The following is a 54,841-nucleotide window of genomic DNA, read 5'->3' on the forward strand; positions in this document are numbered from 1 at the left end:
CCCCGGCACGATCGCCGCGGTGCGCGCGGTCGCCAACTACGTGGGTCAGATCCTGTCCGGCCGCTGAGCCGGGCAGAGCAGAAGGAGAAGCAGAGACGGTGGCGAGGGACTACTACGGCATCCTCGGGGTGGCGAAGAACGCGAGCGACCAGGACATCAAGCGCGCGTACCGGAAGCTGGCCCGAGAGCTGCACCCCGACGTCAACCCGTCGGAGGACGCGCAGCACAAGTTCGGCGAGGTGACGACCGCCTACGAGGTGCTGTCCGACCCGCAGAAGCGCAAGATCGTCGATCTCGGCGGCGACCCGATGGACGGCGGCGGCCGCGGCGGCGCGGGGGGCGGCGACCCGTTCGCCGGCTTCGGCGGCCTCGGCGACATCATGGACGCCTTCTTCGGCGCGGCCGGTGGCGGCGGAGGCGGTCGCGGGCGTGGCCCGCGCAGCCGCGTCCAGCCCGGTTCGGACGCCTTGATCCGGCTCGGCCTCAGCCTCGAGGACTGCGCGACCGGCGTGGACAAGGAGATCGCGGTCGACACGGCGATCGTCTGCGACCTCTGCCGCGGCGCGGGCACCACCGAGGGCACCGGCGTCAAGACCTGCGACACCTGCGGCGGCGCCGGCGAGGTCCAGTCCGTCCAGCGGTCCTTCCTCGGCCAGGTCGTCACGGCCCGCCCCTGCCCGGTCTGCCGCGGCTTCGGCGAGGTCATCTCCGACCCCTGCCGCCAGTGCGGCGGCGACGGCCGCATCCGCGCCCGCCGCAACGTCACCGCGAAGATTCCGCCGGGCGTCGGCGACGGCATGCGCATCCGGCTGTCCGGCCAGGGCGAGGTCGGCCCCGGCGGCGGCCCGGCAGGCGACCTGTACGTCGAGATCGACGAGACCCCGCACGAGGTCTTCGTCCGCCAGGGCCACGACCTGCACTGCAACTTCCGCATCCCGATGACCACGGCCGCGCTCGGCGCCACGGTGCCCATAGCGACCCTCGTCGACGGCGACTACGAGCTCGACGTCGAACCGGGCACCCAGCCCAACGCCGAGCTGGTCCTCACCGGCAAGGGCATGCCCCGGCTGCGGTCCTCGGGCCGCGTCGACGGCCGCGGCGACCTCCACGTCCACATCGACGTCGTCGTCCCGACCAAGCTCGACGAGGCCCAGCGCGAGCTGCTCATGGACCTCGCCACGCAGCGCGGTGAGGAAGTCCCGACCCTGGCGTCCAACGGCAACAAGCACGGCGGCCTGTTCTCCAAGCTGCGCGCCAAGAACCACCGCTGAGCTGCGCTGTGCCTGACACCACCCTGCCGGTCTTCCTCGCCGCTTCGGTGCCCGCGTCCGGGCGCACCGTGCTCGACGGCGAGGAAGCCCGGCACGCGGCGACCGTCCGCCGGCTGCGCGTGGGGGAGCGGCTGATCCTCTCCGACGGCGCCGGCGGCCTGGCCCGCTGCGTCGTCGACGCCGTGCAACCCGGCCGCGACGCGCAGCTGACCCTCACGATCGAAGAACGCTGGACCGAGGAACCACCCGCACTGCGCGTCGTGGTGGCACAGGCCCTCGCCAAGGGTGACCGCGGCGAACTCGCCGTCGAACTCGCCACCGAGGCCGGCGCCGACGCCATCGTCCCCTGGCGCGCCGCCCGCAGCGTCGCCAAGTGGGACGACGGCGGCCGCGGCGACAAGGCCCTCGCCCGCTGGCGCACCACCGCCCGCGCCGCCGCGAAGCAGGCCCGCCGCGCGCACGTCCCCGACGTCACCGAACCCGTCGGCACCCGCGAGCTCGCCGGCCTCGCCACGACGATGTCCCTGGTCATCGTCCTCGAGTCCGACGTCCCCGACCGCCTCACCGACCTGACGCTGCCCGACACCGGCGACATCCTCCTCGTCGTCGGCCCCGAGGGCGGCATCACCGACGACGAACTCCACACCCTCCGGGAAGCCGGCGCCTGGGCCGTCCGCCTCGGCACCACCGTCCTGCGCACCTCCACCGCCGCGGCCGTCGCCCTCGGCGCGCTGGGCGCCCTCACCACCCGGTGGCAGTGAAAAGATCACCCCCGAAAAAAAGGCTGGATTTTGCGCCCAGTTATGGCGCGATCACGCTCCGACCCGTTACTCTCGTTTACTAACGCGCCACACAGTGTTTCGGCGCGCTACTGGGAAAACACAGACCCCGCCGGGCACCTCCCCCCTCGGTCCGGCGGAGCCGCGGACGCGGTAGATCGACCCCCAGGATCTACCGCGCCGCGGCGTTTCCTCTCGCTTCGCTCGTTCCAACGCCGCTTCTGCGTTCGCGATGCCCTCTGGGGGTCAAACCCCCAGACCCCCAGCCGGGGCAAGCCCCGGACCCCCGCGGCTTTTGTGTTTCTCTCGTTCAAAAGGCGCGTTCCTTGCTCGGGCCTTCGGCCCTCGCCTCGTGTGGTCGGGTTGCTTGCTCGCTCGCTTCACTCGCATCGGCTCGTGTGGTCGGCTTGTGTGGGCGGCTTCCGGGGTTGGTCGCTAGGGTTCTTCCTATGAGTGAGGACGAGACGCTCTTCGAGCGGATCATTGCTGGTGAGATCCCTGCCGATGTTGTCTATGAGGACGAGACGACCTTTGCGTTCCGGGATATTCGGCCCCAGGCTCGGGTTCATGTGCTTGTGGTGCCCAAGAAGCGGTATCGGAACCTTGGGGAGCTTGCCGCTGCTGATCCGTCTCTCTTGGGTGAGGTGGTTGCTACTGCTCGTAAGGTTGCTGAGCTCGAGGGCATCCTCGGGAGTGGGTATCGGGTGGTTTTCAACACTGACTCGGATGCTGGGCAGACTGTGTTCCACGTGCATGCTCATGTGCTTGGTGGGGAGCCCTTGGGGTTCTTCGGGGCTCATGCGGGCTGATTAGCGGAAACCCGTCTGCGTTCTGTCGGTGGGTGCCAGTAGCATCGAGGGGTCAGTAGTCCCTCACCGAGAAAGCAGGGCCGAGGCCACGTGGCCGGAACCGCACCGGGTGGAGCCGCCCGACCCGACGTCCCCGGAGACGTCCCCAAGACCGACGACAGCGCTGCCACCCAGGCGGCCCAGTCCCGGTTCCCGATCCCCGACGCCGCCGCCCTCAGCCTGCTCGGCTCCCGCGACGAGAACCTGCGTGTCGCCGAGGAGCTCCTCGCCGCCGACGTGCACGTGCGCGGCAACGAGGTCACCCTGACCGGCACCCCCGCCGACGTCGCCTTCGCCGAACGCGTCTTCGCCGAACTCGTCACCCTCGCCACCGGCGGGCAGCAGGTCGGGCCGGACACCGTCCGCCGCACGATCGGGATGCTGAGCACCGGGGACGCGTCCCCGGCCGAGGTGCTCAGCCTCAACATCGTCTCCCGCCGCGGCAAGACCATCCGGCCCAAGACGCTCAACCAGAAGCGCTACGTCGACGCCATCGACAAGCACACCGTCGTCTTCGGCATCGGCCCGGCAGGCACCGGCAAGACCTACCTCGCCATGGCGAAGGCCGTCCAGGCCCTCCAGGCGAAGCACGTCACCCGCATCGTGCTCACCCGCCCGGCCGTCGAAGCCGGCGAGCGCCTCGGTTACCTGCCCGGCACCCTCAACGAGAAGATCGACCCCTACCTGCGGCCGCTCTACGACGCGCTGCACGACATGGTCGAGCCCGAGTCGATCCCGCGGCTCATGCAGGCGGGCACCATCGAGATCGCGCCGCTCGCCTACATGCGCGGCCGGACGTTGAACGACGCCTTCATCATCCTCGACGAGGCGCAGAACACCACGCCCGAGCAGATGAAGATGTTCCTCACCCGGCTCGGCCAGGGCTCGAAGATCGTCGTCACCGGTGACATCACCCAGGTCGACCTGCCCAACGGGCAGCGCAGCGGCCTCCGCGTCGTGCGCGACATCCTCGGCGGCGTCGAAGGCCTGCACTTCGCCGAACTGACCAGCCAGGACGTCGTCCGGCACAAGCTCGTCGGCGACATCGTCGACGCCTACGAGAAGTGGCAAGCCGTGCAGGACGCCCAGGACCAGCAGAGCAACGGCTGGAAGGGCACCCGGCGTTGAGCATCGAAATCGCCAACGAGTCCGGCGTCGACGTCGACGAGACGTCCATCGTCTCCGCGGCCCGCTACGCCCTCGACAAGATGGAGGTCAGCCCGCTCGCCGAGCTGTCCATCCTCCTGGTCACCCTCGAAGTCATGGAAGACCTCCACGAACGCTGGATGGACCTGCCCGGCCCCACCGACGTCATGGCCTTCCCGATGGACGAGCTCGACTCCTCCCGCCGCCCCGACGCGCCCGACGCGTCGCCGGCGCTGCTCGGGGACATCGTGCTCTGCCCGGCGTTCGCGAAGGACCAGGCCAAGACCGCGGGCCACCGCCTGATCGACGAGCTGCACCTGCTCACCGTGCACGGCTGCCTCCACCTCCTCGGCTACGACCACGCCGAACCCGCGGAGGAACGCGAGATGTTCGCCCTCCAGAAGCGCATCCTCGGCGAGTACCAGGACGCCGTCGCCGCCTTGGAGAAACGCAACGCCCAGCGCAACACCGACGACCGCGTCCTCGGCATCGCCGGACTCGACGCGGACGCCGAGCCGGCCGTGGACGCCGGGCCAGCCGCCGGGGAAACGTCCTAGGCGCCAGCCATGGTCCAGCTCCTCTTCGCGATCGCGCTCGTGCTCCTCGCGGGCGTGTTCGCGGCGGCCGACGCCGCCGTCAGCACCGTCTCGCAAGCCCGGGCCGACGGCCTCGCCCGGATGGGCGTGCCCGGCGCCGGGCACCTCGCCGCGGTCATCGCCGAGCGGCGCCGGCACATCAACCTGCTGCTCCTGCTGCGCCTCGGCTGCGAGCTCACGGCCACCGTGCTGGTCACCGTCTTCGTCGGCACGCGGCTGCGGCCGCTCGGCCTCGCCGTGCTGGTCACGGCGGTCGTCATGATCGTCGTGAGCTACGTCCTCATCGGCGTCGGCCCGCGCACCCTCGGCCGCCAGCACCCGTACCGCATCGGCCGCTACGTCGCCGGGCCCGTCCGCGTCCTCGGCTCGGTCCTCGGCCCGCTGTCCCGGCTGCTGATCCTCGTCGGCAACGCCATCACCCCCGGCCAGGGCTTCCGGGAAGGCCCGTTCAGCTCCGAGGTCGAGCTGCGCGAGCTCGTCGACCTCGCCCAGGAACGCGGCGTCGTCGAGGACTCCGAGCGCGAGATGATCCACTCGGTGTTCGAGCTCGGCGACACCGTCGCCCGCGAGGTCATGGTGCCGCGCACCGAGATCGTCTGGATCGAGCGCACCAAGACCATCCGCCAGGCCCTCGCACTGGCCCTGCGCACCGGCTTCACCCGGCTCCCGGTGATCGACGAGTCCGTCGACGACATCGTCGGCGTCGTCAACATCAAGGACCTCATGGCCGGGTACATGGACCCGGACGGCCCGAGCACCGTCGTCGACACGCTGATGAACGAGGCCGGCTTCGTCCCCGACTCCAAGCGGCTCGACGAGCTGCTCAAGGAGATGCAGCGCTCGCACAACCACATGGCCATCGCGGTCGACGAGTACGGCGGCACCGCGGGCCTGCTCACCATCGAGGACGTCCTCGAGGAGATCGTCGGCGAGATCACCGACGAGTCCGACGCCGACGAGCGCCCCGAGGTCGAAGAGCTCGACGACGGCGCGGTCCGCGTCTCGTCCCGGATGGGCATCGACGACCTCGGCGAGCTGTTCGGCATCGACCTCGAAGACCACGACGTGGAGACCGTGGGCGGGCTGCTCGCGGAACGACTGGGTAGGGTCCCGCTACCGGGGGCCGAAGCCGAGGTCGCCGGCCTCCGGCTGTTCGCCGAAGGCGGCAAGGATCGACGCGGCCGCATGCGCATCACCTCGGTGGTGGTGCACCCGGCCGACGCCGACGCGATGACCGACCCGGCCGACCGGACCACCCGGCGCCGCACGCGCCTGCCCCACCCCGACGAACGCGACAGGAGCGTCGAACATGCCTGACCTCGAGGCGGAGGACCAGAAGCTGGTCACCCTCGCCCGGTCCTCGCGCGCCCGGATCCAGGCCTCGGAAGGCGCGGCCGTCCGCGACACCGACGGCCGCACGTACACCGCGGGCACGGTCGACCAGCCGTCCTTCAAGCTCACCGCGCTGCAGGCCGCCGTGGCCGCCGCGCTCTCCAGCGGCGCCGAAGGCATCGAAGCCGCCGCCGTCGTCACCGGGGAGGGCCTGCTCAAAGAGGCGTCCCGGCACGCGATCCGCGACATCGCCAAGTACGCGCCGATCATCCTGGCCGACCCGGCAGGCGACGTCATCGAGGTGCTGAAGCGATGACCGAACACCGTTCCGGCTTCGCCTGCTTCGTCGGCCGGCCCAACGCGGGCAAGTCGACGCTGACCAACGCGCTCGTGGGCACCAAGGTCGCGATCACGTCGAGCAAGCCGCAGACCACCCGCCACGCGATCCGCGGCATCGTGCACCGCGAGGACGCCCAGCTAGTCCTCATCGACACCCCCGGCCTGCACCGCCCGCGCACGCTGCTCGGCCAGCGGCTCAACGACATCGTGCACACGACGTGGTCCGAAGTGGACGTCGTCGGCCTGTGCGTGCCGGCCAACGAGAAGATCGGGCCCGGCGACAAGTTCATCGCCGCCGAGCTGGAGAAGATCGCCAAGCGCACGCCGGTCATCGGCATCGTCACCAAGACCGACCTGGTCCAGCCGCAGCAGGTCGCCGAGCAGCTGCTGGCGCTGCAGAACGTGATGGACTTCGCCGAGCTGATCCCGGTGTCCGCTGTGGACGGCTTTCAGGTCGGCGCGCTCGCGGATCTGCTCGTCACGAGGCTTCCCGAGGGCCCGCAGCTCTACCCGGGCGGCGAGCTCACCGACGAGCCCGAGCAGACGCTGGTCGCCGAGCTCATCCGCGAGTCGGCGCTGGAAGGCGTCCGCGACGAGCTGCCGCACTCGATCGCCGTCACCGTCGAGGAGATGTTGCCCCGCGAAGGCCGCGACGACCTCATCGACGTGCACGCGTTCCTCTACGTGGAGCGGCCCAGCCAGAAGGGCATCATCCTCGGGCACAAGGGCGAGCGGCTGCGCGAGGTCGGCGCCACCGCCCGCAAGAACATCGAGGCGCTGCTCGGCTCGAAGGTCTACCTCGACCTGCACGTCAAGGTGGCCAAAGAGTGGCAGCGCGACCCCCGCCAGCTGCGCCGGCTCGGGTTCTGACGTGACCGAGCGCCCGCGCCCGCCCGCCGACTACAACCCTGGGCCCCCGCCGTCGAGCAACCTGGCCTGGGGCATCGTCGCCGCGATCCTCTGCCTGCCCTTCGGCATCGTCTCGATCTTCCAGGCGGCCAAGGTGGAGCGGCTCTGGGCCCAGGGCGAGCCGGACGCCGCCCGGGGCGCGGCCGGCGCCGCCCGGCGCTGGGCGATCATCGGCGGTGTCGTCGGGGTGGTGTTCTGGGTGGCCCTGGTCGTCGGTGGTGTGCTGCTGCTGGGAACGCTGCTCGACGACGCCGCGTCCCACTGACGACCGTCGGCAGCAGGAGGCGATACCGGTGACCCAGCCGTACCCGCAGCAACCCCCGTACGGCTGGCAGCCGAACTACGGGCCGCCCCCGGAGAACAACCTGGTCTGGGCGATCCTGTCGACGGTGATGTGCTGCCTGCCGTTGGGTATCGTCGCCATCGTGAAGGCGAACCAGGTCAACACCCTGTGGTTCCAGGGCTACCACGTCGAGGCGCGCCGGGCCGCCGACGAAGCCCGCAAGTGGGCGATGTGGTCGGCGATCGCCTTCGGTGCCCTGATCGGCCTCTACCTGCTGTTCGTCTTCGTGATGTTCGCGATCGCCGGCGTCTCGTTCTGGGGGCTGGCGTCGTGACGACCGTCTACACGGGATTCCCGGCCCAGGGGGCCAAGGCCCGGCTGCGTGCCTTGAGCGCGCCGATGGCCGTGGTGGGCGGGCTCGGCGCGTGCTGCGTGGCCGTCTGGCTCGGCGACCCCACCACCCCCGGCGGCTGGCTCCCGGTCTGCCCCACCAAGGCACTGCTCGGCATCGACTGCCCGGGCTGCGGCGGCATGCGGATGGCCTACAGCCTGATGCACGGCGACCTCCCCGCGGCCTTGCACTACAACGCCGTCTCGCTCGTCTTCGTGCTGCTCTTCGTCTGGAGCACCGTCGCCTGGGCGGTCGGGCGGCTGCGGGGCCGGTGGGTGAACAGCTGGCTGCACTGGCGCTGGACGCCACTCGCCGTCGGCGTCGTGTTCGTCGCCTGGTTCGCCATCCGCAACCTCCCGTTCGCGCCGTTCACCGGTTTGCGCGTCTGAATGACAACGGAGCGGAACCGGCGCGCCGTGTAACGCGTCGGACCTCCACGACGTTCACTCGGACAGCGGACGCCTGACACACGCGGGCGAACGCGAACCGAGTACGCTCCCGCGGACCGTGCCGTACATTCGGGCCGGTTCCGCATGAGGTGTGCGGTGGAGTGACCAGCGAGGGGGAGACCCACATGACCGATCCCTACGGTCAGCAGCCGTTCGGGCAACAGCCCGGCGGCCAGCAGCCGTTCGGACAGCCGCAGCCGGGACAGGCGCCGCCGCCCTACGGGCAGCAGGCGCCGTACGGTCAGCAGGCCCCGTTCGGGCAGCCCGCGCCGTTCGGCCAGCAGGGTGCTCCGTTCGGCCCGCCCCAGAACTACGCGCCCTGGGGGCTGCGTGCCGGCGCTCTGCTGATCGACATCGCCCCGTTGATCGTCATCGACCTGCTGGGGTTGATCGTGACGATCGCCGGCAGCTACACCCTCGGCTCCATGCTGTACCTGCTCGGCGCGCTCGCCGGCATCGGCTGGTCGGTCTACAACCGGTGGATGCAGCAGGGCACCACCGGCCAGTCGCTCGGCAAGCGGATCACGAAGATCAAGCTCGTCGGCGAGTCCACCGGGCAGCCGATCGGCGCCGGCATGGCGTTCCTGCGCGACCTCGCGCACTTCGTCGACGGCATCATCTGCTACGTCGGTTACCTGTGGCCGCTGTGGGACGACAAGAGCCAGACCCTCTCCGACAAGATCATCGGCACCGTCGTCATCAACGCCGACGACGCCGCGCCGCACGGCCAGCCCGGTGCGCAGCAGTTCGGCGGCGGTTACCCGCCGGCGGGGCAGCAGCCCGGCCAGTTCGGCCAGCCGCAGTCCGGTGGCTTCGGCCAGCCGCCGTCGGGTGGTTTCCCGCAGCAGCCGCAATCCGGCGGGTTCGACCAGCCGCAGTCCGGTGGTTTCCCGCAGCAGCCCGCCCAGGGTGGTGGCTTCGGCCAGCCGCCGCAGGCCGGCGGTTTCCCGCAGCAGCCCCAGTCCGGTGGCTTCGGCCAGCAGCAGGGCCAGCCGCTCGCGCCGCCCCCGGGCCAGGGTGCCTTCGACGAAGGCGCCGAGCGCACCCAGATGCTGCGTCCCGATTCGGGCGGCAGCGGCGCTTCGCCGTTCGACGAAGGTGCGGAGCGCACCCAGATGCTGCGTCCCGAGGCCCAGGGTGAGGCCGAGGCGACCCAGAAGATCCAGCCGGGCCAGTTCGGGCAGCAGCCGCCGCAGCAGCCCGGCCAGCCGCCGCAGCAGTAGCCGCGGCACCTGACTTCCGCACCACCGCCGGGATTGCCGGCGGAAGTTCACGAGTAATTGGGGTAGACGTTCATGACCAATCCCTACGGCCAGCAGCAGCCGCCTTACGGCCAGCAGCCGCAGTCCGGCGGTTTCCCGCAGCAGCCGGGTTACGGCCCGCCGTCCGGGGGCATGCCCGCTCCGTACGGCCAGCCCGCGCCATACGGCCAGCCGCCCTCCGGCGGTTTCGGCGCCCCGGGTTACGGCATGCCCGGTGGTGGCGACATCAACCAGATCAAGGACTACAAGGGCTGGGCGATCGGCTGCATCTTCCTCTGCTGGATCCTCGCGATCTTCGCGATCATGAAGTCCAACGAGGTCCAGACGTACAAGATGCAGGGCAACTACATGATGGCGGAGCAGGCGTCGAAGACGACCAAGACGCTCTGCCTCATCGCCTCCATCATCGGCGGTCTCGGTTGCGCGTTCGCGATCATCTGGATCATCGTCGCGGCCACCGCGGTGAGCACGTACTGCAGCGGCTACTACTGCTGAACCCGGGTCGGTCCACCCCGGCGTCGTCCGATAGTGGGACGATGTCGGGGTGGTGAACCTCTACCGCGACACCGGGGTGGTGTTGCGCACGCACAAGCTGGGTGAGGCCGACCGGATCATCACCCTGCTGACCCGGCGGCACGGCAAGGTCCGCGCCGTGGCGAAGGGCGTGCGGCGCACCTCGTCCCGCTTCGGGGCCCGGCTGGAGCCGTTCGGCCACGTGGACGTGCAGTTCTACACCGGCCGCACGCTCGACGTCATCACCCAGGTCGAGACCGTGGACGCGTTCGCGCTGCCGCTGGTCGCCGACTACCAGCGCTACACCGCGGCCAGCGCGATCGCCGAAACCGCGGACCGGCTCTCGGCCGAAGAGGGCGAGCCGGTGCTCAAGCTCTACCTCCTCGTCTGCGGCGCGCTGCGCTCGCTCGCCGCGGGGGAGCGCGACGCCTCCCTGGTGCTCGACGCGTTCTTCCTCCGCGCGATGTCCTACGCCGGCTGGGCGCCCGCGCTCACCGAGTGCGCCCGCTGCGGCCTGCCCGGTCCGCACGTCGCGTTCAGCGTCGCCGCCGGTGGCTCGATGTGCCAGGACTGCCGCGTGCCCGGTTCGGTGCACCCCGCGCCCGAGGTCCTGGACCTGCTCACCGCCCTGCTGCACGGCGAATGGCCGATGGCCGAGTCGACCCTGCCCGGCACCCGCCGTGACGCGAGTGGCCTGGTCGCGGCCCACCTGCAGTGGCACCTGGAGCGTCAGCTCCGGTCCCTTCCCCTGGTCGAGCGACGCGCGCGGGAGACCACGGTGACATCCGGGGCTTCGCCCCGGGCCGAGGGCTCCGCCACCCGGACCCCCGCAGGATAGGGAGTGCGCGGGCAGTAGGGTCGGGCCTGAATCGATTTCACCCATCCAGGGAGGCTCGCCGTGCTGCGCAGGGGACGCGAGAACAAGGCGTCGCGATCGGAGCTGCGGGTCCCGGAGCCGCACCCGACCGGTGCGGTGCCGCCGGAGATCCCGCGTGAGCTGGTCCCGAAGCACGTCGCGCTGGTCATGGACGGCAACGGCCGCTGGGCCAACCAGCGTGGCCTGCCGCGGATCGAAGGCCACAAGCGCGGCGAAGCGGTGATGATCGACGTCGCCGCCGGCGCGGTCGAAATCGGCGTCAAGTGGCTCTCGGTGTACGCGTTCTCCACGGAGAACTGGAAGCGCAGCCCTGAAGAGGTGCGGTTCCTGATGGGCTTCAACCGCGACACCATCCGCCGTCAGGTCGACTACCTCGGCTCGATCGGCGTCCGCATCCGCTGGGCCGGGCGCCGGCCCAAGCTGTGGGCGTCGGTGATCAAGGAACTGCAGGCGGCCGAAGAGAAGACCAAGCACAACACCGCGCTGAACATGACGATGTGCGTCAACTACGGCGGCCGCGCCGAGCTGGGCGACGCCATGCAGCGGATCGCGCGGGACGTCGCCGACGGCAAGCTGAGCCCGGACAAGGTCACCGAGAAGACCATCGGCAAGTACCTGTACCAGCCGGACATGCCCGACGTGGACCTGTTCCTGCGGCCCTCGGGCGAGCAGCGGACGTCGAACTTCCTCCTGTGGCAGTCGGCCTACGCCGAGATGGTCTACCAGGACACGCTCTTCCCGGACTTCGACCGGACCCACCTGTGGCGGGCCTGCCTGGAGTTCGCCAAGCGGGACCGCCGGTTCGGCGCTGCCGTCGACCAGGCTGCTGCCGATCAGGCGGCCGTCGATCAGGCTTCGGAGGCCACGTCGTGAGCTCGACCGAGGCGGCCGAGACCGCGGAACTGCTGACCAGCGCCAAGGGCGCCCTCGAGCGCTACCTCGAGGTGCACGTCGACGACGACGGCGCGCTGACGTTCTCCCACGGCGACGTCCCGTGCGTCATCCAGGCGACCCGCCTCGGCGAGGGCCTCACCGTGCTGACCCTGACCTGCGTGGTCGGCTGGGACCTGGCGGACGCCCCCGAGCTGTCGATCGCGGTCGCCGAGCGGGCCGGCCAGGGGCTGTTCGGCACCCTCGGCGTCGGGCACTCCGACAACGGCGTCGACGTCACGCTGCGGTACGCGTTCCCGGCCGTGGGCCTGGACGCCGCGGCGCTGGGGACGCTGCTGATGCTCGTGGTGTCGACGGCGTCGCAGCTGCGCACCGAACTGCCGGGGATCCTGCCCGCGCAGTAGTGATTTCGCCGCGAACGGCGTTTTCCGGTCCGAAACGGACTGTGTCCGGCCGTTCGCGGCCTGTGCGGATCACGCGATGTCCCGGTGTCCTGGCATCATCGCCGTCGTGGACACCCTTTCCGAAACTTCCACCGAGCCCGGCCGGCGTTCGCGCCGGTTCCGGGTCAGCTCGGTCGAAGTGCTGTGCGCGATCCTGCTGGTCGCGATCCTCGGCCAGGGCTGGCTGCAGCGGCTGTTCGACGTGCCCGCGCTGCGCACCGGCTCGACCGTGTTCGTCGCCGTCTGCGTGCAGGCGCTGCCGTTCCTCGTGCTGGGCGTGCTGATCAGCGGCGCGATCGCGGCGTTCGTGCCCGCGCGTGTGCTGGAGAAGGTGCTGCCGCGCCGCGCCGGTGCCGCGGTCGGCGTCGCCGGGCTCGCCGGGGTCGCGCTGCCGGGCTGCGAGTGCGCGTCGGTACCGGTGGCGCGGCGGCTGATGGGCCAGGGCGTGGCGCCGGCCGCGGCGCTGACGTTCCTGCTGGCCGCGCCGGCGGTGAACCCGGTGGTGCTGGTGGCCACCGCGGTCGCGTTCCCGGGCAAGCCGGAGATGGTGCTGGCAAGGTTCGTCGGCTCACTGGCCACGGCGATGGTGATGGGCTGGCTGTGGGCCCGCTGGGGCAAGCTCGAGTGGATCACCGAGCGCGCGTTGCGCCGGCTGCCGGACGTCGCGGGCGGGCAGCGGTGGCGCGTGTTCGCCGAGACGGCCCGCACGGACCTGGTCGAGGCCGGCGGGTTCCTGGTGCTGGGCGCGCTGATCTCGTCGGCGCTGAACGTGCTGGTCCCGGCGAAGTGGTTCGGGGTATTGGGAGATCAGCTCGTGCTGGGCATCGTGGTGATGGCCGTGCTCGCGGTGGTCCTGGCGTTGTGCAGTGAGGCGGACGCCTTCGTGGCGGCGTCCCTGACGGCGTTGCCGCTGTTGCCGAAGCTGGTGTTCCTGGTCGTCGGCCCGGCGGTCGACGTCAAGCTGTTCGCCTTGCAGGCGGGCACGTTCGGCCGGGCGTTCGCGGTGCGGTTCGCCCCGGTGACGTTCGTGGTGGCGGCCGCCTGCGCCGTGGTGACCGGACTGGTGGTGGGGCTGGCGTGAAACGGGAGACCCAGAACATCCTGCTGATCCTGCTCGGCGGCGCGCTGATCAAGATCGCCGTCAACGGCGACTACCTGCGCTACGTCAAACCGGCGCAGCAGCCGTGGATCATCGCCGGCGGGGCCGTCATGGTGCTGCTCGGCGCGGTCGCCGTCGTGCGGGACCTGCTGGCCGCGCGGGCGAAAGCGGCCGAGAAGGCCGAGCACGACCACGACCACGACCACGATGACGGCCATTCCCATTCGGCCCGGCCCGCCTGGCTGCTGCTGGTCCCCGTGCTGGCCGTCTTCCTCGTCGCGCCACCCGCGCTGGGCGCCGACTCGGTGATCCGCACCGAAGCGCGCGTCCCGGCGAGCGCGGCCGCGGCCAACGCGGCGGCCTTCCCGCCGCTGCCCGCGGGGAACGTCGTTGCGTTGTCGGTCAACGAGTTCGTCAGCCGCGCGGGGTGGGACAAGGCCGGCACCCTCGACGGCCGCACCGTCTCGCTGACCGGGTTCGTGGTGCACACCGAAGGCCGGACCCTGCTGGCCCGCTTGGTGATCAGCTGCTGCGCGGCGGACGCCTTCCCGGTGACGGTCCGCCTCACCGGCACCGACGCCGCCCGGTACGCGAGCGACGCGTGGATCGAGGTGACGGGCCAGGTCGTCCCCGGCACGGCGACCCAGGCCAACAGCTACACACCGGACTTCACCGCGGCCTCGGTCGCGACGGTCCCGACCCCGAAGGATCCCTATGAGTACTAGTTAGTGCTGCCCGCAGGTGCCGGTGATCTCCACGGTGTGGGAGATCTCCGAGAAGCCGTGCTCCGCCGCGATCTTCTCGGCCCAGCGCTCGACCGCCGGCCCCTCGACCTCCACCGTCCGGCCGCACAGGCGGCAGACCAGGTGATGGTGGTGGTGCGCCGAGCAGCGGCGGTAGATCGCCTCGCCCGAGTCGGTGCGCAGCACGTCGATCTCGCCGGCCTCCGACAGGGACTGCAGGGTGCGGTACACCGTCGTCAGGCCGATGCCGTCGCCGCGTTTGCGCAGCTCGTCGTGCAGGTCCTGGGCGGAGCGGAAGTCGTCGACGGCGCTCAGCAGCTCGACGACCGCGGCCCGCTGCTTGGTCGATCGGCGGCCGGGCACCGGAGCCTGGCCGCGTGGCGCGACGGGAGTCATCACTGCTTTCCTTCCTGCACGTGGGCGACGGCGTCGACGACGATGTGCGCCAGGTGGTCGTCGGCGAGCCGGTAGACCACCTCGCGGCCGCGCCGCTCGCCCTGCACCACCCCGGCGGTCTTCAGCACCCGCAGGTGCTGGCTGATCAGCGGCTGCGCGACGTCGAGGGCGTCCACCAGCTCGTGCACGCACCGGTCGGCCTCGCGCAGCTGCAGCACGATCGCGATCCGGACCGGCGCGGCCAGCGCCCGCAGCAGGTCGCCGGCGTCGGCCAGCACCCCGCTCGCCGGGTGCCGGGAAGGGGCCACCCGGTCCCGTTCGAGCTCGTGGGTGTGCGGTCCGGCCTCGTCCGCGACGCCACTCCCCGTCACCGTCGCCATCACTGCCTCCACGTCGTCGTCGCCGCCTGAGACCATGAATTCCGTAGTCATTTCCGATAACGGCCCGGCCCATCCTAGTGTTCCCCCGGACGGGCCCCGTCCGGTCACCGCGTCCTGAGGGGTACGGCAGGACGCATTACCCCGTTCGGGTGAGTTCGTGGGATATTGGCTCTTCGGCTTCGCATGTCGTGGCCGACGGTGCAAGGTTGTCGCGGAGCGTTGCGTCGCTTCTCGTACGACGACGCCCGCCCGAGCAGAACGCAGTGGGGAGACATGACCCGATTCGCAACGAAGGCAGCCGTCGTGACGGCCGTCCTGTTTCCGCTGGTCGGAGTGGGTGTGGCCGGGGCGCAGAGCCAGGCGGTCGACGAGAAGACCGGCCCGGTTTCGTTCGCGAACGTGGCGTCGGTCCGGATCGGTGGCGAGGGCCAGCACGGCGGCTCGCTGATCACCGAGACCCAGCGCTCGCCCCTGCTGCCCGGCCAGTCGAAGCTCGGCACCGACCGGGTCGCCGTGCCCAAGGACGACGGCGAGCGCGCGACGTTCGGCGGGCACTACGCGATCGACCTCGGCCGCTACAGCGGGTCGCAGGACCCGTACCCCGCGGGGATCGCGAGCCGGGACCACAACGTCGTCGCCGCGCTGCAGGCGAGCACCGTGCCCACCGCCGTCGCCGAGACCAACTACGCGCTGCGCGACACCTGGCAGGGCGGCGCCAAGCCGGTCGACGACACCGTGCTCGTGCTCGAAGGCGCCAAGACCGCGGTCGACTGCACCGCCCCGGCGAAGCTCACCGGCACCTCCTCGGTGGCCCGGCTGTGGGTGCGCCAGGCCGGCGGCGCGCTCGGCATCGTCCCGATGCCCGGCGGCAACGCCGGCCTGCAGCTGCAGAACCTGCGCCTGGGCCCGCCCGGCGACATCACGAACGCGAGCAAGGACACCACGCTCTCGGACCTCAAGCTCACCCGCGTCGCCGCGTTCGACCAGCTGATCCGCCAGGACGGCTGGCGCGGGGGCGACTTCACCGCCGTCGCCGGCTGGCGGGTCGAGATCACCACCCACGTCAAGGACGCGGCGGGGGCCGCGCTGCAGGACGTCCAGACGAACGTCGTGCTCGGCGGGGTCAGCTGCTCGGTTCCGAAGGGCTTCGTCGCGAAAGCCTCCGGCACCACCGGCGGCGGCACCAGCGCGACTCAGCCCGCGGTGCCGACGCAGGTTCCGGCCGGGTACCTCGGCGCGGCCGCGCCGGACACCGGCAGCGACCTCTCGCGCATCCCGCTCGGCATCGGCCTGCTCTTCGGCGGCGTGTTCTTCGGGAGTGTCGCCCTGCTGCTGGGCAGGCGGCGCAAGTCCGGGACGGACTAGGTGCTGCGCACCGGGCTGGCCGCCGTCTCGGGGGCGCTGGCCGTCGCCGCCTTCGCGGCCGGGGTCGTCGTGCTGACCTGGCTGCCGCCCGAGCCCACGTCGATCGCCGCGCCCGCGCCCGGCTCACTGCCGGGGGAGAACGCGGCCCCGGCCGTGCTGCCCGCCGACAGCTCGTCCACCGAGCAGCAGCGCCCGGGCACGGTCCGGCTGCCCGACGGCGCCACCGCCCGGCTGGTCCGCACCGAGCTCACCGACACCGGCGTGCTGCCGATCCCGCGCGGCCTCGGCGACGCCGCGTGGTGGGGCGCGAAGCTGGGCGCCGACCACGGTGCCGCGCTGCTGTCCGGGCACGTGAACTGGGAAGGCGACCGCGGCCCGTTCGACGAGCTGTGGCGGATGCGCGACGGCGAGGACGTCAGCGTCGTCGACGCTCGCGGCGGCCGCTGGGTCTACCGCGTCGACGACGTCGTCACGCTGCCCAAGGAGACGCTGCCCGCGCAGGCCGCCCGCTGGTTCGGCCAGGACGGCCCGCACCGGCTGGTGCTGGTGACCTGCGGTGGTGACTACGTCGGCGGCACCGAGGGCTACGACGAGAACCGCCTGGTGACCGCGACCCTGGTGACCCGCCCCACCGGCTGACCGAGTTCGATGCAACCTCCGCCGCCCGTCGCGGCATGTGTGTCTGTGCACTGCCCACGGAGCGAAGGAGCACAGGCACATGCAGGACCAGCACCCGGTGACGGCGGAGCGGAAGAAGGGCCCCGGCCGCTGGTGGATCGTCGGCGCGGCCGGCGCGTTCGTGATCGCGGCGATCGTCGCGTCCCTGCTCGTGTTCACCGGAAAGGATGAACCTGCCAGCGCGAACGGCGCCAACACGCCCGTTCCGACGGCACCCGCCACGGCCGCGCAGGGCACCCCGCCGGACACCGGACAGGCGCCGGCGCAGCTGTCGCTGCCCGGTGGCGGCGCCGCGAAGCTCGTCCAGGAGGACCTCGACGCGAACGGCGCGCTCAAGATCCCCGAAGGTCTCGACGAAGCCGCGTGGTGGGGCGCGAAGCTGGGTGCCGACCACGGCGTCGCACTGCTGTCCGGGCACGTGAACTGGAAGGGCAAGAAGGGGCCGTTCGACGAGCTGTGGCAGGTCAAGCAGGGGCAGGACGTCAAGCTGACCGACGCCGCCGGCGGCGCCTGGGTGTACCGGGTCGACGCGACCGAGACCATCCACAAGTCCGAGCTGGCCGGGCGGTCGGAGCAGCTGTTCTCCCCGGACGGCCCGCACAAGCTGCTCCTGGTGACCTGCGGCGGCGAGTACGTCGGCGGCACCGAGGGCTACGAGGACAACCGGGTGGTGACGGCGTCGCTGGTCTCCCGGCCCTGACGAGGCTCACCTGCGCGGAAACCCGGTGGGCCCGGCGGATACCCTTGACGTTCTAGTCCGATAACCGTCCCCGCATGCTTCCGGAGCGTGGAGTGCCCACGAACACCATCGATACCGTAGTCAGCCTGTGCAAGCGCCGTGGTTTCGTCTTCCCCAGCGGAGAGATCTACGGCGGTACCCGCTCGGCGTGGGACTACGGGCCGCTCGGGGTCGAGCTCAAGGACAACATCAAGCGCCAGTGGTGGAAGACCGTGGTCCAGAGCCGCGACGACGTCGTCGGCCTCGACTCCTCGGTGATCCTGCCGCGCCAGGTGTGGGAGGCGTCCGGGCACGTCAAGGTGTTCACCGACCCGCTGGTCGAGTGCCTCTCGTGCCACAAGCGCTTCCGCGCCGACCAGCTGGCCGAGGACTACACCGCGCGCAGCGGCAAGGAGACGTCGGAGGAAGACCTGTCCGACGTCCCGTGCCCGAACTGCGGCACGCGCGGCCAGTACACCGAGCCGCGGGCCTTCAACATGATGCTGAAGACCCACCTCGGCCCGGTCGAGACCGAAGAGGGCCTGCACTACCTCCGCCCGGAGACGGCGCAGGGCATCTTCGTCAACTTCCTCAACGTGCAGACGACGTCGCGGAAGAAGCCGCCGTTCGGCATCGGCCAGATCGGCAAGTCCTTCCGCAACGAGATCACGCCGGGCAACTTCATCTTCCGGACGCGCGAGTTCGAGCAGATGGAGATGGAGTTCTTCGTCGAGCCGGGCGAGGACGAGACCTGGCACCAGTACTGGATCGACCAGCGCACGGAGTGGTACAAGGACCTCGGCATCAAGCCCGAGAACCTGCGCCACTTCGAGCACCCGAAGGAAAAGCTCTCGCACTACGCGAAGCGCACGGTCGACATCGAGTACCGGTTCGCGTTCAACGCCGGGCAGGAGTGGGGCGAGCTCGAGGGCATCGCCAACCGCACCGACTTCGACCTGACCACGCACTCGAACCACTCGGGCGTGGACCTGTCGTTCTTCGACCAGGCGTCCGGCCAGCGCTACCGGCCGTTCGTGATCGAGCCCGCGGCGGGTGTCGGCCGCTCGATGATGGCGTTCCTGGTCGACGCCTACCACGAGGAAGAGGCCCCGACCGCCAAGGGCGGCGTCGAGAAGCGGATCGTGCTCAAGCTCGACCCGCGGCTCTCGCCGTTCAAGGTCGCGGTGCTGCCGCTGTCGCGCAACGCCGACCTGACCCCGAAGGCGAAGGACGTCGCCGCCCGGCTGCGCAAGCACTGGAACGTCGACTTCGACGACGCCCAGGCGATCGGCCGCCGCTACCGGCGCCAGGACGAGATCGGCACGCCGTACTGCGTGACGGTCGACTTCGACTCGCTCGAGGACCAGGCCGTGACCGTGCGCGAGCGCGACACCATGGCCCAGGAGCGCGTCGCGATCGACAAGCTGGAGTCCTACCTGGCCGGCCGCCTGATCGGCTGCTGACCCCCGCTTTTCCGAGAGGTCCGTGAAGGCCTCCTTACCGGCCATAAGAGCCGGTAAGGAGGCCTTCACGGCTTTCGGGGGACCGGCACCCCTGACACCTGTCACCCCCAGGTCGTGACGCACGGTCTGGGGACGGCGGCCCGCGGGGCGACAGCCTGGGGGCATGCGAGACACAGACATCCAGGCGGTGGCGGCGGGGGCCGCGATCCACCTCACCGGCCTGCGGAAGCACTACGGCGACGTCCACGCGGTCGACGGCGTCGACCTGACCATCGCCCCGGGCGAGGTCGTCGCCCTGCTCGGCCCCAACGGCGCGGGCAAGTCCACCACCGTCGACATGATCCTCGGCCTCAGCACACCGGACAGCGGTGAGGTGCGGGTCTTCGGCCGGAAGCCGATCGACGCCGTCCGCGCGGGCCTGATCGGCGCGATGCTGCAGGGTGGCGCGCTGATGGACGACCTGACCGTCGCCGAGACCGTCGGCATGGTCGCGGCACTGCACCGCAAGCCGATGCCGGTCGCCGAGGCGCTGCAGGCCGCCGGGGTGGAAGAGCTGGCCGGGCGCCGCGCGAACAAGCTTTCCGGTGGGCAGAAGCAGCGTGTGCGCTTCGCCGTCGCCCTGGTCAGCCACCCCGACCTGCTGATCCTCGACGAGCCGACCGCGGCCATGGACGTCGGCACGCGCCGGGAGTTCTGGCAGTCGATGTACTCGTTCACCGAGTCCGGCCGCACGGTCGTGTTCGCCACGCACTACCTCGAAGAGGCCGAGGAGTTCGCCGACCGGGTGGTGCTGATGCGGCGCGGCCGGATCGTCGCCGACGGTTCGGTCGCCGAGGTCCGCGCGCTGGCCGGGGGCCGCAGCCTGCGCGCCGCCGTGCCGGGCGCCACCGAAGCCGCGATCGCGGCCCTGCCCGGCGTCAAGGAGTTCGAGCTGCGCGGCGACCGCGTCGCCATCTCCACCGGCGACTCCGACGCGACGCTCTGGGCCCTGAAGGCCGCGGTGCCTTCGGTGTACGACATCGAGATCAGCGCCGTCGGCCTCGAAGGCGCCTTCCTTTCCCTGACCGCCGACGAAACCGCGGAGTCCGTCCGATGAACGCCACCTACCTGGTCACCGAGATCCGCCGGAACTTCCGGGCGCCGCGGTTCCTGATCTTCGTCGTCGCGTTCCCGGTGCTGATGTTCCTGTTGCAGGCCAACGTCTTCACCAAGTCCTCCGATCCGGACCACGTGCAGATCGCCGCCGTGATCATGATCAACATGATGACGTTCGGCGCGTTTGCCGCCGCGACGAACAGCGGCGCCCGGCTCGCACTCGAGCGGGCCGCGGGCTGGCAGCGGCAGCTGCGCCTGACCCCGCTGACCGGCACCGGCTACCTGGCCGGAAAGGGCATCTCCGGCCTGCTCGTCGGGCTGCCCGCGCTGATCCTCGTGCCGGTGCTCGCCGTGGCCGTCGAGGGTGTGCACCTCGACGCGGCCGGCTGGGTGCGCATCTTCGCCGGCGTCTGGCTCGGCACGATCCCGCTGGTGCTGCTCGGGCTGCTGCTCGGCCAGTTCGGCACGCCCGACTCGATGCAGCCGGTCAACATGATCGTCACGCTGGGCATGGGCTTCCTCGGCGGGCTGTGGATCCCGATCGAAAGCATGCCGGGCTGGATGCACGACGTCGCCCAGCTGATGCCGACGTACTGGGTGCTGCAGCTGGCGCGGCCCGCGGTGACCACCGACATGGTGGTGTCGTTCCCGCAGGCCGTGGGCGTGCTCGCGGGCTGGACGGTCGTGCTGGGAGCCCTGGTGATCAGGCGTTACCGTAAGGACAGCGCCCGGGTCTGAGGGCCGGGGACGGGAGAAGGAACGGCGATGGCGAACGACGACACGAACCGCCGGTTCGGGCTCAACACCCGGGAAGGGTGGTGGGACGACCCGCTGCCCGACCCGAAGAACCAGGGGCCGGACAGCGTGCGCTGGCCGATCATGGGCGCGGTCTTCCTGCTGCCGTTCCTCATCCCCATCACGAAGTCGCTCCTGGCCGAGACCGTCGTGACCGTGCCGCTCGTGCTCATCTGGATCCTGGTCTACGCCTACGCCGTCTGCTACCTGCTGTTCCCGTACTTCTTCCGCCAGGCGCGCCCGCTGAAGCTGGGCTTCGGGATCGTGATGGTCGCGCTGGGGCTCGGCGTGGTGGCGGCGGTCGAGGCGAGCCCGTTCATCCTGCTCTACGGCACGGCCGTGATGGTGTTCCTGGCCCCGGCAGCGTGGTCGGTGATCGTGGACGTCGTCGCGCTGCTGCTCGGGGCGCTGATCCTGCTGGTGAGCGGCCGGTTCCACGACGGCTACGGCGACCTGATCACCGTCGGCTCGGTGACGCTGGCGATGTTCTTCATGGCCAACCTCATCCGCGCCATCCGGCGCCTGGAGCTGGCCAACAAGGAGATCGCCACGCTCGCCGTGACCAACGAACGCCAGCGCGTCGCCCGCGACCTGCACGACCTGCTCGGGCACAGCCTGACCACGATCACCGTCAAGGCGGGGCTGGCCCGGCGGGTGCTGGAGAGCGCGGGCGACATCCCGCGCGCGGTCGAGGAGATCCGCGAGGTCGAGAGCCTCACCCGCAGCGCGCTGTCGGACGTCCGCGCGACCGTGTCGGAGTACCGCGAGGTGTCGCTCTCGGCGGAGCTGGTCGGCGCCCGCGCGGCGCTGCGGGCCGCCGAGATCGACGCCGACCTGCCGCACGCGGTCGACAACGTCCGGCCCGAGTTCCAGAACCCCTTCGGGTACGTGCTGCGCGAGGCCGTCACGAACGTGCTGCGGCACTCCGGGGCCAAGCAGGTGAAGGTGAAGCTGGGCGGCAACTGGCTGGAGATCGAGGACGACGGCACCGCCGCCGACGTCGTCCCGGGCAACGGCCTACGCGGGCTCACCGAGCGGCTCGCCGCGGTCGGGGGCACGGTGCGCGCATCGGTCCGGCCCGGGGGAGGATTGACGGTGCGAGCGGAGATCCCGCTGCCCGAACCGCGCGCGGCCGCTCCGGCCGTGCGCGCCGAACCCGCGGGAGGTCTCGCTTGATCCGGGTGCTGCTGGCCGACGACCAGGCCATGGTGCGCGGGGCCCTGGCCACCGTGCTGGGCCTCGAATCCGACATCGAGGTGGTCGGGCAGGTCGGCTCCGGCGACGAGGTGGTCGCCGCCGCGCGCGAGCTGAAGCCCGACGTCGCGCTGCTGGACGTGCAGATGCCGGGCAAGGACGGCCTGGAGGCGGCGGGCGACCTGCGGGCCGCGCTGCCGTCGTGCCGGGTGATCATCTGCACCACGTTCGGCAGGCCCGGCTACCTGGCCCGCGCGATGGCCGCGGGGGCCGCCGGGTTCGTCGTCAAGGACGCGCCGCCCGAGCAGCTCGTCGAGGCCGTCCGGCGAGTCCACAGTGGACTCCGGGTGGTGGACCCGGCGCTGGCGGCGGAGTCGCTCGCCACCGGCGCCAGCCCGCTCACCGGGCGCGAGCGGGACGTGCTGCGGGAGGCCAGGGACGGCAGCACGGTCGCCGACGTCGCCCGCGCGCTGCACCTGTCGGAGGGGACCGTCCGCAACCACCTGTCCGCCGCGATCGGCAAGACCGGCGCCCGGACCCGCGCCGAAGCGGTGCGCGTCGCCGAGGAGCGCGGCTGGCTGTGAGCGGCCGGTGACCTTCTGACAAGATGGGCGGGGTGGGTACCGCTGAACGCACCAAACCGTCGCACGCGAGCTGGGCGCGCCGGATCGCCTTCGGCACGGCCCTCATGCTGCTCGCCCTCGTCGGCGGCACGGCGTTCCGGATCTGGCAGGTCGCCCGCGAGAACGACCGCACGCAGGCCGACGTCATCGTGGTGCTGGGCGCGGCCCAGTACAACGGCAAGCCGTCGGACATCTACGCCGCGCGGCTGATCAAGGCGAAGCAGCTCTACGACGCGGGCGTCGCGAAGATGATCGTCACCGCGGGCGGCAAGAAGGCCGAGGACAACTTCACCGAGGCACGGGCCGGCCAGCTGTGGCTGACCCGCCGCGGTGTGCCGGCGGCGGCGACGCTGGCCGTCGGGGAGGGCAGCGACACGCTGCGCAGCCTGCGCGCGGTCGCCCAGCAGGTCGAGGCGCGCGACTGGCACACGGCGGTGCTGGTCAGCGACCCGTGGCACTCCTTCCGCGCCCGCACCATGGCCGACGACCTGGGCCTGGACGCCTGGACCGCGCCGACGCACAGCGGGCCGATCGTCCAGGAGCGCGTCACGCAGGTCCGCTACATCGTCCGTGAAACCGGCGCGCTGCTGTACTACCGCCTCACGAAGACCCCCGCCGACGACCTCTTCGCCACTTTCCTGGGCTGATTCGACGGCTGAGCGTTTTGTCGGCTCTCCCGCTTAAGCTGGGCGGGTGGACCACGGTTACAGCGAGCACGACACCGCCCGCCTCCGGCCGGAACCGGCGAAGGGCGCGGCGCTGGCCGGGGCGCGCGCGGACGGGCGCAGCGCGTTCTCCCGCGACCGCGCCCGCGTGCTGCACTCCGCGGCCCTGCGGCGGCTGGCCGGCAAGACCCAGGTGGTCGGCCCGGGGGAGGGCGCCGAGATCACCGGCGCGCCGCGCACCCGGCTGACGCACTCCCTGGAGGTCGCCCAGATCGGCCGCGGCATCGCCGAGGAGCTGGGGGCCGACCCGGACCTGGTGGACACCGCCGGGCTGGCGCACGACATCGGGCACCCGCCGTTCGGGCACAACGGCGAACGCGCGCTCGACGAGGTGGCCGCCGCGTGCGGCGGGTTCGAGGGCAACGCGCAGACGTTGCGCATCCTGACCCGGCTGGAACCGAAGCTGGTCGACGAGAACGGCGCCACGGCCGGGCTCAACCTGACCCGCGCGTGCCTCGACGCGACCACGAAGTACCCCTGGCCGCGCAAGCCCGGCCGGGGGAAGTACGGCGTCTACGCCGACGACGCCGCGGTCTTCACCTGGTTCCGCGACGGCGCGGCGGCGGCGGAAACGTGCCTGGAGGCCCAGATCATGGACTGGGCCGACGACGTCGCGTACTCGGTGCACGACGTCGAGGACGGCGTGCTCGCCGGCCGGATCCGGCTGCGGGTGCTGGCCTACTCGGACGAGCGCGCCGCCGTCGCCGAGGCCGCGGCCAAGCACTTCTCCGGCCAGTCGGTGTCCACTTTGGAGAGTGCGGCCGACGAACTGCTGGCGCTGCCGGTGGTCGCGGCCCTGGCCGAGGCGGCCCCGGACGGCTCACCCGGCGCGCAGGTAGCGCTGAAGCGGCTGACGAGCGAGCTGGTCGGCCGCTTCGCGACGGCCGCCGTCACCGGAACCCGAGCCCGCTTCGGCGAGGGCCCGCTGGGCCGCTACCGGGCCCGGCTGGCCGTGCCCGAGCAGGTCGCCGCCGAGGTGGCCCTGCTCAAGGCCCTGGCCCTGCGCTACGTGATGAGCGACCGACGACGGCTGGCGATGCAGGAAGGCCAGCGCGAGCTGCTGGGCGAACTGGTCCACGCCTTGGCGAGGCGCGCCCCGGAGTCACTGGACCCGCTGTTCCTCCCGGCGTGGAAGGCCGCAAAGGACGACGCGGGCCTGCTACGCGTGGTCGTCGACCAGGTGGCCTCCCTGACCGACGCCCAGGCCCACGCCTGGCACTCCTGGCACGTGACCCGCCACCACTAGCCCGGGTCCCGGCGTGCTGGAAGCGCCAACACCCGTGATTGAGGCGCCAACACGCGTGATTGAAGGGTCGACACGACGCGGGGGCCTGCTCCTCACCGTGTCGACCCTCGAATCACGCGTGTTGACCTCCCCATCACGCGTGTCGACCTCTGGATCACGCGTGTTGACCCCTCGATCACGCGGGCCGGCGCTTCCGGCGTGAGGTGGCCGCCGCCGGGTTCGTCACCCGGTGGGGGAGTTCCGCGTGGCCGCCCGGCTGGGTGAGGGGTTCCGGTAGTCTCGCCCGCATGGCCACGGACAGCCACCTCCGGTTCGCCCTTGCCGTCCATGGGGCCCTCGGCGCCGAGGGCGGGAACTCCTGTTTCTCGCCGTATTCGGTGGCCAGCGCGCTGACGCTGGCCGCGCTCGCCGCCCGGGGGGCCACCCGCGAGGAGCTGGTCGCCCTGCTCGGCGAGCCGGCCGCGCAGGCCGAGCTGCTGCGGGCGGCCACGCAGCTCGTCGAGGAGGGCCGGGGCGCCGAACCGCCCGAGATCGCCGTGGCCAACACGCTGTGGGCCGCCGACAGCCTCCCGCTCGAGGACGGCTTCAAGACCGAACTCGCCGGGTGGCCCGGGGCGAACGTCGAGAGCGCGCCGTTCGGGGAAGACCCCGAGCGTGCCCGCGCCCTGATCAACGAGGACGTCGGCCGCACCACGCACGGCCTCATCCCGCAGCTGCTGCCGCCGGGCTCGATCGACACCGGCATCGCGGCCGTGCTCGTCAACGCGCTGTACCTCAAGGCCGCCTGGAAGCTGCCGTTCCGCGAGGCCAACACCACCGACGCGCCGTTCCACGCGCCGTCCGGCACCCGGGACGTGCCGACGATGTGGCTCGGCGAGAACGTCGGCTACGCGCACACCGGCGGCTGGCAGGCGGTACAGCTGGTCGCGGCCGGTGGCCTGCAGGCCGTGGTGCTGCTGCCCGACGGCGACCTCGCCGAGGCGGAGGCGTCGCTCGACGAAGCGGCGCTCACCGGCCTGCTCGGCAAGATCCGCTCGACGCGTGTGGAGCTGGCGCTCCCCAAGGTCTCGCTCGACGTGCCCAGCTCGCTCACCGGCGTGCTGCACGGCCTGGGTGTGCAAACGATGTTCACCGACCGCGCCGACCTGAGCGGGCTCTCCCCGGACCCGCGGCTCGCGGTGTCCGAGGTGGTGCACCAGGCCGTGCTGCGGGTCGACGAACAGGGTTTCGAAGGGGCCGCGGCTACGGCGTTGACCATGCGCCTCACCTCGATGATCACGTCCGACCCGGTCGCCGTGACGGTGGACCGGCCGTTCCTGCTGCTGGTCCGGCACGCCGGCACCGGCGCGCTTTACTTCTTCGCCAGGGTGGTCGAGCCGTGAGCTTGAAGTCCGAAGCCGTCCCCGAGCTCGTCCCACCCGCTCCCGAAGCCCCACCCGAAGGCCCGAAACGCTGGCAGTGGCCGGACTCCGCCATCATGGGCGGGTTCCTGCTCTTCACGATCCTGCTCTACAACGGCCTGTGGTTCGACCTCAAGCGCGGCTACCTGTGGAACGGCGCGTCGGACCAGAGCCAGTGGGAGTGGTACTCGACGGTCGTCGCGAAGTCCGTCCTGCACTTCCAGAACCCGTTCACCACGGACCTGCAGAACTACCCGTACGGCGTGAACATGGCGGCGAACGCGGCGATGTTCGGCCTGAACATCCCGCTCGCCCCGATCACGCTGACCTTCGGCGCCACGCTGACCTGGGCGATCGTGCTGACCGCCGGGCTCGCCGGCACCGCGATCGGCTGGTACTGGGTGTTTTCCCGGCACCTGGTGCCCAACCGCACGGCCGCCGCGATCGGCGCCGCGTTCTGCGGGTTCGCCCCGCCGATGATCTCGCACGGCAACGCGCACCCGAACTTCGTCGTGCTGTTCGTGCTGCCGTTCATCGCGCTGAAGGCGTTCCAGATCGCGCGCAACGTTCGGCCGGTGCGCAACGGCGTCGTGCTCGGCCTGCTCGTCGCGTGGCAGATCCTGCTCGGCGAGGAGCCGCTGGCGATCTTCGGGCTCACGTTCCTGGTCTTCGTGATCGCCTACCTGGTCCCGCACCGCGCCGAGATCCGCGGCATGCTCGCGCCGCTGGTCAAGGGCGTCGGCATCGGTGCCGTCGTGGCGCTCCTGATCGCGGGTTTCCCGTTGTACTGGCAGTTCTTCGGGCCGCAGAGCTTCCATTCGCTGCTGCACGGCCCGGCGGGCAACGACACCGCGGCGTTCACCCGGTTCGCGACGCAGTCGATCGCCGGCTGGCCGGAGTCGGCCGCGGACGTCTCGATGAACCGCACCGAGGAGAACGCGTTCTTCGGCTGGCCGCTGATCGTGCTCGTGGTGGTGCTGACGATCTGGCTGTGGCGCGACGTCGTGGCGCGCGCGCTCGCGATCACCACGTACGTGCTGGCGTTCCTCTCGCTGGGCGTCGAGATCACGGTGGCGCACCAGGACACCGGCATCCCCGGGCTGTGGAAGTGGCTGGGGCAGCTGCCCTTGCTGGACTCGTTGCTCGAATCCCGGCTCGCGATGGGCTGCATTCCCGTGGTCGGCGGGCTGCTGGCGATCGCGACGCACCGCGTCTGGACGGCCGCGGCCGAGCAGCCCGAACCCCTGGACGGCAAGCAGCGCTTCCCCCTGCGCCTGGTCTGGGTCGGCGCGGTGGTGGCGGTGCTGCTCCCGATCGCGCCGACGGAGCTGGTGACGCACGAGCGCCCGCTGTCGCCGCCGTTCTTCGCCGACGGCATCTGGCGCCAGTACATCGCCCCCGGCGGCTCGCTCGTGCCGGTGCCGCTGCCGAGCACCGGCGAAGCGGAACCGTTGCACTGGCAGGTGGACGCGGGCCTCGGCTACCCGATGCCCGAGGGCTACTTCGTCGGCCCGACGTCCGCGGAGGACCGCAGCGGCCGGTACGGCGCCGTCCCGCTCCCGACGTCGGACCTGTTCGCCGAGGTCGAGCGCACGGGCCAGACGGCGGAGGTCACCGAAGCCGACCGCACCCAGGCCCTGGTGGACCTGCGCAAGTGGAACGCCGACGTGCTGGTGGTCGGCCCGCGGCAGAACCAGGAAGCGCTCAAGTCCACTGTGGAGCTGCTGCTGCGCAAGCCGGCGGAGTTCGTCGGCGGGGTCTGGGTCTGGGACGTCCGCGCGCTGACGGCGTAGGCCGACGGCGCCGGGCCGCACGAGCCAGGCCGCACGAGCCAGGCCGATGGCGTGACCGGCCACGGTGGGGCTGCCTCCGGAAGCCCCACCGGCGGCGGTCAGGCCTTCACGGCGTCGAGCAGGATCGTCGCGAGCTCCTTCGGTTGCGAGAACATCGGCCAGTGGCCCGTGTTCAGTTCCACGAGGTTCCACCGGTCGCTCTTGAGCAGCTCGACGACGTCCGGGCTCGGTGTGTCGCCGTCGAGCAGGCACTTGATGTAGGTCGCCGGCAGCTCGCCCAGCGGCCGGCTCAGGACGGCCGGTTCGGTGAGCGACGCGGCCGGGTGCGGGGTCGAGCCGCCGACGATGCGGGCGATCTCGGCGTCGGAAAGGCCTTGTCCCGCATAGTCTTCCGCGGTCAGGGGCGGCCAGAAGCCGCGTTCGGTGAGGGCGGCCACCTGGGCCTCGGACCAGACGGACGTGAACGACTCGCCATCGGTCGGCACGTTGGAGTCGACGAACACCGCGCGCGCCAGCCGGTCGCCGATCCGCTCGGCGGCCTGCCCGGCCGGGATGCCCGAGTAGCTGTGCCCCACCACCACGACCTCACGCAGGTCCGCGCCCTCGACGACGTCGACGATGTCCTGGACGTGGATCGCCTGCCCGGCGGGCACCGCGCTCTTCTCGGCGACGCCGGACAGCGTCACGGGGTGGGCGCCGTGCCCGGCCGCCGTGAGCTCCGGCACCACCTCGTTCCACGCCCACGAGCCGAGCCAAGCACCTGCTACTAGTACGAATTCAGCCATGCCCGGAAACCTAGCGGAGCCCACCGACAAAATCGGTAGAGTGCCCGCTCATGACCATCGTGGACGAGCAGGGCCGGGCCGAGCCGCCGGTCGACGCCGACGAAGCCGGGACCCTGCTGGGGTTCCTCGAGTACCACCGCGCGACGCTGGCGTGGAAGAGCGCAGGCTTGGACGAGGCGGGCCTGCGCGCGACCGTCGGCCCGTCCCCGCTGACCCTCGGCGGGATGCTCAAGCACCTGTCCTACGTGGAGGATCACTGGTTCTCCCGCATCCTGTTCGGCAACGAGCGGGCGGAACCGTGGAACTCGGTCGACTGGACGGCAAGCCCGGACTGGGACTGGGATTCCGCCGCGGAAGACACCCCGGAGCAGCTCCGCGAGATGTGGGAGTCGACGGTCGCCCGCTCGCGCGAGCTGGTCGCGAAGGCGATGGAGAACGGCGACCTCGCGCAGCCGGCCGTCCGCGGCTGGCCGGACGGCCGCAAGCCGAACCTGCGCTGGATCCTGGTCCACATGGTGGAGGAGTACAGCCGCCACAACGGCCACGCGGACCTCATCCGCGAGTCGGTGGACGGCAGCACCGGCGAATAGCTCAGTGGTTCCGGGTCACCGAATCCGAGTCGACGGGAGGCTCTCCTGAGCCGTCGGCACGGTGGGTGTCCGCCGCCGGTTCGACCCGGGTGAACGTCCGGGTTTCGGCGGGTGGAACGGTGAAACCACGAGGTGCGCCCAGCGCGGCACGCGCCCCCGCCGCGGGCGTGCCCAGGCGCAGCAGGCTCGAGTGGGCGGGGCCTGGTTCAGGTGGGCGTTCAGCAGGCCGCCGAGTGGGCTTCGCGGCGGAAGCGTTCGCGAGCCCCCTGATCGGCGGCGAGAGCACTTTTACGCCACGACCCGGTCGAGCCGGGAATCCCGTTGACCACGCGGAATCCGGTGGAGATCAAGTCACGAAGACACGAAGCAGCGCCGCTCAGTCGCGGGCGTGGGCGATCTGGAAGACGTTGCCGAACGGGTCGCGGATCATCGCCCGGCGGTCGCCGTACGGGGTGTTCGCCGGTTCCTCCAGGCTTGTCGCGCCGCAGTCGAGGGCGCGGCGGTACGTCGCGTCCGCGTCGGGCACGTACACGTACAAGAACGCGGGGAACAGCTCCCGCTCGCCCTCGGCCGAGACCAGGACGCGTGAGCCGCCGATGCGGAGGTCGGCGGGGCGGCCGCTCTCCAGCTCACCGGTCGCGCCGAACACCGTGCGCAGGAACGCGACGGCGGCGACGAGGTCGCGTACCACCATCCGCGGGGTCACCGTCTGGTAGTCCTGGCTCATACCGGCCCACCCAAGTCCGTTTCGTCACGGAACACAAGGGAGGCCGACCAGCTTCGCCAGGAACCGGTCGACCTGCTCGACCGCGGGTGACCACGGCAGGTCGGGCTCGTTGATCCGTTGCGCCAGCATGCCGTTGACGGCGGTGCGCAGGTCGATGGCGACCGTGACCGGGTCGTCCGCGGGGGCCAGGCCGGCGTCCATGCACGCCCGCACGCCGTCGACCGTGCGGGCGACCATGACCTCCTTGAACGGCATCCCGAGCCGTCGGTGGACCTTGCTCTCGTGCAGCACCTTGTAGAGCCCGGGGTGCTCGCGCGCCCACGCGGCCTGCGTCAGGATCCGCGCGCGCAACGCGGCCGCCGGGTCCGGCGCCGCCGCGTAGGCGTCGTCGCCGGTCCGCACCAGCTCCTCGTGGCAGCGCTGCATAGCGGCCAGCACCAGCGCGTCGCGGTCCGGGAAGTGCAGGTAGACCGACGTCGCCGCGATCGACACTTCGCGCGCGACGGCCCTCAGCGAGAGCGCCTCGTCGTCGGCCAGCTCGTCGAGCATCCCGACGGCGGCCGTGACGATCTCTTCGCGCAGCAGCTCGCCCTTGCCGCGGGCGTTGGGACGGCGGCGGGTCTCGGTCATGGTCGTCCCACTATAGCTGGACACCCATTGCGCTACAGGTGTAGCGTAATTCGCACTACAGCTGTAGCGCTACGATCGTTCATCAACTGAGGGAGCACGATCTTGACCACCGCTGCCGCACCCACGAGCCTCGAGCGGCTCGCCGCGCTCGACCCCGCCTTCGCGCAACTGGCCGGCGCCACCGCGAAGTTCGTCCGGGCGATCCCGGAGCTGACCGACCGCGAGAAGACCTTCCTGTGCGTCACGGCCGACGTCTGCCAGGGGAGCCTGGGCCTGGCGTTCACCGCGCACGTGCGGGCCGGCCTGGCCGCCGGAGTGTCCACTTCGGACATCCGGGAACTGCTGCGCTTCGTCTCCTACGACTGCGGTTACCCCGCCGCGACCGCGGGCGTCGAGCGGATCACCGAGCTCGAGACCGAGCTGGGCCTTCCGCATCCGGACGTCGAAACCCTGGCCGCCGAGCTGGTGTCGACCGGCCCGGACGCCGCGCCGAGCCCGCTCCCGGACGCGGTGCGCGCCCGGCTGAGCGAGCTGGACCCGCACTTCGCCGCGTACTTCGACCTGCAGTCACGGATGCGGACCGGGCACGGCCCCGGCACGCTCACCGAGCGGGAACGCGGCCTGGTCAGCATGAGCGTCGACGTCTGCTACCAGACGCTCGCCGACACGTTCCGCATCCACGTCGGCCGCGCGCAACGGGGCGGCGCGACGCCGGAAGACGTCCGCGCCGCGCTGCGGTTCCTGGCGCAGTTCGGCGTCACGAGGGCTTGGCACGCCTGGGAAGCGCTGAACGCGATGGGCTGACCGGCCGAGAGCAGGCCGGTGGCGTGGCTCACCCCGCCGGGTGTCACGTCCCCGGCCGCCGTCTCGTTCCTCTCCCGACCGAGACGAATGGAGACGGACATGCCCCGCATCGCCGCGAAGAAGACCACCGAAGCCGGCCCGCTGCTCAAGCTCTTCTACCGCGTCGCCGGCCGGAAGTACGGCGCCGTGCCCGAGCCGATGGCCGTCGCCGCGCACCACCCCGGGCTGCTGCGCGCGAACGCGGTGCACGAGCTGATGGTGCAACGCGCGTCGAAGAAGCTGCCGGCGAACGTGCGCGAGCTGGCCGTCTACCGCGTCGCCACCCGGATCGGCTGCTCGTGGTGCGTCGACTTCGGCACCATGCTGCAGAAGCACGACGGCCTGGACGTCGGACGCCTGAAGGGGATCGACGGCTACGCGACGTCGCCCGCGTTCAGCCACCGGGAGCGGCTCGCGATCGCCTACGCCGACGCGATGTCCGCCGAGCGGGTCACGGTGACCGACGAGCAGGTCGCCGAGCTGGTGCGCGAGTTCGGCCGTGACGGCGTCATCGAGCTGACCTACCAGATCGGCCTGGAGAACTCCCGCGCCCGGATGAACAGCGCGCTCGGCATCGTCGAGCAGGGCTTCACCTCGGGCGACGCCTGCCGGGTCCCGCTCCCGTAGGACCCCGGGAACCAGACCCCGGTGGGACGCGCCCGGGGTGCCCGCCGCGGGACCGTTCCGGCATGCACCTCGTCGCCAGTGAACGGATCAAGCTCTTCAGCATCGCCACGCCGTGGGCGTGCGGCCTCTTCGCGGTCGTCGCCCTGGTCGCGCCGGCCGTGCTCACCGCGCTCACGGCCACCGAATCCCGGTTGCCGCCCACGGTCGCGAGCACCCAGTTCGGCTTCCAGCTCGGCCTGGTCGCCGTCCTGGTGCTCGCGGCCCTCTCCGTGACGAGCGAGTACCAGTCCGGCACGATCCACGGCACCTTCCAGGGCGTCCCGAGCAGGTGGCCGGCGCTGGCCGCGAAGGCCGCGGTCGTCGCCGGGTACGCCTTCCTCCTCGGCGAAGCCGCCGCCTTCCTCGCCTGGCTGGTCGCGCGGATCCTCGCCCCGGACGCCGATCTGGCGCTCGACAGCGTCGCGGACTGGACGATCGTCGCCGGCACCGGTCCGGTGTTCGCGCTCGCTGCGGTCTGCGGGGTCGGCGTCGGCCTGCTCGTGCGCCACACCGCCGGCGCGGTCGCGCTGCTCGTCGGCTACCCGCTCATGGCGGAGAACGTCATCACGCTGATTCCGCGGGCCGGGCAGGCGATCCACCGGTGGCTGCCGCTGAACGCCGTCACGAAGTTCCTCAGCGGCTCCGGCGCGGCGAACGCCGGTCGCGACGGCGGCAACGCGGCGACCCTGTCCGACTCGCCGTTGAGCCCGGGCTGGGCGTTGGCCTACTTCGGTGCCTTCGCCGTGCTCGTGCTGGTGGCCGGGATCACGAAGGCGCGGCGCCGGGACGCGTGATCCGGGTCAGCTTGTCCGGGTTGACGACGTCGTAGATCGCCACGATCTTCCCATCGCGGACGCTCATGGCCTGGACGTGCTCGTCGAGCGCCAGGAAACCCTCGCGCTCGGGCAGCGGCGGCAGGTAGAACCCGAGGTCGCCGTTGACCAGCACCGGCGCGCCGCGGGTGACGCTCTCCGGGGCGTACTTGCGCATGAGCCCGACGAAGAACCGGGCGAGCTTGTCGGCGCCGACCATGAGCTGGCGCGTGGTGCGGCCCTTGCCGTCCGAGTCGCCGATCAGCACCGCGTCCGGGTGCAGCAGCTCGACGACCGCGCCGATGTCGCCGGCGAGCAGCGCGGTGACGAACTTCTCGAGGATTTTCGCCTGCTCGTCGAGCGGCGCGCGGGGCGCCGGGTCCGCGTCGGCCAGCGCGCGGCGGCCGCGGGAGCCGTGCTGGCGCGCGGCGTCCACCGAGCAGCCGAGGATGTCCGCGATCTCGGCGAAGGGCAGCGCAAACGCGTCGTGCAGCACGAACGCGACGCGCTGCTCCGGCGTCAGCTTGTCGAGCACGACCAGCGCGGCCATCCGCAGGCCGTCGTCGCGGACGGCGAGGTCGAGCGGGTCCTCGCTGACCGGCTGCCCGAACGGCGTCACGACCGGTTCCGGCAGCCACTGGCCGACGTAGCGCTCCCGCTGCGCCGCGGCCGACTTCAGCCGGTCGAGGCAGATCCGGCCGACGACCGTGGTCAGCCAGCCGCGCAGGTCGCGGATCGCGTCCTGCCCGGCGTCGTCGAGCCCGGCCAGCCGCAGCCACGACTCCTGGACGGCGTCCTCGGCGTCGGCGCGGGTGCCGGTGAGCCGGTAGGCCACCCCGATCAGGTGGCCGCGGTGCTCGGCGAACCGCGCGGCGAGGGTGTCCTGGGCGGTGGGCGTGGAGGCCATGCCCCGAGTGTGCCGCAACCGGCGGGGATAGAGTGGGCGGCGTGGCAGGACGGATTCGGGACAGCGACATCGCGGAGGTGCGCGAGCGGAGCCGGATCGACGAGGTCGTCGGGGAGTACGTGGCGCTGCGCCGCGCCGGTGGGGGCAGCCTGAAGGGCCTCTGCCCGTTCCACAACGAGAAGACCCCGTCGTTCAACGTCCGCCCGACGCACGGCACCTTCCACTGCTTCGGCTGTGGCGAGGGCGGCGACGTGATCAAGTTCGTCCAGAAGATCGACCTGATCACCTTCGTGGAGGCCGTCGAGCGGCTGGCCGACCGGGTCGGCATCCGGCTCACCTACGAGGGCGGCGGCGCGACGATCCAGCGCGACCGCGGCAGCCGCAGCCGGCTGATCGAGGCGCACCGCGCCGCGCAGGAGTTCTACGCCGAGCAGCTGGTCACCGACGAGGCGCGCACCGCACGGGACTTCCTGTCCGAGCGCGGGTTCGACGCCGCCGCGGCGAAGACGTTCGGCTGCGGGTACGCCCCCGGCGGCTGGGACAAGCTGACCAAGCACCTGCTCACGCGCGGGTTCGAGGTCAAGGAGCTGCTGACGGCGGGGTTGTCCAAGGAGGGCCAGCGGGGCCCGATGGACCGCTTCCACCGGCGGCTCGTCTGGCCGATCCGCGACGTCGGCAACGAGGTCGTCGGCTTCGGCGCGCGGCGGCTGTTCGACGACGACCGGATCTCGGCCAAGTACCTCAACACCGCCGAGTCGCCGATCTACAAGAAGTCCCAGGTCATGTTCGGCCTCGACCTGGCCAAGCGCGAGATCGCGAAGCGGCACCAGGTCGTCGTGGTCGAGGGCTACACGGACGTGATGGCGATGCACGCGGCGGGCGTCCCGACGGCCGTGGCGTCGTCGGGCACGGCGTTCGGCGAAGACCACATGAAGGTGCTTCGCCGGCTGATGATGGACGACGACGCCTTCCGCGGCGAAGTGATCTTCACCTTCGACGGTGACGAAGCGGGCCAGAAGGCGGCGCTGAAGGCGTTCGAAGGCGACCAGACGTTCGCCGGCCAGACCTACATCGCGGTCGCGCCGGACGGCATGGACCCGTGCGAGCTGCGCCTGGCCAAGGGCGACAGCGCGGTCAAGGACCTCGTCGCGCGCCGGATCCCGCTGTTCGAGTTCGCCATCCGCAGCACGCTGAAGAACTTCGACCTCGACTCGGTCGACGGCCAGGTCTCGGCGCTGCAGAAGACCGTGCCGATGATCGCGGCGATCAAGGACCGCGCCGCGCGTGACGGCTACGCGTCGAAGCTCGCCTGGTGGGTGGGCTGGCAGGACGTCGCCCAGGTCGTCAACCGCGTGCGCGGCAGCGCGGGCGCGACCGACAAGCGCGGTGGCGCGCCCTTGAAGCAGCCGGCCCGCGTCGGCGCTCCCGAGGTGAAGGCCCCGGAGTCCGACGTCGCCCGCCCCGCGCCGAAGGACCCGCGGTTCGCGATCCAGCGCGAGGCGCTGAAGGCCGCGCTGCAGCAGCCCGCGATCGCCGGGCCGGAGTACGACGCGCTGCCGCTGGAGGCGTTCACGCACCCGGTGTACATCGCGGTGCACGAGGCCGTGCTGAAGGCAGGCGGGGCCGGTTCGGGCCTCACCGGCCCGTCGCTGCTGGACGCGGCGGCCGCGCACTGCCCGGAGGGGACGGTCCGCCGGGTGCTCTCCGAGCTGGCCGTGGAACCGTTGCAGGCCAAGGACGAAGTCGACTCCCGCTACATCTCCTCGATCCTCGCCCGGCTGCAGGAAAGCCTCGTCGGGCGGCAGATCTCGGAGATCAAGGGGAAGCTGCAGCGGCTGTCGCCGGTCGAGGCGCCGGACGACTACCGCGCCCTCTTCGGCGACCTCGTCGCGCTGGAGCAGTACAAGAAGTCGCTGGGCGAGCAGGCGTCCGCCAGCTCGTGGAGCTGACGTGAGTTTCCTGCGCCGGTTGCTCGGCGACCGCACCCCCGACGGTTTCGCGGGTTCGCTGGACGCCGGCGAGGACGTCGTGGACAGCGCCCCGGTCGAGGGCGGCGGGCACCTGGTCGTCACGCCGCTCGGGCTGTGGATCCCGGACGGTGCCGGCGGCGCGCGCCGCGTCGGCTGGCACCTGATCGGCAAAGCGGCCTGGAAGGACGGCGTCTTCACGCTGACCGAGTCGGCCGAGTCCGGCACCGCCGGGTCGGCCGTCGTGCTGAGCGACCTCGCGCCCGTGCGGTTCAGCCTGCCGGAGCCGAGCCGGGTGCCGCACCACGTGCGGCTGCGCGTCGACGGCTCGGTGCGTTCGCGGCACCGCCAGGACATCGGCGACGGCGGCGCGTGGTTCGTCCAGCGCAAGGTCCCCGGCCGCGACGGCAGCGTCCTGCAGGTCCGGCCGGACCCGGGCACGGACGTCACGCTGGTGGCGGCCATCGCCGAGCAGGTCGCCGCGCAGCTGGCTACCGCCGTCGAATAGCAGTACGCTCGTACTCAGTACATGCGTACTGCTTGTTCGGGAGGCGCCTGTGTGGGATCCGGAGAAGTACCTCGACTACGCCGACCTGCGGGCCCGGCCGTTCTACGACCTGACGTCCCGGATCGGCGCGGTGTCACCCAGGCGGGTGGTCGATCTGGGCTGCGGCCCCGGAAACCTGACGGTCGACCTGGGCAAACGCTGGCCCGGTGCCGTGTTGGAGTGCAGCGACAGTTCACCCGAAATGGTGGCGGCCGCGCGTGCCCGCGGCCTGGACGCCGCGGTGCTCGACGTCAACGACTGGACACCGGCGCCGGACACCGACGTCGTCGTGTCGAACGCCGTCCTGCAGTGGGTGCCCGAGCATCGCGACCTGCTGCGCCGCTGGGCCGGGCAACTGCCGTCGGGCGCGTGGCTGGCGGTGCAGGTCCCGGGCAACTTCGATGCCCCGTCGCACGCGCTGACCCGCGAACTGGCGGCGTCCCCGACCTGGTCGTCACAGCTGGCCGACGTGGTCCTGCGCGAGGACGACGCGGTCTCGACCCCACTGGAGTACGCGAACCTCCTGGCCGATGCCGGCTGCGGCGTCGACGCCTGGGAGTCGACCTACGTCCAGCCGCTGCGCGGGTCGCGGGCGGTGCTGGAGTGGATCACCGGAACGGCGTTGCGCCCGATCCGCGCGGTGCTCCAGGATGAGGCGTGGGACCAGTTCCGCGCCGAACTGGCCCCCCGGCTAGACAAGGCGTACCCCACGCGCACCGACGGCACGACGTGGTTCGAGTTCCGCCGCGTGTTCGTCGTCGCGCAGGTCTAACGCCGGCGCCCCGCCTTTTCGCTGATCTTGGCCCGGGCGACCCCGGCGGCACCCTGGACCATCGGATGGTCGACGACCCGGCGGTAGGTGCGCACGAGCTGCTCGTACCGCCCCCGGCCTGCCTTGGCGCCCAGTACGTAGCCCAGGCCCGCACCCAGCAGGAACTTCTTCATCCGTGTCCACGCCTCTCGTCGATAGGTCGTCCGACTGTCCATTGTCCAGGAAAACCGGCCGCGGGGGGCGGTTGCGCTAAGTGGGGGGTGGTGCGAACCGGGTTGCGGGGATGGTCTAAAGTTCTTCTTGTCGGGCGAGAGCGCGGCACCGGAAAGAGCGACATTCCCCTGTAGCTCAACTGGCAGAGCATTCGGCTGTTAACCGGAGGGTTCTTGGTTCGAGTCCAAGCGGGGGAGCAAAAGCCCAGGCCAGAGGCCTGGGCTTCTTTGTGTCCGGAGTCAGAAGACGCCGACTCTCCAAGAACTGTCCACTTTGACGATCGTCCAACGGCAGCCCGTCGGCCGCTGACGCTGCGGCTGACGTGACCGTAGGACGGGCCAGCTCGTCACGAATCCGTAACCGTGCGTCGCATCGGCACGCTGGTCGCCCTCGGCGCGACAAGCTGAAGTGCTCCGGCGTGATGATCGGTGACCGCTGCAGTCGTCGGCGGCAGCGCAAAGTTGCGGTGCCCACTGGCGCGGCAGCTCGCCGCTGCCGGCAGCTACAGAGTCCAAGCCCTTGCGCCGGCAACGTACGAAGGGCGTCCGGCACCCTGGCTCATCGGGAACCGGCACGACGTCAATGCACCGCAGCGGGTCCGGGCTGTTCGTTGACGGACGGGTCCCGCGGTCAGAAGACCTTGATCGGCGCCGTTCTGAGGACACGATGGTCGTTCACGGCGCCTTGATTCAGGTGTACGCGTCACCGATGCCGGGTAGACGGGTGGGAGGGCTTTCAACCGCGAGGAGTGGTGACCGTGGGCCATTTCCCGCCCGCCATTGTCACTCTCTGCGCGTCGTCTGGTGGCCTGCTGCCTGGTGTCCCGGCCGGTGCCGAAGCGCGCCGGGTGGCCGCCGAGGTGTTCGCGGACATGTCGCCGGCCCGGTTGACCGACCTCCTCATCATGGTGGATGAGCTGGTGACGGACGCCGAACGGCACGGCAGCCGGTTGCGTGAGGTCCACTTGTGCCGGTTCGACATGCCGGCTGCAGCTCACATCGAGGTGGTTTGCACTCCGGCGGCCTCTCCGCCGCGGGTCGAGCCGGCCATCGCTGCTGCCGCACTGGGCCGCCTGATGGTCGAGGAACTGGCGGTGGCGTGGGGCGTGCAACGTGAGGGCGACGACTGGATGACTTGGGCCGAAGTTTGAGGCTCGGTCTTGCGTCAGGACACCGTGATCACCGGCAGCGCGACGCCGCAGACGACGCTCGCAGTCCGACTCACGCTGCCAGGGCCGCCGATCCGTTCGATCCGCAGCTGCGCCGAGTTCATCGAGATCCGGGATCGCTGGGACTGGAAGGCAGACGCCGAGGACGCGGTGACACCCTCCGTACTGGTCAGCGGGCCGCGGCTTCGGCAAGGTCCGGGTAGCCGGCGTGGCGTGACCAGCACTCGGTGGTGCCGCCGCGCGGAAGCAGGTCACGCAACCTCGATCGTCGCCAGTACCGTCCCTCCTGCTTTCTCATGGCTGCGTAAGCGATTGTCGTTCGCGCAGTGTGTGATGCCGACCTTGTAGACGCCGCGGTCCCCGAGGTGCGGGAAGTCGATCAAGTAGACGCGATGCGGTGCGTCCGGGTCCAGTTTGGACCCGTCGCAGCGCAAGCACGGTGGGCTCCCGCCGCCGACCGCGGTCCAAGACACGGCTCGCGGCGTCGAGCAGCGGGTGCACACCGCAGACAGCGGCAGCCCGGGATCCCCGGTGAACTCGCCGACGAGGTGGAGGCCCAGCGACTCCATTCGTGTTCGGATGGTCTCCTGCGTCGGCTTGAACCGCTTCGCGTTGCATTCGGCGCAGGGAAGCCAGGACAGGCGGATTCCTTCGGAGACGCCGAAGAGCGTGTCGGTCTGGGCGGCGCCACATTCCAGGCATTCGACGTTGAGCGGCTCGTTGCCGTCCTGGTCGCCGAGTGGATGCAGGGACCTCATTCCCGCCGCGGCGAGGAGCTGCTCTTGTCGTTCGACGGGCCAATCACCGACGAGGTTGGGGTACCCGAGCCGGCGGTTCTCCGCGCCGTGCTCGATCCACTTGCACATCTGGCAGACCCAGCCTCCTCGCCGGATCATCGCCAGCGAGACGTCGACGATCGCGCCGCAGGGTTTGTGCCGGGTGCGGAACCGCGCACGGGGTCCGTCTCCGAGCGCGATCGCTGTCGCGTCGCACTTCGCGATCAGGTCGGCCAGGCAGTGATCGCAAAAGCCGATGGCCCGCCTGATCCTGGGCCATCGGGACTCGTTCTCGCACGCCGGCGTCGAGCACGTCCCGTTCGAGCGCCGTGCCTATACGCTCGCGCTTGCGGGCCGAGGTCGTACTTCGCGCGTCTTGCCCACCCGGTTGAGGCCGTGCGGAGCCGCATCGAGAATGGCCGCTCCGGCACCGTCGTCGTGCCAGGCCACGCTCGCGCGGTCGACCTCGACGGCGAACAGGTGCTCGTCGGCGCCGCCGGGGCCCCGGCGGAGGCCGGTCACCTTCAGATGGGTCAGCGAGGGACCGGTGGCCCAGGTTTCCCGCACGGTGGCGAGCAGGTGGGCACCGAGCAGTTCGGCGTAGACGTTGTTGAGTTCGGTCTTGGTCCACGCCTTGCTCGACAAGCGCCCGGTGGGTGTGACGTGTGCCTTCTTGGCGGGCAGCACCTCGAACCCGGGGAGCAGGACGACCAGATCGGCGCTGTGCCGTTCCGCGTTGACGATCCGGACCGGGGCGGGGTTGTCCGCGAACGCCGCGTCCAGGGCGGCGCGCAGCACCTGAGGCCGTCCTTGCTGCAACGCTGCCCACCACGCGTCGGCCTGGGTCTGCTGGGTCCGGTGGTGCGCCTGAGCTCGTGCGGTGAACTCCGCGGCCAGCTGCGCGCCTCGGCGGTTCGAGACCTGACGCAGCTCCCGGCGCCGCGCGCGTTGCCAGGGCCGGGCGTCGTGCTTGACCTTCGCCCACTCCTGCTGCTGGAAGACCGCAGGATCGGCCGGGGTCGGGGGCGGGATGATCGGCCGTTGCGCCGGGCTGAAGCGTTCACGTTGGACGGCCATGAGCTCGGCGAGGTGATGGTGGGACGCGGCGCCTTCGGCGGCCCTCACATCGGTGGCGGTGACGGCGGGCGCAGCCGAACGAGTGCGCGTCGGTGCGGTGCGGGAACGAGTGCCGGTCGTCCGCCGGCCACGCTTTCGTGAGCCGGTGACGCTGTTGATGAGCAGGTTCTCGGCCGCGCCGAGGGGATTGGTGACGGTGTGGATCGCGCGGCTGACCTGCCGCACCGGTCGAGGTGTCACGGCGCGTTTCACCGTTCGAACGGAATGCGCCGCGCGCCGGACCGAGCGGGGAACGGTGCGACGCACCGCCTTGCGTGCCAGCCGCTTGCCGATGCCCATGAGCGCCGCCTCCTTCGAACACGATGACGCGAACGACCACGTCGTCGCCGCGGCGGCGCGTCCGTCCACGAGATGTCGCTTCATCCGAAGAAGTGTTGACAAAGCTGGGTCTGTCGATTCGGGCCACACTCGTTCGTATGACGGGTGAGCGGCGGGAACCGCCCGTCGAGAGGAGTGGTCATGACCCAGTTCTTGTTGTCTGTACACGGTGTCGACGGTGAAGTTCGTGAAGAGCCCACCGCGGAGCAGATGCATCGGTCGCAGCAGCTGCTCGGCGAGGTGGAGAAGGAACTCAAGGCGACTGGGGCGTGGCTGTTCAGTGCCCGGTTGAGCGATCCGGGTGCCGCGCGGGTGGTGCGGGAGTCCGGGGGAGAGGTGCTGACCACCGACGGCCCGTTCGCCGAAGGACGGGAGCACCTCGGCGGCTTTTACCTCATCGAGGCCGGGGACCTCGACGCTGCGCTGGGCTGGGCGGCCCGGGTGACCGCCGCGATCACGGTGCCGATCGAGGTTCGTCCGCTCGCGGGGTTCGAGGCGTAACGAGCGCCGACGGGAGCGGCCCGGCTGGTATGGGGCCGGATGGCCTCGGCCGGGCCGCCGAGAACGTGTGACGGCCGCTCAGCGGTCGTGGTCGGCTTGGCGCCACCAGGCCGTCGTGGCCGCGATGCCCGCAACGCCCACCAGCGAGACCAAGGTGAAGCCGAGTGCGCCGGGCGGGTCGCCGCCGGGACCGGCGAGCCGGGTGTACAGCGCGGGCACCGACCACGGGAAGTACCGCCCGTAGCCGAGCAAGGTGACGACCTGCGCGGAGAAGACCGCGGCGATCATCGCGGCGACACCGGCGAGGTAACCGCGGCCGGTGCTGGCGGCCAGCGCGAACGGCGTCACCAGCACTACGGTCAGGACCGTGGTGACCAGCAGTTCGGCCAGCCCGTGGAGGGCGATCGCGGGGGACCAGCCGGGCAGGCCGATGACGGCGCCGGCGAGCAGGCCGAGGGCGAACAGGTAGCAGGCCAGCAGCAGGGACCACACGGCGGCGACGGCGAATTTCGCGCCGACGATCGTGGTGCGCGCGGTGGGAAGGGCCAGCAGGTCCTTCACCGTGCCTTGGCTGAATTCGCGGCCGAACAGCCACACCACGATCAGGCCGAACAGGAGCGCGCCGCCCACCGCGACGGTCTGGGCGAGCAGCGCGAAGTACGCGGGCCAGTCGGCGGTGCCGCCGGTCAGCGCGGCCTTCGTGCCGAGCAGGCCCAGGGACCGGGCTCGCCGCAGGTCCTGGAGGATGAACATCACCAGGCCGCCGAACGCGGCGGCGATGGTGAACGCGCTCACGGTGACCCACGGCAGGCGGGATCGGCGCGCTTTCAGCAGTTCGGTTCCGATCGCGGCGGTTGTGGCGCTCATCGGGTGCCGACCAGGCGCAGGAAGCACGTCTCCAGGTCGTCCTGCTCGATCGCGAGACGTGTGGGCGGGCAGCCGGCGGCCACGAGCAGCGTCGCGATTTCGTCGGGATGCCCGATCGCGCGGTCACCGGTGAGCACCAGGCAGGTGCCGTGGCCCGGCTCGGCGGGGTGTCCGGCCGCCCGCAGCGCCGTCGACGCGGCGCCCAGGTCGCGCGCGCCGACGCTCAGCCGCGGCCGGGCCTGGGCCACGAGGTCGCCGGTGTCGCCCGCCCAGACGAGCCGGCCGTCGGCGAGCACCGAGATGCGGTCCGCGGTGCGGGCCACTTCGGTCAAGATATGGCTGGACAGCAGCACCGCGACGCCGTCGTGGGCGAGTTCGCTCAGCAGGGTACGGATCTCGGCGACCCCGGCCGGGTCGAGGCCGTTGGTGGGTTCATCCAGCACGAGCAACGCAGGCCGGTGGATCAGTGCCTTGGCGAGCCCGAGCCGTTGGGCGTTGCCGAGGGAGAGTGTCCGGGCGCGGACGTGCGCGTAAGTACCGAGGTCGAGCCGGGCGATCACGTCGGACACCGGTCCGGGGCCGGTCAGGCCGCGCAGCCGGGCGGCGACCAGGAGGTTTTCGGTGACGGTCAGCTCGGGGTAGGCCGCCGGGGTTTCCACGAGGTAGCCGACGCGGGCCCAGATCGCCCGTGCGCCTGGCCGGACCCGGGTGCCCAGGAGTGCCACCCGGCCGGCGGTGGGGCGGACCATGCCGAGCAGCATGCGGATCGTGGTCGTCTTCCCGGCGCCGTTGAGGCCGAGCAACGCGTGGATTTCGCCCGGTTCGACGGTGAGTGAAAGGTCTTCCACCGCGGTGACGTCGCCGTAGCGCTTGGTCAGGCCGTCGGCGTCGATGGCTGGGGTCATGGTGTGCTCTCCCGGGGTCGGCGGAATCACGCCGACCAGGCTTCCCGGCACACCGGCGTCGACGATACTCCCGGTTCGCGCGGCCCGGACCGCGGTCACCCGGACGTTCTACAGTGGACGTTCGGCGTTGTTCACCCGCGGCGGATCCGAGTTGCTCGCCGGTGGTCTTTGCGGCATCTTTACGCTCAGGTGTGCCGGGAAGTCTGGTCGGCCCTTCGCCCGGCGCGGGTGGAGGTCGCGGCTCGAGGACGGATTTTCATGGCGCTCGTACCGGTGAAGCGTCATCGCGAACCGTCCCGGACGGTCGTAAGCTGGGCAGATGCACGCCGTGGAGATGGCCGAGGAGTACCCGGTCGTCGATCAGGACTCCGACGCACTGGACGCGGCCCGGCTGCTGGCGGAACGCCGCCTGCCGGGCCTCGTCGTGACCGACGCCGCGGGCTGCCCGCGGTCGATCCTGCCCGCGTCCGAAGTGGTCCAGTTCCTGGTGCCCGGCTACGTCCGGGACGACCCGTCGCTGGCCGGGGTGCTCGACGAGTCGATGGCCGACCGGGTCGCGGGCAAGCTGAGCGGCAAGACGGTCCGCTCGCTGCTGCCGGACAAGCCGGCGGAGCTGGCGCGGGTGCAGGCCGACGACACGATGGTGGAGGTCGCGGCGATCATGGCCCGCCTGCGCTGCCCGCTGGTCGCGGTCATGGAGGAGAAGAAGCTGCTCGGCGTGATCTCGGCGTCACGGCTGCTGGAACTGGCGCTCGCGCACCACTGAACCCGGGAGCGGCGAGATGAGCACCGTGCTCGCCGTTGTGGTGTTCGTCGTCGCCTACGTCTTCATCGCCACCGAGAAGATCCCGAAGATGGTCGCCGCGCTGGCCGGCGCCGGCGTCGTGCTCGCCCTCGGGGTGACCGGCTCCGAGGACGCGTTCTACTCGCACGACACCGGGATCGACTGGGACGTCATCTTCCTGCTGCTCGGCATGATGATCATCGTCGGCGTGCTGCGCCGCACCGGCGTGTTCGAGTACATCGCGATCTGGGCGGCGAAGCGGGCCAAGGGCTCGCCGCTGCGGATCATGGTGCTGCTGGTGGTGATCACCGCGGTCGCGTCGGCGTTCCTGGACAACGTCACGACGGTGCTGCTGATCGCCCCGGTCACCCTGCTGGTCTGCGACCGCCTGGACATCAAGCCGACGCCGTTCCTGATCGCCGAGGTGCTGGCGTCGAACATCGGCGGGGCCGCAACGCTGATCGGCGACCCGCCCAACATCATCATCGGCAGCCGGGCCGGGCTGTCGTTCAACGACTTCCTGCTGAACCTGACGCCGATCGTGGCGATCGAGGTGGTCGCGTTCGCGCTGGCGCTGCGCTGGGTGTTCCGCGGCTCGTTCGACGTCGACCCGGCCCGGGTGGCCGACGTGATGCGGCTCAACGAACGCGAGGCGATCCGCGACCGCGGCCTGCTGATCAAGTGCGGCGTCGTGCTGCTGGCGGTGTTCACGGGCTTCGTCGGCCACTCGCTGTTCCACATCGAGCCCTCGGTGGTCGCGCTGCTGGGTGCCGGGGTGCTCGTGCTGATCTCCCGCACCGAGCCGTCGGCCTACCTCGCCGGGGTGGAGTGGGAGACGCTGCTGTTCTTCGCCGGGCTGTTCGTGATGATCGGTGCCCTGGTGAAGACCGGGGTGATCGGCGACCTGGCGAAGCTCGCCGCGGATGCCACCGGCGGCGACGCGCTGGTGGCGGTGATGCTGATCCTCGTCGTGTCCACGCTGCTGTCCGGCGTCATCGACAACATCCCTTACGTGGCCACGATGAGCCCGCTGGTGCTCGCGCTGACGCAGGACATCCCGGACCCCGGGCATGCCGACGCGCTGTGGTGGTCGCTGGCGCTGGGCGCGGACTTCGGCGGCAACATGACCGCGATCGGCGCCAGTGCCAACGTGGTGATGCTGGGGATCGCGGCGCGGTCGGGGAGCCCGATCTCGTTCTGGGAGTTCACCCGCAAGGGCGCGCAAGTCACGCTGCTGACGGTGCTGATCGCCGCGCCGTACCTGTGGCTGCGCTACTTCGTGTTCTCGTAAGACCGCCGGAAGTCCATTGTGGATGGACCAAGGCGAGAGCGACTCCTGTTTCCCGACACGGTCAGGGCCCCGGACAACGGGGTATCCGCAGCTGTCGACGGGTGCGCTCGCTGGGGCACGTAAGGCCAGGCTCACGACAGGAGAAGGCAATGTCCCTCATCGACGGGGGGTTTCTCGTCGGCTGCATCGGTTTCCACCGCGCACGGAGTCGTGATGCGGAACAGGCCGCACGATTGCGGCCCCGCGGTGTTCGGCCGGAACGTCCGACGCGCGCCGAAGCGAGCGGCCGGTGCGCGGTCGAGTTCGGTGACCCGGCCGGCCGGGACGAGCCGCAGGCCCCCGAGCAGTGCCGGGCGTGACGCGATCCGGGTCAGCGTCCCCGTGCCGATGGCCAGGCACCCCGGACGAGTGAACGTCCACAAGAGATCCTTGCGGGTTTATTACCGGGGAACGCCGACGACGTCGCTGGTGCCGCCACGGTCGTAGGGTCACCTGATGGCAGGTGACGGTTCGCTTGGCGCAGCCCCCTGCGCGGGCCGTGGCTGACGTCGGTGTTCGGCGCCGTTCTCCTGGCGGCGCTGCCTCGGTGGCCGCGCGGGCGGCGATCCGCTCGAGCGTCCGGCCGGTGATCGTGAGCCTGCCGCGTTCGTCCAGGTCCGCCGGCGCGGTCCGGGACGGGAGGCTCGGCAGGTTGCGGTGGTCACGGCGGCTCAGCCCCGGTCGCGGCCGGTCAGCTGGGACAGGTCGAGCTTGCCGTCCAGCACACGGCCGACGAGCAGGCCGAGCGCGGCGAGGATCAGCACGATCACGAAGGCGCCGAAGCCGCCGAACGCCGCGGCGAGACCGAGGGCCAGGCCGGTGAGCAGACCGAGGTGGGTGGCGGTCATGGTTGTTCTCCTTGCTGTGGCGATCGGCCCGGGCGGCTCAGGAAAGCGGTGGCGCGGACACGGCGTCCGGGCTCTCGAGCGTGACCTCGATGGCCGTGGGGGCGGCGAAGTCGCCGATCCGGACGTGCACCGGGCGGTCGACCGGCCCGACGGCGCCGCGGACGTCGAGGGAGATCCGGGTGACGGTGGCCGGGTAGCGGCCGGTGACGCCGACGGTGATCTCGTCGGGCCGGATCCGGACGCCGGGGATCCGGCGGCCGGGCAGCAGGGTGGCGATCTCGCCGAACCGGCCGCTGTGCAGGCCCGCCACGCTCGGGAGGGCCGTCACGGCGACGGCGATGCGGTCGGCGTCGATCTCGACGCCGGCGTTCACTGGACGCGGCCGGTGACGACCGTGGTGTCGTCCTCGTTGCCGTCACCGGGGATGTGCACGTCGGAGACGTTGATGTTGACCTCGACGACCTCCAGGCCGGTGGTCTGCTCGACCGCGGTGATGACGTTGCGGCGGACCGAGCGGGCGACGTCGGAGATGGAGACGCCGTACTCGACGAGGATCTGCAGGTCGACGGCGGCCTGGCGCTCGCCGACCTCGACCGACACACCTTGCGCGACCGAGGCCGAGGCGCCGGGGATGCGCTCGCGGATCGCGCTGAACGCCCGGGCAGCGCCGCCGCCGAGGGCGAACACCCCGGAGACCTCGCGGGTGGCCAGACCGGCGACCTTGGCCACGACGGTGTCGGCGATGGTGGTGACGCCCTGCTTCGACACCAGCGCTCCGGTGGCGGCCGGCTCGATCACGGTCGAGTTGGCGGGGGTCTTGGTGACGGCGGGGTTCGTCATGGCTGCTCCTCGGATCGAGTTTCGTTGCCTGGAGCGGAAGTTCGCGGGGTTCGCCGCACTTCCACGTCACTACGACCCGGGTCGTAGTGAATCGTCACGGCCCGATCGTGTGACCCCGGTCTCCTGCAGGAATCACCGACGCGGATCTGGCGGGGTCGCCCGGACCAGGCAAGCCCGATCGGTGGCCGGTTCCCGCCGTGGACGGACACTGCTGTCGGTTCTGCGGGTACACACCCGTGGCGTTTTGTCCCGGCCCAGACCCCGCCGCCGGCTGCGTTGAGCATCAAGGAAGGCCGAGGCGTGCATGCAAGCTGACCACAGGACGACGACGATTTCCGGGGCCTGATGGCCGTCTCGCGTGGGCGGCCGAGCGCCTGGCTGGACGGTCAGCTGCCGGCGGGTTCGTGCCAGGTCAGGTCGGCGCCGAGTGCTGTGGTGAGGCGGGTGATCGTCTGGCGGCTGGTCTGGTCGTTGGCGTGCTCGGGTAGCCAGGCGCAGGCGATGTAGGCGGCGGTGACGTCGGCTGTGGCGCAGGCGGCGGCGAGGCATTCCTTGATCTGGGCGAGGGAGGGTCCGGGGCCGGAGGGGAAGCGTGCGCCGGGTAGTTCGGCGCTGTTGATGACGTCGATGTCGAGGTGGAGGTAGACGGGGACCGGGCCGAGCCGGTCGAGAGCTGCGGTGATCGCGGCGGGGTCGGCGGGCACGCGGTGGACCTGGCTGGTGGTGAGGGCGTCGCGCTCGGCGGGGTCGAGGTCGCGGGCGTCGGCGAGCACGATGCCGGCGTCGGGGATGGGTTGCAGGCCGAGTGTGTCGTCGAACAGGCCGGGTGTGCGGCCGGTCAGCATGGCCAGTGCCATGCCGCCGACGTAGCCGCTGGTCGAGATGGCGGGGGTGTTGAAGTCGCCGTGGGCGTCGAGCCACAGCACGGCCAGGTCGGGGTGGCGGCGCTGCAGCGCCGCCACCGACGCGCGGGAGGTGGGGCAATCGCCGGAGAGCACCAAGGGCTTGGCGGCCTGTGTCACCGCGTCGAAGGCGGCTCGGTGTAGCAGGTTCATCCGGGCGGGGACGGGCCCGGTGGGGAGGGGCGGACGGACGACCTGAGTCGCGGTGGCGGGGATCGGGAAGGCCGGGATGTGCTCGTCGAGGTGCCAGGGCGTGACGATCAGGTCCCACGCGCCGTCGGTGCGGTGGTCAGCCACGAGGTGCCTCTTCTGCGTTCCGGTGGGTGAGCAGGTCGAGCAGCCGTCGCAGTTCGGCGGCGCCGGCGTGCAGGTGTGCGGTGAGTTCCGCTCTGGCTTGTCCGGGGCTGCCGTGCAGCGCTTCCAGTAGCCGCCGGTGGTCGTCGGTCGTGCGGCCGAGTTCACGGCGGGAGCGTTCGGCCAGTGCCAGGGCGAGGCGCTGTTCTTGCTGGAGCTGTTCGTGGATGCGGCGCAGCCGGGGGCTGCCGGTGGCCGCGACCAGGGTGGCGTGGAAGAGCCGGTCACCGTCGAGCGCGGCGGCCGTGTCGCCGCGGTCGAAGGCGCGTTCGATCTGATCGACCAGGTCGGCCAGGGTTTGGTAGATCTCCGGGTCGCGGTGCCCGGTGAGGGCGTCGGCCGCGGCCAGTTCCACGGCGGCGCGGGCGGCGTAGATGTCGGTGATGTCCGGCCCGGTGACGTCGGCGACGACGATGCCGCGGTTCATCTGGTAGCGGACGAGGCCTTCGCTTTCGAGGGTTCGCGCGGCTTCGCGGAGGGTGCTGCGGGAGACGCCGAGTTCGGTGGCGAGGGCGGCTTCGCGCAGGGGAGTGCCTGGCGGCAGCCGGCCGGAGAGGATGGCCTGCCGGACGGCTTCGGCGGCCTGCTCGGTGGTGCTCTGCCGCCGGATGCTCGCACCCAGGCCGGTGCTCGGATCCGCCACGGTCACCAGCCTCCCCGCGGGGCATCCTCGTACACCGACGCGATCGCCTCGGTCATGCTGACCGAAGGTCTGACGTCACCGCCGTCAAGGGTTCGCACCAGCCGACCTCCTCTTTTGACGCAGTCTGCCGCATAGGTTGTCAGATTGTCCGGCAATCCGGCAAGGCGCTGGTTCGCGGTTGGCGGATTCGCATCGGGCGGCCGATACTGCCCTCGCGGGCGTCCGGTTCGGCACGGCGATGTCCCGCGCGAGGGATGGCGCGGATCGGGTTGACCACGACCACCACACATCCGCTCATCCGATCCGTGCGGCCATCGGCTCCGAATCCCCGGGCGCGGGGCGACGACGGTGGGTGCGGATGACTGACGTGCGGGCGGACGACGGCGACACGGCGCGGTCGCTCGCGGCCAGCGTGCTGGGCGGGCTCGACGAGCTGACCGACGGCCTGGTCTCCGTGATCGGCGACCAGAACCCCGGCTACCGCCTGGTCGACGTCGTGCCGCGGGACGACCTGTGGCACTCGTGCCACGACAACCTCCGGCGCGTGCTCCAGCTCATCGGTCACGCCGGCGACGCCGAGGACTTCTACGACGCGGCCCGCGCCACCGGGCGTCGCCGCGCCGAGCAGCAGCTGCCGCTCGACGACGTGCTGCGCTCCTTCCGGCTCGGCGGGCGCCTGGTCTGGCAGGCCCTGACCGACCAGGCCCGGGCCACCGGAGAGGTGAACAACGAGGCCATGCTCGACCTCGCGACCCGGGTGTGGGAGGTCGTCGACGCGATCTCGGCCCAGGTCGCCCAGGCCTATCACGCCACTGAGCGCGGCATGGTCCGTGCGGACGAACAACGCCGCGCCTCCCTGTGGGAGGGCCTGCTGCAAGGGCGGGCTGCCGACACCGGGTTCGCCTACGAGGCCGCCCGCACCCTCCGCCTGCCGATCTCCGGGCGCTACGTGGTCGTCGCGGCGGCCGGACCCGGCGACGCCGATGCCGACTTCGCCGAACCCCTGGGAAGCGCGCTGGAGGATCTCGGGTCACCGTCGGCCTGGCAGTCGCGTGCCGACGTCCTCGTCGGCCTGGTGGCGCTACCCGGTCGCGACGTCGCCGGCGTGGTCGCGGCCGTCGGCTCGGTGCTGGCCGTACCGGCCGGGGTGTCCCTGGTCGTCGACGGCCTGGCCGCCGTGCACGCGGCCTACCGCCAGGCGGTACTGGCGATGCGGACCGTGCCACCGGGCCGGTCCGAGGTCGTCTGCCTCGCCGAACGGCTGCCCGAGGCGCTGCTGCTCAGCTCGCCCGAACTGACCGAGTCCCTGCAGCAGAACTGGCTGCGAGGCCTGCTCGACCTGGGCGGCGACGAACGCGAACTGCTCCTGGAGACCCTGTCGACCTGGGTGGGTACCGGCGGGTCGGCGACCCGCTCGGCGCAGATCCTGCACTGCCACCGCAACACGGTGCTCAACCGGATCCACCGGATCGAAGGGCTGATCGAGCAACGCCTGACCGGTGGCGACCTTTCCTTGGAGCTGGCTCTCGTGGTCCGCGCACTGCCGTTCCTCCCGCCACCGCGCGTGCCCTGACAAGCACCGGCTGTGCACCGTGCACAACGACGCTAGGCCAAACGTAGGCAGTCAGGGCATTCTTTTGGCGGCGTGATCTATGCAACACTCCGGCTCGGCGGCGTCCAGCCCCGCACTTCTCCGACACCGTCGTTCGAGAGGAACCAGCCGCTCATGGCCCACCACGTCCCCGCCGAGCAGCCACCCGAACCCGAACCGCGCACCCTCGGTCGCCGCCGCTTTCTCGGCTTCGTGCTCGCCGCGCCGACGCTCGCCGTCGCCGCGCAGATCGGCGTCGCCGAACTCGCGCCGGGCCAGGCCGAAGCGTCCATTCCGTCGCTGCCGCAGCCCGAGGACATCTTCGACCTCGGTGACCTGCAGAACGTCGCCGCCCTCCCGACCTCGGGCCTGATCACCGTCGGTGTCGGCACCGACGGGCGCGCGTCCTTCGCCGTCCCGCGGGCCGAGGTCGGACAAGGGATGACCACCGCGGTCGCGATGATGATCGCCGAAGAGCTCGACCTGCCACTGGACCGGATCGACGTCACCCTCGCCGACGCCCGGCCCGAGCTGCTGATGAACCAGCTCACCGGCGGCTCCAACTCGATGCGCAGCATCTACACCCCGGTCCGCACGGCCGCGGCGATCGCCCGGCAGCGGCTGCTCGCCGCAGCGGCCGCGCAGTGGGGCGTCCCGGTGTCGCAGCTGACCACGGCGGCCGGGACGGTCCGGCACTCCAGCGGCCGCCAGGCGAGCTACGGCTCCTTGTCGAAGGCCGCGGCGTCCGCGACGACGATCAGCGTGGTCGCCACCTTGAAGGCGCGCTCGGAGTTCAAGGTCCTCGGCACACCGCAGAACCGGCTCGACGCCCACGCCTCGGTCACCGGGACCAAGCAGTTCACCCTCGACATCGACGTCCCGAACGCGCTGCCGACCATGGTCGCCCGGCCGCCGACGATCAACGGCACGCCGCGGACGATCGCCAACGCCGCGCAGGTCAAGGCGATGCCCGGGATCACCGACGTCGTCGCGATCGCGCACGGCGTCGCGGTGCGCGGCCGGACCTTCGGTCAGTGCATCGACGCGATCCGCGCACTGAAGGTCACTTGGGGACCCGGCACGGTGGACGGCGAATCCGACGCGACCGTGTTCAAGAAGCTCAAGGCCGCGCAGCTGCCGATGGCCGTGCCCGGCCTGCTCGACCAGTACATCGACGCGGAGTTCACCTTCGCCGCCGCCAGCAACAGCCCGCTCGAGACCGGCGCCGCGATCGCCGACGTCCGGCCGGACCGCGCGGAGATCTGGTCGTGCCTGAAGGTGCCGATCGTCGCGCAGGAGGACATCGCCAAGCAGCTGGGGCTGCCCCTGGACGCGGTGAAGGTGCACGTGACCCAGGGCGGTGGCTCGTTCGGCCGGCACCTGTTCCACGACGCGGCCGCCGAAGCGGCGGAGGCGTCGCAGAAGATGGGCAAGCCGGTCAAGCTGATGTGGTCGCGCACCGACGACTTCCGCCAGGGCCGCATCCACCCGATGTGCGTGACGCGGGTGCGTGCGACGTACCTGCTGGGCAACGTGCTCAGCTTCGAGCAGCGGCACACCAGTGTGCAGACCGAGTTCAGCCACGGGCTGGGGGAGATGCTGACGGCGTTCGCGTCCCGGCTGCCGATCGCCGGGAACCTGAGCTTCGCCGAGTCGATCTTCCTGCTGAGCCAGTCCTCGCCCTACAACTTCGGCGTGACCACCCAGCTGCTCAACGAGATCCCGCTGAAGTTCAACACCGGCAGCATGCGCAACATCTACTCGCCGAACGTGGTGACCGCCGAGGAACTGGTCGTCGACCAGCTGGCGAAGAAGTTCGGCAAGGACCCCGTCGCGTTCCGTCGTGAGTTCCTCAAGGACGACCGGCTGCGCGCGGTCCTCGACAAGGCCGCGCAGGTCGGCAACTGGGGCCGCGCGATGCCGGCCGGTACGGCGCAGGGCATCGCGTTGCACGCCGAGTACCGCGGCGCGATCGCCGTGCTGGTGGAGATCGACTGCCGGCCCGAGACGGTCGACCGCGAGATCCCCGACGCGGTCACCGGGCCGCGGGTGACGAAGGCGCTCGTGGTCGTCGACCCGGGTTTCGCGATCAACCCGCGTGGCCTGGAAGCGCAGATGATCGGCGGCCTCAACGACGGCATCGCGATGTGCCTGACCTCGAGCGTGCACATCAAGGACGGCATCCCGCTGGAAGGCAGCTGGGACAACTACTTCTACACCCGGGAGTGGAACACCCCGCCCGAGACGCAGGTCGTCGTCATGCCGAACACCTCGGCCAATCCGAGCGGCGCCGGTGAGCTCGCGGTGGCGCCGTCGTTCGCCGCGGTGGCGTGCGCCTACGCCCGGGCCGTCGGCAAGATGCCGACCTCGTTCCCGGTCAACCACGGCACGCTCAGCTTCGAGCCGCTGCCGCTGCAGCCGTCCACCCCGCCCTCGCCCACCGACGGTCTCGACCACGCCTTCTAGGAGCCAGCCGTGCCTCAACACACCTTCAAGGTCAACGGACGGCAGGTCACCGTCGACGCCGACGACGACCTCCGGCTCCTCTGGGTCCTGCGCGACCTGCTCGGGATCACCGGCCCCAAGTACGGCTGCGGCCTCGACGTCTGCAAGGCCTGCACCAGCCACATCAACGGGAAAGCGTTCAACCCCTGCTCGGTGCGGGTCGCCGACATCAAGGACACGGACGAGATCACCACGATCGAAGGACTGCCCGCGACGGTCGGCAAGGACCTGCACCCCATGCAGGAGGCGTGGCTGCAAATGGACGTCGCCCAGTGCGGTTACTGCCAGCCGGGCCAGATCATGGCCGCCGTGGCGAAGGTCAAGCAGGCGACCGCCGCGGGGCACGCGATCACCGATGCCGACCTCGACGAGATCCGCAACATCTGCCGGTGCGGCACCTACGCCAGGATTCGGGAGGCGATCCAAGCGGGAGCCGAGAACATGTAGCCAAGCGGCGGAATCGGTCGGCGATGGGGTGCCACTCCGCGCACCTTCGACGCCGTCCAGGATTCGGTCCGGGAAGTTCTCGGCCTGAAGCGGGCGGCCTGTCGAGAACGACGGTCACCGCCGCCCCGGTCGAACCCGTGTCAGCGGGGCCGTTGCTTGTCGAGAGCCAGGACCAAGTCGATCCAGGCCCGCTCGGCACCCGTTGCTTCGGGTGCTCTGTCTTGGAGGGCGAGCCGGTCGGCGTGGTCGAGGTTCGTCGTGGCGGCCGCGTGCGGCAGGGTGGGCCGCCAGATCATCGCCGTGCCGTCGGCGTGGCCGGACACCGTCGTCGTGGGCGTCACCGCCAGAGCCTCCACGCGGCTGTGGGTGCGGACCGTCGCGGTGGCTGCCGTCGGTAGCTCGTACCAGGTCACCGTGCCGGCCAGGTTGCCCGTGACCGCCATGCTTTCCGTGATTCCGACGTGTACGACGCGTTCGTGCTGCGCGCCTCCGGCCTGTCCAACGCCGAGATCGCCGCCACGCTGCACCTCGCGGAGGCGACCGTGAAGTCCCACCTGGGGCGGATCCTGCACAAGCTCGAGCTCCGCGACCGGATCCAGGCCGTGATCTTCGCCTACGAAAGCCGCCTCATCCACCCGGCGTGACGTCCACGGGTCGGCGCGATCACCAGTGCGCCGGACTCATGCAGGCATGTGCCGATCTCGCTCCCGAAATCGTGGCTGAAGAGGCTTTGGCAATCATGATTCACCCGCCTTTCGCTGCCTTGCTGACAGCGCATGGCGGGAGATGTTGCGATACGTCCCGTAGGCGCACGCTCTACTGTGCGCGACGATCGGGAGATCACTGCGAGGGGTCGGCAGAGCTAACTGGTGGAGGGGTCATGGCAGAGGGCGACTCGGGAAACGATTCCTGTCCCGTGGCACAGGCTTATCCGTTCAGTCCTCCGCACGCGCTCGACCTCGATCCGACTTATGCGCGGCTTCGCGCGGCCGATCCGGTGGCCCGGGTTCGGCTGCCGTACGGGCGGGACGGCTGGCTGGTCACCAGGTACGCCGACACGCGGACCGTGCTGGCCGACAGCCGGTTCAGCAGGGAAGCCGTTGTGGGCGTGGACATTCCCCGGGTGCGGCCGGAGCTGACCGACCAGGCCGGGTCGTTGCTCTCCCTGGATCCGCCGGCGCACGGCCGGTTGCGGCGGCTGGTGGCCAACGCGTTCACCAAACGCCGGGTGGACACCCTGCGCCCGCGCATGGAGCGCGTGGTGAACGATTTGCTGGACAAAATGTGCGCGGCCGGGCGGCCCGCCGATTTCGTGCGGCACGTTTCGGTGCCGCTGGCCGTGACGACGATCAGCGAATTGTTCGGCATTCCCGAAGCGGGCCGGCCGCGATTTCACGCCGGGGCCGCGGCCGCGTTGTCGACGT

The 54,841-nt window shown here is 71.1% G+C and carries 63 protein-coding genes, 1 tRNA gene and 1 pseudogene (2 of these 65 running past the window's edge); 48 read left to right on the forward strand and 17 right to left on the reverse strand.

All coding sequences use genetic code 11. The annotated features are described in order from the left end of the window. From hrcA to OG570_RS24430, 19 genes are all read left to right on the forward strand, one after another. On the forward strand, positions 1-67 hold the end of the coding sequence (gene hrcA, locus OG570_RS24340; protein ID WP_247064483.1) for a heat-inducible transcriptional repressor HrcA. The gene continues 956 nt to the left of window position 1, outside the view; 67 of the gene's 1,023 nt are visible here — the last part of the coding sequence; the start codon falls outside the window, past its left edge; the stop codon is at positions 65-67. Positions 68-98: 31 nt separating this feature from the next. Then, on the forward strand, positions 99-1,271 hold the full coding sequence (gene dnaJ / locus OG570_RS24345; protein WP_247055076.1) for a molecular chaperone DnaJ: 1,173 nt from the start codon (positions 99-101) through the stop codon (positions 1,269-1,271). A gap of 8 nt (positions 1,272-1,279) precedes the next feature. Further along, positions 1,280-2,032: a 16S rRNA (uracil(1498)-N(3))-methyltransferase gene (locus tag OG570_RS24350; RefSeq protein ID WP_326959512.1), complete on the forward strand. Its 753-nt coding sequence runs from the start codon at positions 1,280-1,282 to the stop codon at positions 2,030-2,032. Positions 2,033-2,499: 467 nt separating this feature from the next. Next, on the forward strand, positions 2,500-2,859 hold the full coding sequence (locus OG570_RS24355) for a histidine triad nucleotide-binding protein (RefSeq protein WP_326959514.1): 360 nt from the start codon (positions 2,500-2,502) through the stop codon (positions 2,857-2,859). A 90-nt stretch (positions 2,860-2,949) separates the two neighbouring features. Beyond that, positions 2,950-4,026 (forward strand): PhoH family protein, encoded by a 1,077-nt coding sequence (locus tag OG570_RS24360; RefSeq protein WP_247055070.1) that lies wholly within the window; start codon positions 2,950-2,952, stop codon positions 4,024-4,026. After that, positions 4,023-4,601 (forward strand): rRNA maturation RNase YbeY, encoded by a 579-nt coding sequence (gene ybeY, locus OG570_RS24365; RefSeq protein ID WP_326959515.1) that lies wholly within the window; start codon positions 4,023-4,025, stop codon positions 4,599-4,601. The genes OG570_RS24360 and ybeY overlap by 4 nt, the downstream gene beginning before the upstream one ends. 9 nt (positions 4,602-4,610) lie before the next feature. Continuing rightward, positions 4,611-5,957 (forward strand): hemolysin family protein, encoded by a 1,347-nt coding sequence (locus OG570_RS24370; RefSeq protein WP_326943273.1) that lies wholly within the window; start codon positions 4,611-4,613, stop codon positions 5,955-5,957. Further along, positions 5,950-6,288, forward strand: a complete 339-nt coding sequence (locus OG570_RS24375; RefSeq protein ID WP_247055064.1) for a cytidine deaminase — start codon at positions 5,950-5,952, stop codon at positions 6,286-6,288. The genes OG570_RS24370 and OG570_RS24375 overlap by 8 nt, the downstream gene beginning before the upstream one ends. Then, entirely contained in the window at positions 6,285-7,181 is an 897-nt protein-coding gene (gene era, locus OG570_RS24380) for a GTPase Era (RefSeq protein ID WP_326943272.1), read from the forward strand. Before OG570_RS24375 ends, era begins: the two co-directional genes overlap by 4 nt. A 1-nt stretch (position 7,182) precedes the next feature. After that, positions 7,183-7,485, forward strand: a complete 303-nt coding sequence (locus OG570_RS24385; protein WP_247055060.1) for a CD225/dispanin family protein — start codon at positions 7,183-7,185, stop codon at positions 7,483-7,485. 28 nt (positions 7,486-7,513) lie between these two features. Then, on the forward strand, positions 7,514-7,837 hold the full coding sequence (locus OG570_RS24390) for a CD225/dispanin family protein (protein ID WP_247055059.1): 324 nt from the start codon (positions 7,514-7,516) through the stop codon (positions 7,835-7,837). After that, positions 7,834-8,283, forward strand: coding sequence for a DUF2752 domain-containing protein (locus OG570_RS24395; protein WP_326959517.1), 450 nt, complete (start codon positions 7,834-7,836; stop codon positions 8,281-8,283). The genes OG570_RS24390 and OG570_RS24395 overlap by 4 nt, the downstream gene beginning before the upstream one ends. Positions 8,284-8,468: 185 nt before the next feature. After that, the gene (locus OG570_RS24400; protein ID WP_326943270.1) at positions 8,469-9,566 is read left to right on the forward strand and encodes an RDD family protein; all 1,098 of its coding nucleotides are present in this window, start codon (positions 8,469-8,471) and stop codon (positions 9,564-9,566) included. A 72-nt stretch (positions 9,567-9,638) separates the two neighbouring features. Next, positions 9,639-10,100, forward strand: coding sequence for a CD225/dispanin family protein (locus OG570_RS24405; RefSeq protein WP_247055052.1), 462 nt, complete (start codon positions 9,639-9,641; stop codon positions 10,098-10,100). Positions 10,101-10,149: 49 nt separating this feature from the next. Further along, on the forward strand, positions 10,150-10,956 hold the full coding sequence (gene recO / locus OG570_RS24410) for a DNA repair protein RecO (protein WP_326959519.1): 807 nt from the start codon (positions 10,150-10,152) through the stop codon (positions 10,954-10,956). A gap of 60 nt (positions 10,957-11,016) precedes the next feature. After that, the gene (locus OG570_RS24415) at positions 11,017-11,868 is read left to right on the forward strand and encodes an isoprenyl transferase (RefSeq protein ID WP_247055050.1); all 852 of its coding nucleotides are present in this window, start codon (positions 11,017-11,019) and stop codon (positions 11,866-11,868) included. After that, entirely contained in the window at positions 11,865-12,290 is a 426-nt protein-coding gene (locus OG570_RS24420; protein WP_247055048.1) for a YbjN domain-containing protein, read from the forward strand. The genes OG570_RS24415 and OG570_RS24420 overlap by 4 nt, the downstream gene beginning before the upstream one ends. A gap of 76 nt (positions 12,291-12,366) precedes the next feature. Continuing rightward, on the forward strand, positions 12,367-13,410 hold the full coding sequence (locus OG570_RS24425; protein ID WP_326959521.1) for a permease: 1,044 nt from the start codon (positions 12,367-12,369) through the stop codon (positions 13,408-13,410). Beyond that, complete coding sequence (locus OG570_RS24430; protein ID WP_326959523.1) at positions 13,407-14,153, forward strand: TIGR03943 family putative permease subunit; 747 nt, start codon at positions 13,407-13,409, stop codon at positions 14,151-14,153. Before OG570_RS24425 ends, OG570_RS24430 begins: the two co-directional genes overlap by 4 nt. Here the strand turns inward: OG570_RS24430 and OG570_RS24435 are convergent, their stop codons facing one another. Further along, on the reverse strand, positions 14,154-14,567 hold the full coding sequence (locus tag OG570_RS24435) for a Fur family transcriptional regulator (RefSeq protein WP_326943267.1): 414 nt from the start codon (positions 14,565-14,567) through the stop codon (positions 14,154-14,156). It lies immediately after the preceding gene. Further along, entirely contained in the window at positions 14,567-14,947 is a 381-nt protein-coding gene (locus OG570_RS24440; RefSeq protein WP_442788305.1) for an ArsR/SmtB family transcription factor, read from the reverse strand. The genes OG570_RS24435 and OG570_RS24440 overlap by 1 nt, the downstream gene beginning before the upstream one ends. Positions 14,948-15,220: 273 nt before the next feature. Here OG570_RS24440 and OG570_RS24445 point away from each other — a divergent pair, with 273 nt between their 5' ends. From OG570_RS24445 to OG570_RS24500, 12 genes are all read left to right on the forward strand, one after another. Then, a complete protein-coding gene (locus tag OG570_RS24445) occupies positions 15,221-16,312 on the forward strand; it encodes a hypothetical protein (protein ID WP_326943265.1) in 1,092 nt (363 codons plus the stop codon). After that, the gene (locus tag OG570_RS24450; RefSeq protein ID WP_247055036.1) at positions 16,313-16,951 is read left to right on the forward strand and encodes a class F sortase; all 639 of its coding nucleotides are present in this window, start codon (positions 16,313-16,315) and stop codon (positions 16,949-16,951) included. 79 nt (positions 16,952-17,030) lie between these two features. Then, on the forward strand, positions 17,031-17,690 hold the full coding sequence (locus OG570_RS24455; RefSeq protein WP_326959528.1) for a class F sortase: 660 nt from the start codon (positions 17,031-17,033) through the stop codon (positions 17,688-17,690). 92 nt (positions 17,691-17,782) lie between these two features. Further along, entirely contained in the window at positions 17,783-19,171 is a 1,389-nt protein-coding gene (locus OG570_RS24460) for a glycine--tRNA ligase (protein WP_247055032.1), read from the forward strand. 163 nt (positions 19,172-19,334) lie between these two features. Further along, entirely contained in the window at positions 19,335-20,267 is a 933-nt protein-coding gene (locus OG570_RS24465; RefSeq protein WP_326943262.1) for an ABC transporter ATP-binding protein, read from the forward strand. Beyond that, positions 20,264-21,004, forward strand: a complete 741-nt coding sequence (locus OG570_RS24470; protein ID WP_326943261.1) for an ABC transporter permease — start codon at positions 20,264-20,266, stop codon at positions 21,002-21,004. The genes OG570_RS24465 and OG570_RS24470 overlap by 4 nt, the downstream gene beginning before the upstream one ends. Positions 21,005-21,031: 27 nt before the next feature. Continuing rightward, on the forward strand, positions 21,032-22,237 hold the full coding sequence (locus OG570_RS24475) for a sensor histidine kinase (protein ID WP_326943260.1): 1,206 nt from the start codon (positions 21,032-21,034) through the stop codon (positions 22,235-22,237). Next, on the forward strand, positions 22,234-22,839 hold the full coding sequence (locus tag OG570_RS24480; RefSeq protein ID WP_247055024.1) for a response regulator transcription factor: 606 nt from the start codon (positions 22,234-22,236) through the stop codon (positions 22,837-22,839). The genes OG570_RS24475 and OG570_RS24480 overlap by 4 nt, the downstream gene beginning before the upstream one ends. 32 nt (positions 22,840-22,871) lie before the next feature. Further along, the gene (locus tag OG570_RS24485) at positions 22,872-23,525 is read left to right on the forward strand and encodes a YdcF family protein (protein ID WP_326943259.1); all 654 of its coding nucleotides are present in this window, start codon (positions 22,872-22,874) and stop codon (positions 23,523-23,525) included. Between the two features lie 46 nt (positions 23,526-23,571). After that, positions 23,572-24,849 carry a deoxyguanosinetriphosphate triphosphohydrolase gene (locus tag OG570_RS24490; protein ID WP_247055020.1) on the forward strand — a complete coding sequence of 426 codons (1,278 nt, stop codon included), beginning with the start codon at positions 23,572-23,574 and terminating at the stop codon, positions 24,847-24,849. Between the two features lie 287 nt (positions 24,850-25,136). Beyond that, the gene (locus OG570_RS24495; protein WP_326959530.1) at positions 25,137-26,231 is read left to right on the forward strand and encodes a serpin family protein; all 1,095 of its coding nucleotides are present in this window, start codon (positions 25,137-25,139) and stop codon (positions 26,229-26,231) included. Between the two features lie 95 nt (positions 26,232-26,326). Then, entirely contained in the window at positions 26,327-28,042 is a 1,716-nt protein-coding gene (locus OG570_RS24500) for a glycosyl transferase (protein ID WP_442788327.1), read from the forward strand. A gap of 98 nt (positions 28,043-28,140) precedes the next feature. On the opposite strand, the gene OG570_RS24505 is transcribed toward OG570_RS24500, so the two are convergent. Next, entirely contained in the window at positions 28,141-28,827 is a 687-nt protein-coding gene (locus OG570_RS24505) for an alpha/beta fold hydrolase (RefSeq protein WP_326959534.1), read from the reverse strand. A gap of 50 nt (positions 28,828-28,877) precedes the next feature. Between OG570_RS24505 and OG570_RS24510 the strand changes: the two genes are divergently transcribed. Further along, positions 28,878-29,417 (forward strand): DinB family protein, encoded by a 540-nt coding sequence (locus OG570_RS24510; RefSeq protein ID WP_326959536.1) that lies wholly within the window; start codon positions 28,878-28,880, stop codon positions 29,415-29,417. A 376-nt stretch (positions 29,418-29,793) separates the two neighbouring features. Here OG570_RS24510 and OG570_RS24515 read toward each other — a convergent pair whose 3' ends face one another. Together OG570_RS24515 and OG570_RS24520 are read right to left on the reverse strand one after the other, a co-directional pair. Beyond that, positions 29,794-30,144 carry a VOC family protein gene (locus tag OG570_RS24515; protein ID WP_326943253.1) on the reverse strand — a complete coding sequence of 117 codons (351 nt, stop codon included), beginning with the start codon at positions 30,142-30,144 and terminating at the stop codon, positions 29,794-29,796. A 24-nt stretch (positions 30,145-30,168) separates the two neighbouring features. Continuing rightward, the gene (locus OG570_RS24520; protein ID WP_326959538.1) at positions 30,169-30,774 is read right to left on the reverse strand and encodes a TetR/AcrR family transcriptional regulator; all 606 of its coding nucleotides are present in this window, start codon (positions 30,772-30,774) and stop codon (positions 30,169-30,171) included. 102 nt (positions 30,775-30,876) lie between these two features. Here OG570_RS24520 and OG570_RS24525 point away from each other — a divergent pair, with 102 nt between their 5' ends. The 3 genes from OG570_RS24525 to OG570_RS24535 all read left to right on the forward strand — a co-directional run bounded on the left by OG570_RS24525 (position 30,877) and on the right by OG570_RS24535 (position 33,077). After that, positions 30,877-31,578: a carboxymuconolactone decarboxylase family protein gene (locus OG570_RS24525; RefSeq protein WP_326959540.1), complete on the forward strand. Its 702-nt coding sequence runs from the start codon at positions 30,877-30,879 to the stop codon at positions 31,576-31,578. A gap of 99 nt (positions 31,579-31,677) precedes the next feature. Further along, positions 31,678-32,244, forward strand: coding sequence for a carboxymuconolactone decarboxylase family protein (locus tag OG570_RS24530; protein WP_326959542.1), 567 nt, complete (start codon positions 31,678-31,680; stop codon positions 32,242-32,244). A 62-nt stretch (positions 32,245-32,306) separates the two neighbouring features. Further along, positions 32,307-33,077 carry a hypothetical protein gene (locus OG570_RS24535; RefSeq protein WP_326959545.1) on the forward strand — a complete coding sequence of 257 codons (771 nt, stop codon included), beginning with the start codon at positions 32,307-32,309 and terminating at the stop codon, positions 33,075-33,077. Here OG570_RS24535 and OG570_RS24540 read toward each other — a convergent pair. Next, on the reverse strand, positions 33,049-34,002 hold the full coding sequence (locus tag OG570_RS24540; protein WP_326959547.1) for a sigma-70 family RNA polymerase sigma factor: 954 nt from the start codon (positions 34,000-34,002) through the stop codon (positions 33,049-33,051). The two genes, OG570_RS24535 and OG570_RS24540, sit on opposite strands and share 29 nt — an antisense overlap. Positions 34,003-34,034: 32 nt before the next feature. Here OG570_RS24540 and dnaG point away from each other — a divergent pair, with 32 nt between their 5' ends. The 3 genes from dnaG to OG570_RS24555 are packed head-to-tail and all read left to right on the forward strand — an operon-like array spanning position 34,035 to position 37,288. Next, entirely contained in the window at positions 34,035-35,951 is a 1,917-nt protein-coding gene (gene dnaG / locus OG570_RS24545; RefSeq protein ID WP_247054997.1) for a DNA primase, read from the forward strand. A 1-nt stretch (position 35,952) separates the two neighbouring features. Further along, positions 35,953-36,477, forward strand: coding sequence for a hypothetical protein (locus tag OG570_RS24550; protein WP_326959549.1), 525 nt, complete (start codon positions 35,953-35,955; stop codon positions 36,475-36,477). A gap of 49 nt (positions 36,478-36,526) precedes the next feature. Further along, a complete protein-coding gene (locus tag OG570_RS24555; RefSeq protein WP_326959551.1) occupies positions 36,527-37,288 on the forward strand; it encodes a trans-aconitate 2-methyltransferase in 762 nt (253 codons plus the stop codon). Here OG570_RS24555 and OG570_RS24560 read toward each other — a convergent pair. Continuing rightward, positions 37,285-37,461, reverse strand: a complete 177-nt coding sequence (locus tag OG570_RS24560) for a hypothetical protein (protein WP_247054991.1) — start codon at positions 37,459-37,461, stop codon at positions 37,285-37,287. The two genes, OG570_RS24555 and OG570_RS24560, sit on opposite strands and share 4 nt — an antisense overlap. A 164-nt stretch (positions 37,462-37,625) precedes the next feature. On the opposite strand from OG570_RS24560, the gene OG570_RS24565 reads away from it, so the two are divergent. After that, positions 37,626-37,698: transfer RNA gene (locus OG570_RS24565), tRNA-Asn, on the forward strand. Positions 37,699-38,252: 554 nt separating this feature from the next. Continuing rightward, on the forward strand, positions 38,253-38,651 hold the full coding sequence (locus OG570_RS24570; protein ID WP_326959553.1) for a hypothetical protein: 399 nt from the start codon (positions 38,253-38,255) through the stop codon (positions 38,649-38,651). A gap of 269 nt (positions 38,652-38,920) precedes the next feature. Here the strand turns inward: OG570_RS24570 and OG570_RS24575 are convergent, their stop codons facing one another. Both OG570_RS24575 and OG570_RS24580 read right to left on the reverse strand, forming a co-directional pair. Continuing rightward, positions 38,921-39,535, reverse strand: coding sequence for a hypothetical protein (locus OG570_RS24575; RefSeq protein WP_326959555.1), 615 nt, complete (start codon positions 39,533-39,535; stop codon positions 38,921-38,923). 243 nt (positions 39,536-39,778) lie between these two features. Continuing rightward, positions 39,779-40,861, reverse strand: coding sequence for a hypothetical protein (locus OG570_RS24580; RefSeq protein WP_326959556.1), 1,083 nt, complete (start codon positions 40,859-40,861; stop codon positions 39,779-39,781). A 180-nt stretch (positions 40,862-41,041) separates the two neighbouring features. On the opposite strand from OG570_RS24580, the gene OG570_RS24585 reads away from it, so the two are divergent. After that, entirely contained in the window at positions 41,042-41,401 is a 360-nt protein-coding gene (locus OG570_RS24585; protein WP_326959558.1) for a YciI family protein, read from the forward strand. Positions 41,402-41,479: 78 nt separating this feature from the next. On the opposite strand, the gene OG570_RS24590 is transcribed toward OG570_RS24585, so the two are convergent. Together OG570_RS24590 and OG570_RS24595 are read right to left on the reverse strand one after the other, a co-directional pair. Beyond that, a complete protein-coding gene (locus OG570_RS24590) occupies positions 41,480-42,268 on the reverse strand; it encodes an ABC transporter permease (protein ID WP_326959560.1) in 789 nt (262 codons plus the stop codon). Beyond that, positions 42,265-43,173: an ABC transporter ATP-binding protein gene (locus OG570_RS24595; RefSeq protein WP_326959562.1), complete on the reverse strand. Its 909-nt coding sequence runs from the start codon at positions 43,171-43,173 to the stop codon at positions 42,265-42,267. Before OG570_RS24595 ends, OG570_RS24590 begins: the two co-directional genes overlap by 4 nt. Positions 43,174-43,492: 319 nt before the next feature. On the opposite strand from OG570_RS24595, the gene OG570_RS24600 reads away from it, so the two are divergent. Continuing rightward, on the forward strand, positions 43,493-43,939 hold the full coding sequence (locus tag OG570_RS24600; protein WP_326959564.1) for a CBS domain-containing protein: 447 nt from the start codon (positions 43,493-43,495) through the stop codon (positions 43,937-43,939). Between the two features lie 16 nt (positions 43,940-43,955). After that, on the forward strand, positions 43,956-45,248 hold the full coding sequence (locus tag OG570_RS24605; protein ID WP_326943193.1) for an ArsB/NhaD family transporter: 1,293 nt from the start codon (positions 43,956-43,958) through the stop codon (positions 45,246-45,248). A gap of 710 nt (positions 45,249-45,958) precedes the next feature. Here OG570_RS24605 and OG570_RS24610 read toward each other — a convergent pair. The 5 genes from OG570_RS24610 to OG570_RS24630 all read right to left on the reverse strand — a co-directional run bounded on the left by OG570_RS24610 (position 45,959) and on the right by OG570_RS24630 (position 48,874). Then, entirely contained in the window at positions 45,959-46,135 is a 177-nt protein-coding gene (locus OG570_RS24610) for a hypothetical protein (RefSeq protein ID WP_326959566.1), read from the reverse strand. A gap of 37 nt (positions 46,136-46,172) precedes the next feature. Next, a complete protein-coding gene (locus OG570_RS24615) occupies positions 46,173-46,508 on the reverse strand; it encodes a hypothetical protein (protein ID WP_326943191.1) in 336 nt (111 codons plus the stop codon). After that, complete coding sequence (locus OG570_RS24620) at positions 46,505-46,975, reverse strand: Asp23/Gls24 family envelope stress response protein (RefSeq protein WP_326959568.1); 471 nt, start codon at positions 46,973-46,975, stop codon at positions 46,505-46,507. The genes OG570_RS24615 and OG570_RS24620 overlap by 4 nt, the downstream gene beginning before the upstream one ends. A 386-nt stretch (positions 46,976-47,361) precedes the next feature. After that, positions 47,362-48,174 (reverse strand): arginase family protein, encoded by an 813-nt coding sequence (locus OG570_RS24625; protein WP_326959571.1) that lies wholly within the window; start codon positions 48,172-48,174, stop codon positions 47,362-47,364. After that, a complete protein-coding gene (locus OG570_RS24630) occupies positions 48,167-48,874 on the reverse strand; it encodes a GntR family transcriptional regulator (RefSeq protein ID WP_326943188.1) in 708 nt (235 codons plus the stop codon). The genes OG570_RS24625 and OG570_RS24630 overlap by 8 nt, the downstream gene beginning before the upstream one ends. Before the next feature lie 358 nt (positions 48,875-49,232). Here OG570_RS24630 and OG570_RS24635 point away from each other — a divergent pair, with 358 nt between their 5' ends. From OG570_RS24635 to OG570_RS24645, 3 genes are all read left to right on the forward strand, one after another. Beyond that, positions 49,233-50,447 carry a PucR family transcriptional regulator gene (locus tag OG570_RS24635; protein ID WP_326959573.1) on the forward strand — a complete coding sequence of 405 codons (1,215 nt, stop codon included), beginning with the start codon at positions 49,233-49,235 and terminating at the stop codon, positions 50,445-50,447. 153 nt (positions 50,448-50,600) lie between these two features. Continuing rightward, positions 50,601-52,931, forward strand: coding sequence for a molybdopterin cofactor-binding domain-containing protein (locus OG570_RS24640; protein WP_326959575.1), 2,331 nt, complete (start codon positions 50,601-50,603; stop codon positions 52,929-52,931). Between the two features lie 9 nt (positions 52,932-52,940). Beyond that, positions 52,941-53,417, forward strand: a complete 477-nt coding sequence (locus OG570_RS24645; protein ID WP_326943185.1) for a (2Fe-2S)-binding protein — start codon at positions 52,941-52,943, stop codon at positions 53,415-53,417. Between the two features lie 140 nt (positions 53,418-53,557). Here OG570_RS24645 and OG570_RS24650 read toward each other — a convergent pair whose 3' ends face one another. After that, positions 53,558-53,860, reverse strand: a complete 303-nt coding sequence (locus tag OG570_RS24650) for a hypothetical protein (RefSeq protein WP_326959577.1) — start codon at positions 53,858-53,860, stop codon at positions 53,558-53,560. Positions 53,861-53,884: 24 nt separating this feature from the next. On the opposite strand from OG570_RS24650, the pseudogene OG570_RS24655 reads away from it, so the two are divergent. Beyond that, a pseudogene (locus OG570_RS24655) lies at positions 53,885-54,061 on the forward strand (response regulator transcription factor); the annotation flags it as partial. Between the two features lie 272 nt (positions 54,062-54,333). Then, positions 54,334-54,841: the start of a cytochrome P450 gene (locus tag OG570_RS24660; protein WP_326959580.1), read on the forward strand. The gene runs 680 nt beyond the window's last position; 508 of the gene's 1,188 nt are visible here — the first part of the coding sequence; the start codon lies at positions 54,334-54,336; its stop codon lies beyond the right edge, outside the window.

The sequence above is a fragment of the Amycolatopsis sp. NBC_01286 genome (genome assembly GCF_035982555.1).
GTDB lineage: Bacteria > Actinomycetota > Actinomycetes > Mycobacteriales > Pseudonocardiaceae > Amycolatopsis.

Excerpts from the sequence above, each read along its gene's own strand:
- OG570_RS24600 (WP_326959564.1), top strand. The coding sequence starts at position 43,493 with ATGCACGCCGTGGAGATGGCCGAGGAGTACCCGGTCGTCGATCAGGAC.
- OG570_RS24370 (WP_326943273.1), top strand. The coding sequence starts at position 4,611 with ATGGTCCAGCTCCTCTTCGCGATCGCGCTCGTGCTCCTCGCGGGCGTG.
- OG570_RS24575 (WP_326959555.1), bottom strand. The coding sequence starts at position 39,535 with ATGTGCAAGTGGATCGAGCACGGCGCGGAGAACCGCCGGCTCGGGTAC.
- OG570_RS24445 (WP_326943265.1), top strand. The coding sequence starts at position 15,221 with ATGACCCGATTCGCAACGAAGGCAGCCGTCGTGACGGCCGTCCTGTTT.
- OG570_RS24500 (WP_442788327.1), top strand. The coding sequence starts at position 26,327 with ATGGGCGGGTTCCTGCTCTTCACGATCCTGCTCTACAACGGCCTGTGG.
- OG570_RS24640 (WP_326959575.1), top strand. The coding sequence starts at position 50,601 with ATGGCCCACCACGTCCCCGCCGAGCAGCCACCCGAACCCGAACCGCGC.
- OG570_RS24650 (WP_326959577.1), bottom strand. The coding sequence starts at position 53,860 with ATGGCGGTCACGGGCAACCTGGCCGGCACGGTGACCTGGTACGAGCTA.
- OG570_RS24530 (WP_326959542.1), top strand. The coding sequence starts at position 31,678 with ATGCCCCGCATCGCCGCGAAGAAGACCACCGAAGCCGGCCCGCTGCTC.
- OG570_RS24515 (WP_326943253.1), bottom strand. The coding sequence starts at position 30,144 with ATGAGCCAGGACTACCAGACGGTGACCCCGCGGATGGTGGTACGCGAC.
- OG570_RS24465 (WP_326943262.1), top strand. The coding sequence starts at position 19,335 with ATGCGAGACACAGACATCCAGGCGGTGGCGGCGGGGGCCGCGATCCAC.
- OG570_RS24505 (WP_326959534.1), bottom strand. The coding sequence starts at position 28,827 with ATGGCTGAATTCGTACTAGTAGCAGGTGCTTGGCTCGGCTCGTGGGCG.
- OG570_RS24585 (WP_326959558.1), top strand. The coding sequence starts at position 41,042 with ATGACCCAGTTCTTGTTGTCTGTACACGGTGTCGACGGTGAAGTTCGT.
- OG570_RS24510 (WP_326959536.1), top strand. The coding sequence starts at position 28,878 with ATGACCATCGTGGACGAGCAGGGCCGGGCCGAGCCGCCGGTCGACGCC.
- OG570_RS24375 (WP_247055064.1), top strand. The coding sequence starts at position 5,950 with ATGCCTGACCTCGAGGCGGAGGACCAGAAGCTGGTCACCCTCGCCCGG.
- OG570_RS24580 (WP_326959556.1), bottom strand. The coding sequence starts at position 40,861 with ATGGGCATCGGCAAGCGGCTGGCACGCAAGGCGGTGCGTCGCACCGTT.
- OG570_RS24520 (WP_326959538.1), bottom strand. The coding sequence starts at position 30,774 with ATGACCGAGACCCGCCGCCGTCCCAACGCCCGCGGCAAGGGCGAGCTG.
- OG570_RS24470 (WP_326943261.1), top strand. The coding sequence starts at position 20,264 with ATGAACGCCACCTACCTGGTCACCGAGATCCGCCGGAACTTCCGGGCG.
- OG570_RS24405 (WP_247055052.1), top strand. The coding sequence starts at position 9,639 with ATGACCAATCCCTACGGCCAGCAGCAGCCGCCTTACGGCCAGCAGCCG.
- OG570_RS24605 (WP_326943193.1), top strand. The coding sequence starts at position 43,956 with ATGAGCACCGTGCTCGCCGTTGTGGTGTTCGTCGTCGCCTACGTCTTC.
- OG570_RS24540 (WP_326959547.1), bottom strand. The coding sequence starts at position 34,002 with ATGGCCTCCACGCCCACCGCCCAGGACACCCTCGCCGCGCGGTTCGCC.
- era (WP_326943272.1), top strand. The coding sequence starts at position 6,285 with ATGACCGAACACCGTTCCGGCTTCGCCTGCTTCGTCGGCCGGCCCAAC.
- OG570_RS24455 (WP_326959528.1), top strand. The coding sequence starts at position 17,031 with ATGCAGGACCAGCACCCGGTGACGGCGGAGCGGAAGAAGGGCCCCGGC.
- OG570_RS24440 (WP_442788305.1), bottom strand. The coding sequence starts at position 14,947 with ATGGCGACGGTGACGGGGAGTGGCGTCGCGGACGAGGCCGGACCGCAC.
- OG570_RS24495 (WP_326959530.1), top strand. The coding sequence starts at position 25,137 with ATGGCCACGGACAGCCACCTCCGGTTCGCCCTTGCCGTCCATGGGGCC.
- OG570_RS24595 (WP_326959562.1), bottom strand. The coding sequence starts at position 43,173 with ATGACCCCAGCCATCGACGCCGACGGCCTGACCAAGCGCTACGGCGAC.
- OG570_RS24355 (WP_326959514.1), top strand. The coding sequence starts at position 2,500 with ATGAGTGAGGACGAGACGCTCTTCGAGCGGATCATTGCTGGTGAGATC.
- OG570_RS24535 (WP_326959545.1), top strand. The coding sequence starts at position 32,307 with ATGCACCTCGTCGCCAGTGAACGGATCAAGCTCTTCAGCATCGCCACG.
- OG570_RS24425 (WP_326959521.1), top strand. The coding sequence starts at position 12,367 with ATGTCCCGGTGTCCTGGCATCATCGCCGTCGTGGACACCCTTTCCGAA.
- OG570_RS24435 (WP_326943267.1), bottom strand. The coding sequence starts at position 14,567 with ATGACTCCCGTCGCGCCACGCGGCCAGGCTCCGGTGCCCGGCCGCCGA.
- OG570_RS24590 (WP_326959560.1), bottom strand. The coding sequence starts at position 42,268 with ATGAGCGCCACAACCGCCGCGATCGGAACCGAACTGCTGAAAGCGCGC.
- OG570_RS24635 (WP_326959573.1), top strand. The coding sequence starts at position 49,233 with ATGACTGACGTGCGGGCGGACGACGGCGACACGGCGCGGTCGCTCGCG.
- OG570_RS24610 (WP_326959566.1), bottom strand. The coding sequence starts at position 46,135 with ATGACCGCCACCCACCTCGGTCTGCTCACCGGCCTGGCCCTCGGTCTC.
- OG570_RS24400 (WP_326943270.1), top strand. The coding sequence starts at position 8,469 with ATGACCGATCCCTACGGTCAGCAGCCGTTCGGGCAACAGCCCGGCGGC.
- OG570_RS24620 (WP_326959568.1), bottom strand. The coding sequence starts at position 46,975 with ATGACGAACCCCGCCGTCACCAAGACCCCCGCCAACTCGACCGTGATC.
- OG570_RS24475 (WP_326943260.1), top strand. The coding sequence starts at position 21,032 with ATGGCGAACGACGACACGAACCGCCGGTTCGGGCTCAACACCCGGGAA.
- OG570_RS24560 (WP_247054991.1), bottom strand. The coding sequence starts at position 37,461 with ATGAAGAAGTTCCTGCTGGGTGCGGGCCTGGGCTACGTACTGGGCGCC.